This window comes from Micromonospora chalcea (assembly GCF_002926165.1).
Classification (GTDB): domain Bacteria; phylum Actinomycetota; class Actinomycetes; order Mycobacteriales; family Micromonosporaceae; genus Micromonospora; species Micromonospora chalcea.
The window spans coordinates 113,688-168,543 of the sequence record NZ_MAGP01000121.1; the positions used below are offsets into that span (position 1 = coordinate 113,688).

Below are 54,856 nucleotides of genomic sequence, written 5' to 3' on the forward strand. Positions count from 1 at the left end.
CCACCCGGCGCTGGGCGGCACTCATCGGTGGGGGCGCCGCCGCCGGGGCCGCAGCGGCCGGCTCAGCGGTCCGCTGGGCGGCCCGGCGCTTCTGCGCGGCGAGCTGCTCGGCCTGCCGCTTGGTCAGCAGCAGCGAGACCTGGTCGGCGGTGAGCAGACCGGGCAGGCCGAGATATTCCTCCTCCTCCGGCGTACCGGCCTGGGCGGCGGTGCCGAACGACGCGCCGTCGAAGATGACCTGGTCCAGCTCGGCGGTCGCGGAGAGCGCGGCGAAGCGCTTCTCCAGCTCGCCACTGGCGCCGTCGTCGCGCTGGGCGCGCTCCAGCAGGTCGTCGTCGAAGCCCTCGCGGTCCTTCGGCTTGCCGAGCACGTGGTCCCGCTCGGCCTCCATCTCGCTGGCCAGTCCCAGCAGGTGCGGCACGCTGGGCAGGAACACCGACGCGGTCTCGCCGGGACGGCGGGCCCGGACGAACCGGCCGATCGCCTGCGCGAAGTACAGCGGGGTGCTGGCACTCGTCGCGTACACGCCGACCGCGAGCCGGGGGATGTCGACGCCCTCGGACACCATCCGCACCGCGACCAGCCACCGTTGCTGCGAGGCGGCGAACGTCGCGATCCGCGCGGACGCGCCCTGGTCGTCGGAGAGCACCACGGCGGCCTTCTCACCGGTCACCTGCTCGAGCAGCTTCGCGTACGCGCGGGCCACCTGCTGGTCGCTGGCGATGACCAGGCCACCCGCGTCGGGCATGCCGTTGTCGCGCAGCACGCTGAGCCGGGCGTCGGCGGCGCGCAGCACCTGCGGCATCCAGTCGCCGGCCGGGTCCAGCGCGGTACGCCACGCCTGGGCGATCAGGTCCTGCGTCATCGGCTCGCCGAGGCGGGCCGCCAGTTCCTCACCGGCGTTGGTGCGCCACCGGGTCTCCCCCGAGTACGCCAGGAACAGCACCGGCCGGACCACGCCCTCGCGCAGCGCGTCGGAGTAGCCGTAGACCGAGTCGGCGCGGGAGCGCAGCAGCCCGTCGCCGCCGCGCTCGTAGCTGACGAACGGGATCGGATTGTCGTCGGAGCGGAACGGCGTGCCGGTGAGCATCAGCCGGCGTACCGCGGGCTCGAAGGCCGCCTTGACGCCGTCGCCCCAGGTACGCGAGTCGCCGGCATGGTGGATCTCGTCGAGGATGACCAGCGTGCGTCGGGTCATGGTGCGCCGCCGGTGCACCTGCGGCGCCATGCCCACCTGCGCGTACGTGACCACCGCGCCGTGGAAGTCGGCGGCGGAGTGCAGGTCGGCGTTGCGGAACGCGGCGTCGAGCTGGATGCCGACCCGGGCGGCGGCCTGCGCCCACTGGGTCTTCAGGTGCTCGGTCGGCGCGACCACGGTGACCGCCTCGACGGTGCCGTCGGCGAGCAGCTCGGCGGCGATCCGCAGGGCGAACGTGGTCTTACCGGCGCCGGGCGTGGCGACCGCTGTGAAGTCCTCGGTCCGGCGGCGCAGGTATTCCACGAGCGCCTTGCGTTGCCAGGCGCGCAGGGGCGGGAACGTGTCGAGCGCCGGCATCCGCGGTGGCACGCGTAGCTCCTCTCCGCCGCGGACGGCGGCGGGCCCGACCGGGGCCACGGGAGCCGCCGCCCATGAAAACGCCCTCGCGCATCCGGTGCCGCGAAGGCGGACTCAGCATAACCAGCGCGGGCCGTACGCCCCACTCGACGCCACGCCTGTCACATCCGCCCACCCCGGCGTACGGCGGGTCAGGACAGTGGTCCCCCGGTGCCGGTGCGCGGCGGGCGCAGCGTCGCCACCGGCGCGGACCAGCGTCGGCGCAGCGCGATCAGGCGCAGCCCGAACACCAGCAGGACGGCGGCGGTGAGCGGTACGGCGGTCGCCTGTCCGCACGCCGACAGCAGTGCCACCGTTACCGCTCCGGCGAGCGCGGCGAGGGCGTAGATCTCCCGGCGCAGCACCACCGGGATCTCGCCGGTGAGCAGGTCGCGGCCCAGCCCGCCACCGATCGCGGTGAGCATGCCGATCATGCAGGCGCCGACCGGCGGCACGGCGGCGTCGAGGGCCTTGAGCGTGCCGATGACGGTGAACAGGCCGAGGCCGGCGGCGTCGAGCACCAGCACCGTGGTGCGCAGCCGGGCGAGCTGCGGGTGCAGCCAGAACACGGCGGCGGCGGTGGGGGAGGCGGTGGCGGCGTACCGCCAGTCGGCGAACGCCAGCGGGGGAACCTCGTCGATCGCCAGGTCGCGGAAGATGCCGCCGCCGAGCGCGGCGACCACGCCGACGAAGACGACCCCGAACAGGTCGAGCCGTTTCGCCACGGCCGCGGAGGCGCCGGAGGCGGCGAAGACCGCCACGCCGGTGAGGTCGGCGAGGAGCAGGGCGGTGGAGGTGGTCACCGCCGCAGGTTACGTGCGCGGGCCGCGACGCCGCCCCGCATCACTCGCGGTACGAGTCGTAGATCTCCTTGCACTTCGGGCACACCGGCGAGCCGGGCTTGGCCGCCTTGGTGACCGGGAACGTCTCGCCGCAGAGCGCGACCACGAAGGTGCCCATGACGGCACTCTCAGCGATCTTCTCCTTACGGACGTAGTGGAACATCTCCGGACCAGTGTCCGCGTCCTTCAGCTCGGGACGCTCGAGAACCTCTGTGCTCACGACTCCACCTCCGGCGTTCCAGTTTTCCAGGTCGGTCCGTCCTGGTCCACCTGGGCCCCGGGCGGGAGCGGGCCGTACGGTAGCCGACGTGACCAACTTTCACATCAGTCTCGGTAGTGAGGTGGCCGACGCCCTGCGCGACGGCCGCCCGGTCGTGGCGTTGGAGAGCACGATCGTCTCGCACGGGCTGCCCCGGCCGGACAACCTGCGCGTGGCGCGCGAGATCGAGCAGGCGGTACGGGACGCGGGCGCGGTGCCGGCCACCATCGGCATGGTCGCCGGCGAGTTGCGGGTGGGGCTGGACGACGCCCAGCTCACCCGCCTCGCCACCGTCGACGGCGTGAGCAAGCTCTCGGTCCGCGACCTGGCCCCGGCGGCGGCCACCGGCGCGGACGGCGCCACCACCGTCGCGGCCACCAGCGCGGTCGCGGCGGCGGCCGGGATCGGCGTGTTCGCCACCGGCGGGCTCGGCGGCGTGCACCGGGAGGCGGCGCAGACGTTCGACGAGTCGGCGGACCTGGTCACGCTGGCCCGGACCCCGATCGCTGTGGTCTGCGCCGGGGTGAAGTCGATCCTCGACGTGGGCGCCACGCTGGAGCGGCTGGAGACGCTCGGGGTGGGCGTGGTCGGCTACCGCACCCGCCGCTTCCCCGGCTTCTACCTCACCGACGCCGGCTTCGACCTGGACTGGTCGGTCGAGTCGCCGGAGCAGGTGGCGGACGTGCTGGCCGCCCGCGCGGCGCACGGCGTGCACCACGGCGGCCTGGTGGTGGCCAACCCGCTGCCCGCCGACGAGCAGCTCGACCCGGCGCTGCACGACCGGACGCTCGCCGAAGGGCTGGCCGCGCTGGCCCGCGAGGGGATCACCGGCAAGGCGGTCACCCCGTTCCTGCTGTCGCACTTCCACTCGGCGACCGAGGGCGCCAGCCTGGCGGTGAACGTCCGGATCATCCTGCGCAACGCCGACCTCGCGGCCCGGATCGCGGTCGCCGCGGCGACCCGTCGCGCCCCATGAGCGCCACGCCGCGCATCGTCGTCGTCGTCGGCGACGTGATCACCGACGTGCTCGCGGTGCTGTCCGGGCCGCTCGCGACCGGCTCGGACACCGCGGCCGGGATCCGGTTCAGCGGCGGCGGGCAGGCGGCGAACACCGCGGCCTGGCTCGCCGGGCAGGGCGCGGCGGTGACGCTGGTCGCCGCCGTCGGCGACGACGAGACCGGCCGTGAGCGGGTGGCCGAGCTGACCCGGATCGGTGTGGACTGCGCGGTGGAGCGGCACGAGGGCTACCCGACCGGCACCGTCATCGTGCTCGCCCACGACGGGGAGCGCACGATGATCAGTCAGCGGGGCGCGAACCTGCGGCTGACCGCCGCGCACGTGGACGCGGCGCTGGCCGCCGCGCCCGACGCCGGGCATCTGCACCTGTCCGCGTACACCTTGCTTGACGTCGGGTCGCGCGGCGCCGGCCTGCGCGCGCTGGCCACCGCCCGCGAGCGCGGGCTGACTGTCAGCGTCGACGCGGCGTCCGCGGCGCCGCTGCGGCGCGTCGGCGGGGCGTTCCTGACCTGGGTACGCGACGTCGACCTGCTGCTGGTCAACACGGACGAGGCGACGGTGCTGGCCGGCGGGCTGGACCCGGCGGCGCAGGCGCGGGCGCTGACCGCGGTGGCGCACCGGGTGGTGGTCAAGCGCGGCGCGGCGGGCGCGGTGTGGGTGGAGCGCGGCGGTGTGGTGGAGTTCGCGCCGGCACCCGGGGTGGACGTGGTGGACGTGACCGGAGCCGGGGACGCGTTCGCGGCCGGGCTGCTCACCGCGTGGCTGGCCGGGGCCGACCCGCGTGCCGCGCTGGCCCGCGCCGGTGACCTGGGCGCGCTCGCCGTGACGACGGTGGGCGCCCGCCCGGCGCCCTGACGGCGGTGGCCGGTCCGGGCGGGTGCTCCGCCCGGGCCGGTCAGGGCTCGGCGTCGATGATCTTGTGCGGGTTCTCCTCGGCGGTGAGGGCGGTGGGTGCGGGCTCCTCGCGGCGCCGGTTCTGGAACCGGTTCGCCAGCCGGTGCTCCTCCTTGGGCGGCCGGTCGTTGGCGAGCAGCACGGCGAGCCAGGGCACGAGCACCATGCCGAGCGCGCACAGCGGCAGCCAGAGCCAGAGCAGCGGTGCCTTCGCGCCGACCAGGATCGCGCCCGCCACCAGACACGCGACCCGGATGGCCATCATCAGCACGTAACGCTTCTGCCGGCTGTTGAGCTGGTCGTCCTGGCTGCGCGGGGCGTCGGTGATCAGGATCGGCTGGTACGCCTGACGCTTCACCACGGACCTCCTACGAGGGGATACGGCCCATCCTGTCACTCCGGACGGATGATCGGCGAAATTCGTGACGACCGGTCGCGTGTTACGTGGGTGGTACGCTTCGATCCGTGGCCAACCGGTTCAGCTTCACCGACGAGGCGCTGGCGAACCTGCGGGTCTACGACGTCACACCCGGGGAAGTCTGGGAGGCCCTGCACAGCAGGCACCGGGTCATCCGGCACCTCGGTGACGACGTGATGGTGGTCTACGCCACCGAGCACCGCGGCCGGCGACTCGCCGTGCTGCTGGCCGAGGCCGACGGCACCGACAACGACTGGGACATCCTCTCCGCCCGCGAACTGAGCGACGTCGAGGCCAAGCGCTACGACGAGGCGGTGCGGAACTCACGCCGACGAGGAGGCGGTCACGATGCACCGTGACGAGGCGACCAAGCGGTTCCACGCCGGGGGCGACACGTTCGCCGACCTGATCGACGACACGTCACCGGCCCAACTGCCCACCCCCGACACCGACGTGCCGATGGTCAGCCGGTCGGTCCGGCTGCCGCTGGAGACGTACGAGCGGGTCCGCGCCGCCGCCGACGCGCGCGGCATCGGCGTGACCACGCTGATGCGGCAGTGGATCGAGGCCGGCCTGGCCGACCTGGACGACTCGGCCACCGTCTCGCTGGCCGACGTACGCCGCGCGCTGGCCTCGCTGTCCCGCCCGACCGCCGCCTGACAACTCACGCCTCGGGGCCACCCTCGCCGAGCGCCTCCCGCCCGATCGGCGAGGCGGAGGACTCCGGCGGCCGGTGCCAGGCCCGGCGGGCGTCGGCGAACGCGACGAGCGCCAGCAGGACGGCCACCGCGCCGAGCGCGAACATCGCCGGCACGGCCACCAGCGCGGGCAGGAGCAGCACCAGGGCCAGCAGCCCGGCCAGCCGGGGGCGGGACACCCGGCCGAAGATCTCGTACTCGAACCGGGAGCGGGCGGCCAGGAACAGCGCCGGACCGCCCACCACGAAGACCAGCCAGTCGGGCCGGGCCGTGTCGTACGGGTGGGCGATGACCAACTCGTAGCCGACCGCCGCGCCGATCACCCCGAGCACCATGAACAGGTGGGTCTGCGCCGCCGACTCGGCCAGCCGTCCCGGCGTGCCGGCCGTCCGCAGCGCCTGCGCGAGCAGGTGACCGGCCCGGTAGAAGTAGATCCGCCAGAGCAACGCCGTGATCACGAACGAGATCGCGAACGCCACCGCGGCGTCGCCGGAGAACTCCTTCCCGCTGTAGGTCACGCCGATCACCAGGATCGACTCGCCGAGCGCGATGAGGAAGATCTGCTGGTAGCGCTCGGCGAGGTGCTCCCCGGCGACGAGCCACTGCCGGACCCGCGAGGCCCCGAGCCGGGGCAGCGGCCAGCCCAGGAGCGTGCCGAGATGGTCCACCGCCAGCGCGACGACCCACAGCGCCAGGCGCGGACCGGGCATCAGCGCGCCGGCGAGCCAGAGCGGGGCGCTGAATCCCGCCCAGGCGGCCAGCCGCAACGGGACCATGCGGCGCGGATGCCCCCGCAGCGCCACCGCGATCAGCAGCGGCCGGCCGACCATCACCGCGACGTACGCGAGCGCGAACGGCAGCGCCCGTTCCTCCAGCGCCCGGGGCAGCGTCACCCCCAGCACCAGGCTGCCGAACATGGTGCCGACCACCACGACCTGGATGACCGTGCGCTCCGGCTCGTACCGGCTGGTCACCCAGGTGGTGAGGGTCCAGACCTGCCAGAGCACCAGGAACAGCAGCAGGGTCTTGCCCACGTCGGCGGCCACGAGCCCGGCCGAGCCGTCGAGCCCGTCGATCAGGCGCTGCGAGACCCGGGTCAGCGCGAACACGAAGACCAGGTCGAAGAAGAGCTCCAGGAAGGTGGCCCGGCCGGGGCTGGACGCGGTACGCAGCAGCGCCCCGCCCCGCTGCTCGGTCATCGTCCGCCCCCGTCCCCCGTCCTGGCAACAAACGACAGGGGCGGCGGGCCGGTTGCGGCGGCGGGCGGCGGATCAGCCCTTCGCGGCCTTCGCCTCCGCCTTCATCCGCTGCTTGAACTCGCGTACCCGGCGCAGCGACTCCGGATCGGTCACGTCCGCCACCGACCGGTGGGCGTCCGCGTCGCCGTAGTCACCGGCCGCCTCGCGCCAGCCGTCCGGAGTGACTCCGAACCGCTTCCCGAGCAGCGCGACGAAGATCTGCGCCTTCTGCCGGCCGAACCCGGGCAGCTCGCCGACCCGGCCCAGCAGCTCCCGCCCGTCGGCCACGTCCGACCAGAGCCGGGCCGGGTCGCCGTCGTAGCGCTCGACGAGCATCCGGCACACCTCCTGCACGCGGGCCGCCATCGCCTTCGGGAAGCGGTGCAGCGCCGGCGGCCGGGCGAACAGCTCCACCAGCGCCTCCGGGTCGTACCCGGCCAGTTCCGCGGCGTCCGGCTCGTGGCCGAGCCGCTGCGCCAGCACGTACGGGGAGGAGAACGCCTTCTCCATCGGCACCTGCTGGTCCAGCACCATGCCGAGGAGCAGGGCCAGCGGGCTGCGCGCCAGCAGTTCGTTGGCCTGCGGGTCGATGGGCAGGGAGAGCGTCATGGCGAACATGCTGTCACCCCGCACCGGCCGACGACGGGGACACGCGTACGGCACACAGGAGGAATACTTACGGATCCAGTACGGGAACGGGGGAACGGCCGGTGCCGTCCATGGCCGATGAGTTGCTCGCCGCCTACGACACTCAGTTGCGGGCCTGGACACCGCCGGCCCTCGGCCCACTCGGAGTCGTCTTCGAGCAGGACGGACCCGTCGTGCGGGCGCATTTCGGCACCCACGGCACGGTGGACCACCGTGAACTGCCCGGGGCCGGGCTGGGCGCCCTGATCCGGCGGCAGCAGGAAGCCTTCGCCACACGCGGCGAGCCGGTCGAGTGGAAGGTCCACGCGTACGATCCGCCGCAGCTCGCCGAGCACCTCGTCGCCGCCGGATTCACCCCCGGCTGGGAGCGTCACGTGCTGGTGGCTCCGATCGACTCCCTGCCCTGCGTGCCGATCCCGCTCCCCGTCGGACAGCGCGTCCGGGAGGTCACGTTCGGGGAGCACCCGCTGCTGGCGCGGGTACAGGCGATGGCTGCGGCCTCCGGCCCGCACCGGACGACGCTGGCGCAGTCGGAGGCGGACGGCGACGCCATCGGCTGGTGCCGAAACCTGGCGGTGCGAGAACTCGACGGATGGGCTCTGGCAGCCGGCTGGGCCATCCTCGTCGACGGCACCGAGTTCGTCTCCATCGGCGGCATGACCTTGCCTGAGCCCGCATTCCTGCCCGGTTGGCGGGCCTGGATCGACCTGCGTACCCGGCACCCGGGGGATTCTCGTCCGCCTGATGGCGGCCGATGGCGATACGTCGTCGCGGAGGCCACCGATGATCTCCGGGCGATGCTCCTCGGCGTGGGCTTCCACGATGTGACGACGGTCCGTTCCTACCACTGGTCTCCCCCGAACCCGCCGGCGCGGGAGCGTCCGGTGGTGCTGGTCTTCGACGATCCGCAGGGGGATGAGATCTGGGGGCGCTTCGCCTCCCAGTGGGAGTTCTCGGCCGCGACCCAGGCTCATCCTCGGCTGGTGGAGCCGCCGGAGTCGGTGGCCTGGCACCTCGCCGCGATCGAGGAGGACGAGGCAGGTATCGCGGCACTGGAGTCGATCGTCCAGCGCGGCCTGCGGGCCACCGTTCGCCCCGGCGAGCGCGTGTATGCCCTTCATCCGTTCGTTCAGGGATACCACTTCGACCCGCGACGGACCGGCGGGCCGGGGCAACCGCCTACGCCGCGCTGCGCCTTCCCGGACCGCGGCGACCACCGCCTCTTCACCACAGCCGACCTGCGGCTGGGGACGTTCGGCGACCCGTGGGGCCAGTCGCTCTGCGTCTTCGGCGGTGATCTGCTCGCCGAGGTCGAGGCCGACCTCACCGCCCTGCTCGGAACCGTTCTCCGCCGTGGGGGCCGTCCCGTGGGCAACGTCTGGAGTTTCGGCCCGGACGGGCACAGCATCAGCGGCCCGTGAACGTCTCCCTGGGTTGCCGCCCTGGTCGGCGGCCGTGGGTGCCGACTCTCCGACAGGAGACATCGAGTGCCTGAACAAGCCGCGAGGAGCAGAACGGTTACCCTCGGTGCGTCGCCCCAACGGAGGTTGCCGTGCCGAGTCTGGAGAGGCCCCGCGTCGAGTACCGCACGCCCGAAGATCTGGTCCGGGACGTCACGGCAGGGCTGGTGCGGATTCCCCCCTTTCAGCGCTCCTTCAAGTGGGAGGGATCGGACATCGTCCGGCTCTTCGACAGTCTGCTGCGCGGATTTCCGATCGGGAATCTGCTTCTCTGGCAACGCCCCGCACCCGCCCAGCGGCTCCAGGTGGGGCCGCTCGACATCGAGGCGCCCGAGGTAACCGCAGCCCTCTGGGTGGTGGACGGGCAGCAGCGCATCGTGTCCATCGTCGGCGCGCTGACCATGGCTGACCAAGCTGTCGATCCACGATTTCGCATCCACCTCGATCTCGACACCGGCGAATTTCACACCGCCGGCACCCGCCAACGGCCCCCACGTACCTGGGTGCCCGTCAGCTTCCTGCTCGACACCGCGGTCCTGCTCCGCTGGATGCGCGACAACTCGTGGCTGTCAGAAAGTCAGCTAGCGCTGGCCGACCAGGCCGCCAAAGCGATCCGCGAATACCAGATCCCGACCTACGTCGTGCACTCCGCCGATGAGCACGCGCTGCTCGAGATCTTCACGCGAATGAACACGACCGGCAAACGCCTGACCAAGTCCGAGGTCTTCCAGGCTCTGCATGCCGGCGCCGTCGGCGACGAGTTGAGCAGCCTGCAGGAACTGGGTCGGGTTCCCGCCGTCCTGGGATTCGGCGCGCTTGACGATCGGTTGACCCTCCGCTGCGTCCTCGCGTACCGAGGTGGAGACATCTTCCGGGAAGACTTCCGCCAGGAGTTCGGGCCGCGGGACGACCCGGGCGAGACGCTGCGCGAGGTCGCCGCACGGCTGCGTGAGGCCGTCGAATTCCTCCGTGGTACCTGCGGCATCCCACACATCAGGCTGCTGCCCTACTCCCACGTGCTGCCGATCCTGGTCCGTTTCATCCGCTTGCACGGCGTACCGGCCGGCCGGCCGGCGACTCTGCTTCGACGCTGGGTCTGGCGGAGCGCGGTCGCTGGAACGCGGGCCCGCGCAGTGAGCGTCGCGGACATCCGCAGCCAGGTCGAGGCGGTCGGCACCTCCACCGCGCAAGCTGCGGCAACGAACCTGCTGCGGCAGGTGCAGCAGTTCCCGGATTTCGTCGCGGAACTGGACAAGGTCCACTTCAATCACGCGATGGCGAAGCTCAACACGCTCGGGTTGCTCTCTGCCGAACCTCGCGACCCGTTCCGGGGCGAGATTCTGGACGTCAGCCGCCTGCTCGACCAAGGGAGCCCGTTGAGACCACTCCTGGCCGTCAGTGGACACGCTGGCGGAACGATCGCCAACCGGTTCATCCTGCCGCCCGGGGAACGCCCGTCACCGCAGCTCCTCGCGTCGGCTGAACCGGCCGTCGCCGCCAGCCACCTGATCGACGAGCAAGCGCAGGAACGATTGGCGCGCGAAGACTGGCCGGCCTTCCTCGAGCTACGCGGCAGGTCGTGCGAGCGGACCATCACCGAGCACGTCAACCGCATGGCCGAGTGGGGCGCGCGGGACGGCCGCGCGATGGCTGACATTCTCCGACCGGTCGCCTGACATGGCAGTCGTCACTGCCGAAGTACGGCTGCACGGTAGACAGGTGGGCGAGCTGAGGTTCCGGCAGGGCGGCTCGGAGTTCAGCTACGACGACGATCTCGCCTCGCCCCGGCACCAAGTGCTGGGGCAGGTCTTCGAGGACGATCCGCGGGCGATCCGGCGGGCGAGGGTGGGCCTGCCCGCCTGGTTCGCCAACCTCCTGCCGGAGGGTGCCCTCCGCCGCCAGATCGTCCGGGAACTGGGCGGGGGGAACATCGGCGACTTCACGCTGCTGCTACGTGTGGGCGGCAACCTGCCGGGGGCGGTGACGGTTCACGCCGATGTCGAGCCGGCGGATGACGTGACCTCCAACGCGCTGGATGAAGCGAACCATCCTCTGCGGCATTCCCTGGCAGGCGTGCAGCTCAAGTATTCGATCTCCGCAGACCGCCTGGCTGTTCCCGTGAGCGGGCAGGGTTCCTGGTGGATCGTGAAGCTGCCCGACCAGGGCCTGCGAAATCTTCCCGTCAACGAGTACCTCACGATGAGTTGGCTTCGCGCGGCTGACTTCCCGGTGCCGCCGGTGGACCTGATCCGGGCGGATGCCGTGAAGGGTCTCCCCGACGGAATGATCGATCCCGGTGACCTCGTCTACCTCATCCGGCGGTTCGACCGGTCGACCACCGGGCGTATCCACGTGGAGGACTTCGCCCAGGTTGCGGACATCGGGCCGATGTTCAAGTACAGCGAGTCGGGCGCGAGCTACGACACGTTGGCCGCAGCGATCCTCCAACTCACCGGAGAGGACGGCTACCTCGACTTCATCAGCCGCTTGGTCGCGATGCTGGTGGTCGGAAACACCGACGGGCACCTGAAGAACTGGGCCCTGATCTATCCGGACGGCCGCACGCCACGCCTGGCTCCGGTCTACGACTTCCACTCACTGTCGGTCTATTCCCGTTACCGCTGGTCGCCGTTGGCGCTCAGCCTCGGCGCCGAGACCGTCCCGGCGCTCATCGACCAGGAGCACTTCCACCGACTGGCGGACGGTGCAGGCGGTGATCCGGGCCGCACACTGGAGACGGTCGCCCGGACGGTGGACCGCCTCCGCGAGGCGTGGCACAGCGGCCTGATGAACGAGACTCATGCCCGTTTTCCGGCCCTGGCCGACCACTACTCCCAGCGGCTGACGAGCCTGCCGATCTGTCAGTCCGCTCACTGACGTGACGCGGCCCGGCGGACCCCTGGAGGTCCACCGGGCCGCGGCCCACGGTGTGGTCAGGTCACCCGTGTCGTCAGTTGACGACGAAGAGCAGCCGGTTCGGCGAGCCCGAGCCCGGGCTGGTCACCTTGCCGGTGGTGGCGTTGCTGGTCAGGTAGCTGGCCACCTGAGCCGGGGTGTAGGAGGTGTTGGCGGACAGCACGAGCGCCGCCGCGCCGGCCACGTGCGGGGACGCCATCGAGGTGCCGCTGATCGAGTTGGTGGCGGTGTCGCTGGTCCGCCACGCCGAGGTGATCGACGAACCCGGGGCGAAGATGTCCACGCAGGAGCCGTAGTTGGAGTAGGAGGCACGGGCGTCGGTGCTGGTGGTGGCGCCCACCGTGATCGCCGCGGCGACCCGGGCCGGCGACGAGTTGCAGGCGTTGGCGCTGGAGTTGCCGGCCGCGAGCGCGTACGTGATGCCGGAGTTGATCGAGTTGGCCACCGCGTTGTCCAGCGTGGTGCTGGCGCCGCCGCCGAGGCTCATGTTGGCCACGGCCGGCTTCACCGCGTTCGAGGTGACCCAGTTGACGCCGCTGATCACGCCGGCGGTGGTGCCGCTGCCGGAGCAGTTGAGCACCTTGACGGCCACCAGGCGCACGCCCTTGGCCACGCCGTACGTGGTGCCGCCGACGGTGCCGGCGACGTGGGTGCCGTGGCCGTTGCAGTCGGTGTTGTTGGTGTCGACCGTGTTGGTGCCCCAGGTGGCCCGGCCGCCGAAGTCGCTGTGCGTGGTGCGGATGCCCGTGTCGATGATGTAGGCGCGCACGTTGCTGGCGGTGTTCGGGTAGGTGAAGGTGCTGTTCAGCGGCAGGTTGCGCTGGTCGATCCGGTCCAGGCCCCAGGTGGCCCCGGTCTGGGTGCCCTGGGTGGTCATGACGCGGTCCTGCTCGACGTACGCGACCGCCGGGTCTGCGGCGAGCCGGCGCGCCTGGGCGGCGGTCATCTTCGCGCTGTAGCCGGTGAGAGCGGAGCTCCACACCGTGCCGACGTTGCCGCCGTAGCGCTTGGCCAGGCCGGCGGCCCGGTCCGGGACGGCGGTACGGGCGGCGAGGGTGTTCGCGGTGCCGACCGCGTCGCCCTTGAGCACGACCACGTAGCTGCCGCTGACGGCGTCGGCGGCACCGGCGTACCGGATCTCCCCGGTGGGTGCGGCGAGAGCGGGCGTGGAGGCGGCGGCGGCGAAGGCCGCGGCGGCGGCCGTGACGGCGAGCGCACGCAGCGCGCGGCGCCGGGGAAGGGACACGTCGGGCATCGTCTGGCTCCCTACCGGGGCAGCCCGGTTTGTGGCCGGATCACCCCATCGACGGATGTTGGCAGGAATGCTAACCAGAGATCGACAAACATGAAAGAGATAGTTGCCGATAGATACGGTCCACGTTATGGATCGGCGGGTGCGCGCCACGCCGGACGGCGCCCGAGGCAGGATGAGCACGTGGACCGTCACGACATGCTGCTCTCCCCCGCCGGGGTCGACGCGCTGCGCACCGCGCTGACACTCGCCCGCTTCACCGCCAACGGGATCGCCGACCGCCTGGGCCCGCAGGGCACCGGCGGCGTGGCCCGCAACGACTACCGGGCCGCGCTGCGCGCCACCGAGGACCGGGACCGGCTGGCCACGCTGATCCGCGTCTTCATCTGCGACCAGACCGAGCCGGAGGCGGCGGTCGCCGACGCGCTGGCCCCGCTGGCGCTGGACGAGGCGCTGGCCGGGGGCATCGTCGAGCGGCACGGCGACGGCCTTCGCGCCGCTGTCGACCTGGAGCCGTACGGCGACGACTGGTGGGTGCTCGCCGACGTGCCCGCCAGCGCCCGGCCCGGCCGTCCGCTGCACGCCGAGCACGTGCTGGGCCTCGGCGGCGCGACCCAGACGCTGATCTCGGCGGCCGTACGCCCGGTCGTGGACACCGCGCTCGACCTCGGCACCGGCTCCGGCGTACAGGCGCTGCACCTGGGCACCCACGCCCGCCGGGTCACCGCCACCGACGTCTCCGAGCGGGCGCTGCGCTTCGCCGCCACCACCGCCGCGCTCAACGGACAGGACTGGGAACTGCTGCGCGGGGACATGGTCGCCCCGGTGGCCGGACGCCGCTTCGACCTGGTGGTCAGCAACCCGCCGTTCGTGGTCGGGCCGGGCACAACCACGCACGTCTACCGGGACTCCGGGCGGGTCGGCGACGCGATCGGCGCGGAACTGGCCGCCGCCGCGCCGGACCTGCTCACCGAGGGCGGCACCATGCAGTACCTGGCGAACTGGGTGCACGTCACCGGTGAGGACTGGGCCGAGCGGGTCACCGGCTGGTTCGCCGGCACCGGCCTGGACGCCTGGGTCATCCAGCGCGAGGTGGCCGACCCGATGGCGTACGTGAACCTCTGGCTGACCGACGTCGGCGAGAGCGCCGACCCGCAGCGGATGGCGGCCTGGCTGGACTGGTTCGACGCGCACAAGGTGGAGGCGATCGGTTTCGGCATCGTCTCGCTGCGCCGCTCCGGCCACGCCCGGCCGGTCGTCCGGGTGGAGGACCTGCGCCAGCGGGTCGAGCCGCCGCTGGGCGACCGGATCGGCGAGTGGTTCACCAGGCAGGACTGGCTGCGCGCCCGGGACACCGAGGGCCTGCTCGCCGCCCGCTACCGCGCCGCCGACGGGCTCCAGCTCCGGCAGGAGGCCACCATGGGCGACGACGGCTGGGCGGTGGACCGGCAGGTCCTGGCCATGCCGCGCGGGCTGCGCTGGTCGGAGGAGATCGACCCGCTGGTGCTCGCCCTGGTCGGCGGCGCGGACGGCCGGCTGCCGCTGCGCGACCAGCTCTCGCTGCTGGCCGCCGCGCACGACGTGGCGCCGGACGAGCTGGCCGAGGCGGCCGGGCCGATCGTGGCGCACCTGGTCGAGCGCGGCATCATCGAGCCGGTGACCGACTGATGCGGGCGGTGGTGCAGACGGTCGGCCGGGCCCGGGTGACAGTCGACGACGAGGTGACCGGTGAGATCACCGACGGGCTGCTGGTGCTGCTCGGCGTCACCCACACCGACACCCCGCAGGTGGCCGCCACGATGGCCCGCAAGCTGCACGAGCTGCGCATCCTCGACGACGAACGCAGCGCCGCCGACGTCGGCGCGCCGCTGCTGGTGGTCAGCCAGTTCACGCTCTACGGCGACGCGCGCAAGGGCCGGCGGCCGAGCTGGACCGCCGCCGCTCCCGCCGAGGTGGCCGAACCCCTGGTGGACGCGGTGGTCGAACAGCTGCGCGCCCGGGGCGCGAAGGTGGAGACCGGCCGCTTCCGCGCCCACATGCTGGTGGAGAGCGTCAACGTCGGTCCCCGGACCCTCGTGCTCGATCTCTAGAAGAACAGCCCACGGCGGGACAGCGACTGCCGCAGCCAGCCGTCGAGCTGGGCGGCCCAGTCGGTCTGCTCCGCCGTGGCGTGGTCCACCGTGAACCGGCCGAAGGCGTCGCGGCCCTCGGTGAACAGGCCGCCCCGCTTGTCCAGCTCCAGCACCACGTGCACCTGCTGCGGATCGGTGACGAAGGTGACCTCGAGCTGGTTCATCGCGCCCGCGTACTGCGGCGCCGGGTAGAACTCGATCTCCTGGTAGAAGGGCAACTGCTGGCGTACGCCGTAGATGTGCCCACGCTCGACGTCGGCGCGCGCGAAGCGGAAGCCCAGCCGCAGCAGCGCCTCCAGCAGCCGCTCGTGGGCGGGCAGCGGGTGCACCGACACGGCGTCCATGTCGCCCTTGTCCACCGCCCGGGCCACCTCCAGCTCGGTACGCAGACCCATCGTCATGCCGTGCAGGTGCTGGCCGTACAGGTCGGTGAGCGGGGTCTCCCAGGGCACCTGGTAGCGGAACGGCACGTCGTAGCGCTGCCCCGGCTCCAGCCGGAACGCGCCGGTCATCTGGGCGCGGCCGAACTCCTGGTTGACGTCGTACTCCGAATCGGAACTCTCCACCTCGACCCGGGTGACCAGACCGAGCGCGACGTAGCTCACGTCCACCGGGTGGTCGCCGCCGACCACCTGGATCCGGCCCTCCAGAACGCCGCCCGGGCGACAGTTCGGGTTGGCCAGGACCGTCTCCACCGACGGTCCGCCCACACCCATCGCCTGCATGAGCCGCTTGAAGACCACCACGTTCTCCGATCATCAGTGCCGGGCCGGCCCCGACGGCCGGTCGGTGGCACGGTAACCGCGCCGGACAAGGGAATGCCGGATTCCCACGTGGATTCCTGTCGGGTCCCCGATCGCCTCACTCCCGTCTCACGCCCCGACCGCCAAGCTGTTTGTCATCGGCCACCACCGCGTGGGCGGCACGGGACCGGTAGGCACGTCGGACACGGGGAGAACAGAGATGACCCAGCAGATGATCGAGCACCAGGACATGGACGTCACCCTCACGGACCTCGACGCCACCGACGAGCGCGGCGTCTCCACCGACCTGGTCCGGGCGTACCTGAACGGCATCGGCCGCACCAAGCTGCTCACCGCGGCGCAGGAGGTCGAGCTGAGCAAGCGGATCGAGGCCGGCCTCTTCGCCGAGGAGAAGCTGGCCACCTGCACCCCCGTCTCCGCCGAGCTGCGCGCGGACCTGGCGCTGATCGCGGCCGAGGGCCGCGCCGCCAAGGACCACCTGCTGGAGGCGAACCTGCGGCTGGTGGTGAGCATCGCCAAGCGCTACACCGGTCGCGGCATGGCCTTCCTCGACCTCATCCAGGAAGGCAACCTCGGCCTCATCCGCGCCGTCGAGAAGTTCGACTACACCAAGGGCTACAAGTTCTCCACCTACGCCACCTGGTGGATCCGCCAGGCCATCACCCGCGCCATGGCCGACCAGGCCCGCACCATCCGCATCCCCGTGCACATGGTCGAGCAGGTCAACCGGATGGTCCGGGTACGCCGTGAGCTGTCCGTGTCGCTGGGTCGCGAGCCCACCGTGAGCGAGGTGGCCGTGGCGCTGGAGATCCCCGAGTTCCAGGTGATCGAGCTGATCTCCTACGACCGGGAGCCGGTCAGCCTGGACCAGGCCGTCGGCGAGGACGGCGAGAGCGCGCTCGGCGACTTCGTCGCCGCCGTCGACCCGCGTACCGAGCCCGGTGACGCCGCCACCAACGGCGAGCTGCGCAACGCGGTCCGGATCGTGCTGGCCACGCTGTCCCAGCGGGAGCAGGCGGTGATCCGGCTGCGCTTCGGCCTGGACGACGGCCGGCAGCGCACGCTGGACGAGGTGGGCCGCGAGTTCGGGCTGTCCCGGGAGCGGATCCGGCAGATCGAGAAGGTGACGCTGCTGAAGCTGCGCGACCCGGAGCGGGCGAACCGGCTGGAGGCGTACGCCTGCTGAGCCACCCCTACCCCGACAGGCCCCGGCGGTTCGCCGGGGCCTGTCGCGCTTGACCGGGGCACTCCCAGCGTATAGAACCGAATGGTTACACAACCAGGAGGTTATAAACGTGCCCCCGGATCTGCTCGACGCCACCTTCGCCGCGCTCGCCGACCCCACCCGGCGGGCCATCCTCGCCCGGCTGGCCGCCGGGGAGGCCACAGTCACCGAGCTGGCCGAGCCGTTCGCGATGAGCCAGCCGGCCGTCTCCAAGCACCTCAAGGTGCTCGAACGCGCCGGCCTGGTCACCCGGGGCCGGGACGCGCAGCGCCGCCCCTGCCGGCTCGACGCCCGGCCGCTGCGGGAGGCCGTGGCGTGGCTGGCGAACTACCGGGACTACTGGGCGGAGAGCTACGCGCGCCTGGACGAGGTGCTCGCCGAACTGACCGCCGAGGAGCAGCGGTGACCGACCTGACCGTGACCCTGCACGGCGACCGGGAGATCCGCCTCAGCCGCGACTTCGCCGCTCCCCGGCATCTGGTGTTCGCCGCCTTCACCCGCCCCGAACTGCTGATGCGCTGGTGGGGCGCACGCGGCTGGCATCTCGTCGAATGCGAGGTGGACCTGCGGGTGGGCGGACGCTGGCGGTTCGTCTCCCGCGGGCCGGACGGCGACCTGATGGCCCAGGGCGGCACGTACCGGGAGATCGACCCGCCGGCGCGGCTGGTCTGCACCGAACTCTTCGACGACCAGTCCTACCCGGGCGAGACGCTGGTGCGGCACGACTTCACCGGCTCGGCGGACCGGACGACAGTCGTCACCCACCTGCGCTACGCCACCCCGCAGGGCCGCGACACCGTCCTGCGCTACCCGATGATCCGCGGCCTGAGCGAGGCGTTCGACCGGCTCACCGCCGTGCTGCACACCGACTCGACAACAGGAGCGACAACATGAACTGGACGCTGGAAGTGGTGGTCGTACCGGTCTCCGACCTGGACCGGGCCAAGGAGTTCTACGCGCAACGGCTCGGCTTCGCCGTCGACCACGACACCGATCTCGGCGGGATGGGGCGGATCGTGCAACTCACTCCCCCGGGCTCCGGCTGCTCGATCGTCCTCGGCCGGGGCGTCGTACCGGAGATGCCGCCGGGCTCACTCAAGGGCCTGCAACTCGTCGTGGCCGACCTGGAACGGGCGCGCGCCGAACTGGTCGAGCGGGGCGTCGAGGTGAGCGAGATCCAGGTGATGGGCCAGAACCCGCACCCGGTGCCGCACCCGCTGGACAACGTCGGCTTCGTCTTCTTCCGCGACCCCGACGGCAACGGGTGGTCGGTGCAGCAGATCTCCGCCCGCGGCTGAGGTCTACAAGCGGCGGGGGCCGGTGTCGGGGCGCGCGACCTCCGCGCCGGTGCGCACGGTGGCGTGCAGCACCGAGATGCCGTCCGGCCGGGCCAGCACCGGATTCAGCGTGAGCGACCGCACCCGGGGCTGCTCGTCGGCGAGCCGCCCGACCCGCACCAGCAGGTCGACCAGCGCCGCCCGGTCCACCGGCGCGGCGCCCCGGTGCCCGCGCAGCAGCGGCGCGGCCCGGGGCTCGTCGACCAGTTCGGCGGCGTCCCGGTCGGTCAGCGGCACCGCGCGCCAGGCCCGGTCGCCGAGCAGCTCGGTCGCCACGCCGCCGAGCCCGAACCCGACCACCGGCCCGAACGCCGGATCCTCCACCAGCTCCACCACGCACGCCACGCCGGGCGCGACCATCGGCTGGACCAGGACCTCCGCGCCGAACATCGGGGCCATCTCGGCGTACGCGCGGCGCAGCGCGGCGGCGTCGGCCAGGTCGAGGCGTACCGCGCCGAGGTCGAGGCGGTGCCGCAGCCCGGGGGCGGCGGCCTTGAGCGCCACCGGCCAGCCGAGCCGCTCGGCGGCGGCCAGCGCCTCCTCCGTCGTGGTCGCCGGGACCGACTCCACCACGTCGATGCCGTACGCGCGCAGCAACGCCGCCGCGTCGGCTCCGTCGGGCCGCAGCGCGGCGTGCCCCGCCGTGCGGTCCACGTCGGCCAGTTCCGGCAGCACCCCGGCGGGCCGGCGCAGCCAGTCCGCGTACGCGGTCACCCGGCCCAGCGCGCGTACCGCCTCCTCCACGCTCGGGTACGCCGGCACCCCGGCCGGCACCAGCCCGGCGAGGAACGTCGCCACCACCGGCTTGCCGGTGACCCGCGCGTCGGGCAGCGCCGAGGCGAAGTCGGCCACCGGGTCGGCGAGCTGGCCCGGCAGCGGCGGCGCGAACACCGCCACCACGGCGTCGACCCGCTCGTCGGCGACCGTGTCACCGAGCGCGGCGGCGTACGCGGCGGCCCCGGCGCTCGGCCCGACGTCCCGCGGGTACCCGTCGGCGACCGTCAGTCCCTGAGCGGCGCAGGCGGTGGCGGCCAGCCCGGTCAGCGCCGAGGAGTTGCCCACGACCGCGACCCGCCGCCCGGCGGGCAGCGGCTGGTGGGCCAGCAGCACACCCACGTCGAGCAGTTCGGACACGGTGTCCACCCGGATCACCCCGGACTGGGCGAACAGCGCGCTCACCGCCGCCGCGTCCAGCGCGGGCGCCTCCCCCACGCCCGGCAGCCGGGCCAGCGAGGCGAGCGCCACCACCGGCTTGCTGCGGCCGATGCGCCGGGCCAGCCGGGCGAACTTGCGCGGGTTGCCGAACGTCTCCAGGTAGAGCGTGATGACGTCGGTGGCCGGGTCGTCCTGCCAGTACTGCAGCAGGTCGTTGCCGGACACGTCGGCCCGGTTACCGGCCGACACGAAGCTGGACAGGCCGAGCCCGCGCCGGGACGCCTCGGCCAGCAGCGCCACCCCGAACGCGCCGGACTGGCTGAACACGCCGACCCGGCCCGCCGCGGGCAGCACCGGGGCGAGCGTGGCGTTGAGGCGTACCGCCGGGTCGGTGTTGGCGACGCCGAGGCAGTTCGGGCCGACCACCCGCATGCCGGCCAGGTGCGCGGCGCGGACCAGCGCGCGCTGCGCCGCCGCGCCGGCCGGGCCGGACTCGGCGAACCCGGCCGAGATCACCACCAGGCCGTGCGCGCCCGCCCGGGCCGCGTCGCGGACCACGTCGGTCACCGCGTCCGGCGGGACCGCCACCACGGCGAGGTCGACGTCCTGGCCGGCGTCGGCCGCCGACGGGTACGCGGGCAGCCCCGCCACCGTCGCCGCGCTCGGGTGCACCGGCACGATCGCGCCGGTGAACCCGCCGTCGCGCAGGTGCCCGAGCAGCGCCGCGCCGACGCCCTGGCCGGTGGTGCTGGCGCCGTAGACGGCGATGCCGCGTGGCGCGAGCAGCCGGGCGATCGAGCGGGCCTCGGTACGGTGCTCCCGGCCGCGCTGCACCTCGAGCGTCGCCTCGGTCGGCGCGATCGGGAAGGTCAGGTGCACCACGCCGTCGGCGTACTGGCGCTGGACCTGGTAGCCGAAGTCGGCGAAGACCCGCAGCATCGCCCCGTTGGCCGGGAGCACCTCGGCGACGAAGTGCACGATGCCGTTGCGTCCGGCCGCGTCGGCCAGGTGCTCCAGCAGCACCGAGCCGATGCCCCGGCCCTGGTAGGCGTCCTCGACCACGAACGCCACCTCGGCCTCCGGCGAGGCGGGGCCGAGGCGCTCGTACCGGCCGACGGCGACGATCCGCTCGCCGGCCAGCACCACGAACGCCTCCCGGTCGCGGTGGTCGACGTTGACGAAGCGCTTCAGGTCGCGTTCCGGGATACGCGGGTACGGCGAGAAGTAGCGCAGGTAGCGGGTGCGCTCGGAGAAGCGGCCGTGCATCGCCACGATCTCGGGCGCGTCCTCGGGACGGATCTGTCGCAGCTGGACGGTCGTACCGTCGCTGAGCAGCACGTCCACCGGTTGTTCGACGGTGGTCACCGGTCGGTCCTCCCTGCCGCCGGCTCAGTCGCGCGGGTCGTGCGGGTCGAGCCCGAGCAGCGGGAAGACGGCCTTGCGGGTGGCCGCGACGGCCCGGTCCACCGCGTTCGGCTCGCCGCTGGGCTGCCACGGCTGGTACGACGGGTCGACGTCGTCGGTCATCCGCAGCGGCACCTCGTGCCCGGGTCGCCGCCGCGCGGCCAGGTCCCGCCAGCCCGGCGGGGTCAGCGTGGCCGGGTCGACCGGCTCGCCGGTGGCGATCGCGAGCAGGTGCGTCCAGGCCCTCGGCACCACCTCGACCAGCGCGTACCCGCCGCCGCCGGTGGCGATCCAGCGGCCGTCGCACAGCTCGTCGGCGAGCGCGCGCAGCGAGCGGTAGGTGGCCCGCTGCCCGTCCACCGACAGGTGCAGGTCGGCCAGCGGATCCTTGCGGTGTCCGTCGGCGCCGCACTGGGTGACGAGCACCTGCGGCCGGTACGCGCGCAGCACCGACGGCACGACCGCGTGGAACGCGCGCTGCCAGCCGGCGTCGCCGACTCCGGGCGGCAGCGGCACGTTGACGGCGGTGCCCTCCGCGCCCGGCCCGCCGGTCTCGTCCGGGAACCCGGTGCCGGGGAACAGCGCGAGCGGCGTCTCGTGCAGGCTGATGGTGAGCACCCGCGGGTCGCGGTAGAAGATCTCCTGCACGCCGTCGCCGTGGTGCACGTCCACGTCCACGTACGCGATCCGCTGCGCGCCGAGGTCGAGCAGGCGGGCGATGGCCACGGCCGGGTCGTTGTAGACGCAGAAGCCGGCGGCGCGGGCGGGCATGGCGTGGTGCAGCCCGCCGGCCACGTTCACGGCGCGGCGGGCGTCGCCGCGCCAGACCGCCTCGGCGGCGGCCACTGTGGCGCCGGCGATCAGCGCGCTCGCCTCGTGCATGCCGTCGAAGACCGGATTGTCCGAGGTGCCCAGGCCGAACCCGGCGAACAGCGGGTCGCGCGGCGCGGCCCGGACCGCGTCCAGATAGGCCGGATCGTGGACGCGGGTGAGCAGCGCGTCGTCGGCCGGCTCGGGCTTGACCAGCCGCACGCCGGGCCGGTCCAGCACGCCCAGCTCGCGGGCGAGCGCCATGGTCAGCTCGACCCGGACCGGGTCCAGCGGATGGTCGCCCATGTCGTAGGTGAGGAGAGCCTCGTCCCACACCACCACCGTGTCGTCGGCCATGCGGCCATCGTCGCACGTGGGGCCGGGTGCGCCCACCTGACGTACGCTCACCGGCCGGACGTGCCACCGGTGGCGACCGGACGGTCCAGGTCGGCCACCCACTCGCTCCACGAGCCGACGTACAGCGCGGCGTCCGGACGGCCGGCCAGGTGCAACGCGAGCACGGCCTGCGCGGCGGTCACCCCGGAGCCGCAGTACGCGCCGACCGGCGCGCCCGCGTCCACCCCGGCGGCGGCGAACCGCTCCCGCAGCGCGTCCGCGTCCGGGAACCGGCCCTGCGTGACGTACTCCGGGGCGGGCAGGTTGACCGCGCCCGGCACGTGCCCGGCGACCGGGTCGACCGGCTCGTGTTCGCCCCGGTAGCGCGGCGCGGCCCGTACGTCGAGCAGCACCCCGGGCTCGGCGGCGGCGAGCCGGGCGGCCCGCGCGGCGTCCAGCACCGGCAGCGCGCCCGGCGTCACCGTCACGTCGCCCGGCGCCGGGGCGGGTACGCCGGTGTCGACCGGCAGGCCGGCTGCCGTCCAGGCCGGGTAGCCGCCGTGCAGCACGCGCACCTGCCGGTGGCCCGCCCAGCGCAGCGTCCACCAGGCCCGGGCGGCGGACATCCCGTCGCCGCCGTCGTACACGACAACGGGGTGACCGGCGCGGACGCCCGCCGCCCGCAGCGCGGCCTGCAACGCCGCCGGGTCCGGCAGCGGGTGCCGGCCGGCGGCGCCGGGCCGCCCGCACAGCTCGGTGTCCAGGTCGACGAAGACCGCGCCGGGCAGGTGGCCGGCGGCGTAGTCCGCGCGGCCGGGCGGTCCGGTGAGCCGCCAGCGGACGTCGAGCAGGGTCGGCGGGGCGGCATGATCGAGTTCGGCGGCGAGCCGGTCGGGCTCGACCAGCAGGTCTGCGGTGGCGGACATGCGGTCCAGTCAACACCATCCGGGCCGCCACCTCCGGCTTCGCCTGCCGTCGATGGTCGGTGGTAACGGGTACCATCGGAGCCCGGGAGGCCGCTGACGTGAAGCACGACCTTGTTGACACCACCGAGATGTACCTGCGCACCATCCTCGAACTCGAGGAGGAGGGTGTGCCGCCGCTGCGTGCCCGCATCGCCGAGCGGCTCAAGCAGAGCGGCCCGACCGTCAGCCAGACCGTCGCGCGGATGGAGCGGGACGGCCTGCTCACGGTCGAGGGCGACCGGCACCTGAGCCTCACCCCGGCGGGCCGCACCACCGCCGTGTCGGTGATGCGCAAGCACCGGCTGGCCGAGCTGCTGCTGGTGAACGTGATCGGGATGCCCTACGAGGAGGCCCACGAAGAGGCCTGCCGGTGGGAGCACGTGATGAGCGACGCGGTGGAGAAGCGGGTCTTCGACCTGCTCAACCGCCCCACCCGCTCGCCGTACGGCAACCCGATCCCGGGCCTGGAGGAGCTGGGCGACCCGGGCCAGCCGCCGGTCGAGGCCGGCGAGAGCGAGCGCAACCTGGCCTTCCCGGGCCTGTCCGGCCAGGTCGTGGTGCGCCGCATCTGCGAGAGCGTGCAGACCGACTCGGACGTGCTCCGGCAGTTGCACGCAGCCGGTGTCGACCCGGGCGCGACGGTGACCGTGGCGCAGGAACGCGACGGCGTCTCCATCGACCGCTCCGGCGACCGGGTCCGCCTGCCCCGCGAGGTGGCGTCCCGGGTGTTCGTCGCGGCCCGCTGACCCGGGTCAGAGCTGGCGGGTGTCGATCACCTTGGCCAGCGTGACCAGCTTGCCGGCCGTCTTGTCCGCCTCCGCCTTGGCGGTGCCGGTGGGAGCGGTCCAGCGCAGCGTGGCGAGCCGGCCCTCGGTGGCCAGCCAGCCGACCTCGGCGACCGGGCCCGCCTTCGCGGTCTTGGGCAGCGTGCGCCGGTAGCCGGCCTTCCCCAGCTTGGTGATCTTCGTGGCGCCGCTGGGCTGCACGTCGAGGGTGAACGTGGCCGCGTCGATCGACGTCTCGGTGACCGACAGCGTCAGCTCCGGCAGCACCGCCCCGGCCGCGCGCACCACGCACGTGTGCGTGTCGCCCCGCTCGGTGGCGGCGGCCACGTCGAACTCGCCGCCGGTGTGCTCGGCGATCACCGCGAAGTCGAGCAGCCGGCAGGCGCCGCCCGAGGAGGCGGCCGCGACCGCGACCGGTGGGCGCGGCTCCGTCGGCACGTCGACCGTCGGGGCCTCCTCGGCGCAGCCGGCGGCGAGCAGGACGGCCGGCACGGCCAGCCAGATTCGGGCACGCACGGGAGACCTCCGCGGTCGGCGGCGGGTCCGACCCGCCGGAGTTCCGTCGGACACCGTACGGCGTGCCCGCGCGGGGACGGAAGCCCCTAATCGGTTACGTACGGACAGTGCCGACATCCTCGCCCGCAGCACGTACCACGCCGGGCCAGGAAGCCCGCACTGAGCACGAACAGTCCGGTCTCCGGGTCCAGGTAGCCGGCCTCCCCGGCGGCCAGGGCGGCGGCGTGCGCGGCCAGGATCCGATCCCGCCCCGGGTGATCCGGCGACAGCCGCGACGGGTGCGGTTCGGTAAGCGGCCGGTCCGCCAGCTCGTCACGCACCGCCGAAGTCTACGGAGTGACCCCGATCAGCCCGGACGCCGGGCGAGCAGGAACGCCTGGGGCTGCCGCTCGCCGTCGGCCGGCGCGCGGACCGTCGTCGCCGTCACCGCGAACCCGGCCGTAGCGAGTTGCCCGGCCAGCCGCTGCGGCGACAGCCAGTAGACGTCGTACCCGACGGGCTGGCCGTATGCCTGCTCCCGGCGGTCGAGCCGGTCGCCGGCCTTCACCGCCAGCAGCAGGTGGCCACCCGGGACGAGCACCCGGTGGAAGCCGACGAACACCTCGGGCAGCAGTTCCGGCGGGAGGTGGATCAGCGAGTACCAGGAGACCAGCCCGGCCAGCGACCTGTCCGGCGCGCTCAGCTCGGTCAGCGAGCCGACCTCGAAGCGCAGATCCGGGTACGTCCGCCGGGCCACCGCCACCATGCCGGGCGAGAGGTCGACGCCGCCGATGTCGAGGGCGAGCCGGTGCAGGTGGGCGGTGACGCGACCGGTGCCGCAGCCCACCTCCAGCACCGCCCGTCCGGGCCTGACCATCTCGGCGTACGCGGCCAGCAGCGCCCGATCCAGCGGTGGCTCCACCACATCGGGCAGCAGCCGCGCGTAGTCCTCGGCGACGGCGTCGTAGGCGGCACGCGTCTCGACCAGCCAGGCAGGTTCGGTCACGCCCGCCGACCCTAGTTCAACGCCCGCCCGCGCCCCGCCCGCCTTAGTTGACCATGAAGTTAGCGGCCACCGCATCGGCGTGTCGCGCCGTCAACTTCATGATCGACGAGGACGGCGGGCCGGGCGGGGGGGGTGGGCGGTCAGCGGAACCAGGTGAGGGACTGGCCGTGGCCTGTCGTCCAGGCCACGGGACGGCCGTCGAGGGCCAGGACGTTGTGGAAGCCGTCGGTGGGCGGCTCCGGCAGGTCGGCGTGGGGCAGAACCGACGGGTCCTCGTTGGCTATCCAGTGGCCGGGCAGGGTCCGGACCAGCGCGGTGAACGCGTCCCGCCGTGGCTGCGGCACCTGGTAGAGCACCGAACTGTGGAACACCACGAGCGTCGCCCCGGGCGGGGCCTGCGCCGCCAGCGCGGGCAGGTCGTCGACCAGGTCCCCGCGTACCAGCAGTGGCGGATCGGCCGCCGCGACAGCCGCCGCGGCGCGCAGCCGGTCCCGGCGGTGCCGGTGCTCCGGCCAGATCAGCGCCTCCAGCCAGGCCACGTCGGCCGGGTCGGTGACGTAGAGCGGGTTCAGGTCCAGCCCGGCCCGCCACACCACCTCCGGACGCCGCTCCGGCGGCTCGGCGCCGGTCAGGTCACAGTCGAGCAACGGCTCGCCGTCGCCGATCCGCCGATCGCCGTAGCGGTAGGCGTACCGGTCCGGGTAGAGGCACAGCCCGGCGGAGGCGCCGACCTCCAGCAACGCCAGCGGCTGCGGCAACGCGGCGAGCACCGGCAGCAGAGCCGCGCAGCGTCCCGCCTCGTTCGTCTGCGTCGCCCGCACCCGCATCTGCGCCGCCACGTCCGGCCAGTGCCCCATCACGTACGCGCGGAACGCCGCCGGGTCGTCCACCGGCCCGCCGCGCAGCCGCACCACCCCGAACAGCAGGTTCGGCTGACGCTTGGCCGGCGGCAGCGTGTCGAGCAGGGCGAGCAGCTCCGGGTCACCGGCGACCACCCGCGACAACCGCTCGTACGCCGGGGACACGCCGCGCGCCTCACGCTCGGCGAACGCCCGATAGATGTCGGTCGTGCTCATCCCCCGAGCATTCCAGCTCGCGTACGCGATGGGCTGTGACAGTGGGCACCTACGGAAGTTCGGGCCGACGGGGACGAAGCCCTCGGGAGATCTCCTCCAGGTGCCGCTGTTGGTGCTCGCGCACCATGGCCTCCCAGACCTCCTGGTCGAAGTCCGGATCGAGCGGCACCCACCGGTGCGAGCCGTCGCAGTAGTGGAACCGTTCGTCGCCCGGCCGAATGACACTCATCGCACCCACCCGAGGAAGCGCTGATGCAACACCCCGGCCGGTACCCAGGTCAGATCCTCCGCCGCCCACACCAGATAGGACCCCATGTACAAGCTCAACGACACCGGCGCTCCGGCGAACTCGGCCCGCAGCTCGCGACGCCGCGTCGGGCAGGGCCACGGAGCGCCACACCCACCGCAGCTCCACACCGGAAGAACCGGCCCGTGGGTGGTCACCGGAGGCCGTCCAGGAAGCGCCGGGTGGCGGTCCGCGCCTGCCTGCGGGCCGCCCATTCGACCTGCTGACAGGGGTACGGGCACAGACGCGCCCACCATGCCCGGCACCCCGTGCAGAAGCCGTCGACGCCGGGTACGTGTACCGACAGGATCTGCCGGACCTGCGGCTCCGTCACGTCTGCTCCTCACCCGGCCAGTGGCCGCGACGGATCGGGATGCGATGGCGTGCGCGGCACGGCAGTTCCGCACCGCAGCGGCAGATCCACCGCCAGCGTCGCCAGGACCACACCGGACGGTGCCGCCGGGCGAGGGTCAGCGCGACCGCCAACACGTACTCCTCGTACGACACACGAGCACGCATGCCGCCTCCTACTTTGTTCATGCGCGGGTAATTTTGCGCGCGCATTTTCAGTCAGTCAACGATGTGCGCGCATGTCGTGCGGGCGTGTCGCGTGTCCACCGCACGCCGGCCGGCGGCACAATCACCGGCATGGAAAGTCCGACCTTCGTTCGCTTCCAGCTCGGGGCGCAGTTACGCAAAGCGCGAGAGCAGGCCGATGTCACCACCGAGGAAGCAGCGGCGGCAATCGAGGTGACCGCGAGCACCCTGCGCCGCATCGAGGCCGGTCGGGTCGGTATCAAAGGCCCTGCGCTCAACGCGCTGCTTGATCGCTACGGCGTCACCGATGCCGAACTGCGCGACACGCTGCTGTCGATGGCGCGCACCGGGAAGCAGCGCGGCTGGTGGGCGAAATACGGGGATCTACCCTCGTCGTATCGGCAGTACATCGGATTGGAATCCGCAGCCGAGGAGGTGCAGACCTTCGAGACGCTTGTCGTGCCGGGCCTGCTCCAGACACCGGCATACTCGCGGGCGATGATGGCGGAGGATGCCTTCGAACCTTCACCCGAGGCGGTCGAGAGGCGAGTCGCCGTCCGGACGCACCGCCAGGAGCTGATCTCGTCGGGCAAGCTCCGCCTGGTAGCTGTACTGGACGAAGCAGTCCTGCACCGCCAGATCGGTGGTGCAGCCGTCATGGCCGACCAGCTCACCGCCTTGCTCGACGCCGGCAGCCGATGGAACGTCACGGTCCAGGTGATCCCGTTCCGGGAAGGTGCCTACGCTTCCATGCTGTCGAGCTTCCACATCCTCAACTTCGCTGACGGCCCCAGCGTGGTCTACATCGAGGGCCTGACGGGTGATCTCTACGCGGAGGGCGAGGATGTGCGCCGCTGTACGGTGGTGTTCAACAGCCTGCGCGCCGCAGCCCTGTCGCCCACCGACTCGGCGGCAATGATCGAAGCGATCCGAGGCGCGCTGCCCGTGGAGTAGGAGGCGGACGTGGACTCGCAGTGGCGCAAGAGCACCCGGAGCGGCACCAACGGAGCCTGCGTCGAAGCGAGATACGCCGACCAGGCAGTAGAAGTCCGCGACAGCAAGGATGCAGGCGGCGCGGTTCTACGCTTCAAGCGTCAGCCGTGGCAAGCGTTCCTCCGCACCCTGCGCTGAGCCCGACTCGCCAAAGCACGCGCGAGCGCGGCAGGGAGGTCCCTGCCGCGCTCGCGTCTTCGGTCGGTCGTCAGCTGCAGCCGCTGGTGGAGCCGCAGCCCTCGCAGACGTAGCAGCTACCGGCGGGCCGCATCTTCGTGCCGCAGGTGAAGCAGAGCGGCGCGTCGGCGGCCTTGCCGATCACGGCCTCCAGCAGCTCCGTGCTGGAACCCACCACCGGAGCGGGCTTGACCGCGGCGACGTCGGCCATCTCCAGCGCCGGCTGCGCGACCGGGCCGGTCTTCGGCTCCGGCGCCTCGACCGGGGCGGAGGCGGCCATCGCGGTGAGGTCCGCACCGCTCGCCTCCGCCTCCGCCTCGGCCGCGAGCTGGGCGGCCCGCTCCTTGGCGGTGAAGATGCCCAGCTCGGCGCGGCGGTCGTACGGCAGGAAGTCCAGCGCCAGGCGACGGAAGATGTAGTCCATCACCGAGGCGGCCATCCGCACGTCCGGGTCGTCGGTCATGCCGGCCGGCTCGAAGCGCATGTTGGTGAACTTGCTGACGTACGTCTCCAGCGGGACGCCGTACTGGAGACCGATGGAGATGGCCACCGAGAAGGCGTCCATCACGCCGGCCAGGGTCGAGCCCTGCTTCGACATCTTGAGGAAGACCTCGCCGAGACCGTCGTCCGGGTACGACGAGGCGGTGAGGTAGCCCTCCGCGCCGCCGACCGAGAAGGAGATGGTCTCCGACGGGCGCTTCTTCGGCAGCCGCTTGCGCACCGGGCGGTACTCGACGACCTTCTCCACGACCTTCTCCGGCTCGGCGGCCGGGGCCTGGGTCTCGACGGTGCTCTTGTTCTTCTTCGCCGCCGACAGCGGCTGGCCGACCTTGCAGTTGTCCCGGTAGATCGCCAGCGCCTTGAGGCCGAGCTTCCAGCCCTCGAAGTAGATCTTCTCGACGTCCTCGACGGTGGCCTGCTCCGGCATGTTGACCGTCTTGGAGATGGCGCCGGAGATGAACGGCTGGACGGCCGCCATCATCCGCACGTGGCCCATCGGCGCGATCGAGCGCTCGCCCATGGCGCAGTCGAAGACCGGGTAGTGCTCCGGCTTGAGGCCCGGGGCGTCCACCACGTGGCCGTGGTCGGCGATGTGCTCGACGATCGCCTCGACCTGCTCCTCGGGGTAGCCGAGGCTGCGCAGGGCGCGCGGCACGGTCTGGTTGACGATCTGCATCGAGCCGCCACCGACCAGCTTCTTGAACTTCACCAACGCCAGGTCCGGCTCGACGCCGGTGGTGTCGCAGTCCATCATCAGGCCGATGGTGCCGGTCGGGGCGAGCACGCTGGCCTGCGAGTTGCGCCAGCCGTGCTTGTCACCGAGCTTGTTGCCCAGCGTCCACTGCTTGGTCGCCTCGCGCTGCACGGCGGTGCCCACGGTGCCGGTCGGCTTGATCGCGTCGTTGGCGGCGGCGTGCTTGCGCATGACCCGCTTGTGCGGCTCGGCGTTGCGGGCGTAGCCGTCGTACGGGCCGACGATGCCGGCCAGCTCGGCGGACCGGCGGTAGGCGGTGCCGGTCATCAGCGAGGTGATCGCGGCGGACACCTCCCGGCCCTGCTCCGAGTCGTACGGCAGGCCGGAGGCCATCAGCAGCGCGCCCAGGTTGGCGTACCCGATGCCGAGCTGCCGGTAGGCGCGGGTGGTCTCACCGATCTTCTCGGTCGGGAAGTCGGCGAAGCAGATCGAGATGTCCATCGCGGTGATGACGAACTCGACCGACTTGACGAACTTCTCCACCTCGAAGCCGCCGTCGGCGCGCAGGAACTTCATCAGGTTCAGCGAGGCCAGGTTGCACGAGGAGTTGTCCAGGTGCAGGTACTCCGAGCACGGGTTCGACGCGGTGATCCGCCCGGTCTCCGGGCAGGTGTGCCAGTCGTTGATGGTGTCGTCGTACTGCAGGCCCGGGTCGGCGCACTCCCACGCGGCCTGGGAGATGGTGCGGAACAGCTTCTTCGCGTCGATCGTCTCGATGGTCTGCCCGTCGAGCCGGCCGCGCAGGTCGAAGCCGCCACCGTTCTCCACGGCGGTCATGAACTCGTCGGAGACGCGGACCGAGTTGTTGGCGTTCTGGTACTGCACGCTGACGATGTCGGCGCCGCCCAGGTCCATGTCGAACCCGGCGTCGCGCAGCGCGCGGATCTTGTCCTCCTCGCGCGCCTTGGTCGCCACGAACTCCTCGATGTCCGGGTGGTCGACGTCGAGGATGACCATCTTGGCCGCGCGCCGGGTGGCGCCGCCGGACTTGATGGTGCCGGCGGAGGCGTCCGCGCCGCGCATGAAGCTGACCGGGCCGGAGGCGGTGCCGCCGGAGGAGAGCAGTTCCTTCGAGGAACGGATGCGGGACAGGTTCACCCCGGCGCCCGAGCCGCCCTGGAAGATCCGCCCCTCCTCCTTGTACCAGTCGAGGATGGAGTCCATCGAGTCGTCGACCGACAGGATGAAGCAGGCGCTGACCTGCTGCGGCGACGGCGTGCCGACGTTGAACCACACCGGCGAGTTGAAGCTGAACACCTGGTGCAGCAGCATCCAGGTCAGCTCGTGCGCGAACACCTCGGCGTCGGCCGGGGTGGCGAAGTAGCCGTACTCCTCACCGGCGGTGCGGTAGGTGTCGACCACCCGGTCGATCAGCTGCCGCAGCGACCACTCCCGCTCCGGGGTCCCCACCGCGCCCCGGAAGTACTTGGTGGTCACGATGTTCGCCGCGTTCACCGACCAGGACTCGGGGAACTCCACCCCGCGCTGCTCGAAGTTGATCGAGCCGTCCCGCCAGTTCGTCATGACGACGTCGCGGCGCTCCCAGGTGACCTCGTCGTAGGGATGCACCCCCTCGGTCGTCCAGACGCGCTCGATCTTCAGCCCCGCCCCGGCCTTGTTCCGTGACCTGCTGGTCGTCACGCCCTCGCCCCCCTCGTCGGCACGGTCACCCACCGCGCCTCGTGTACCTGTCAGAAACCCGAAAATGTCAGCTGATCGCGCCGGCGGCGTCCGCCGCACCGGCACCGGCGCCCTCCCGGGCGCGCGCGGCGGCCCGCAACGTCTCGATCTCCCGCTCGAAGTCGGCGAGCGAGTCGAAGGACCGGTAGACGCTGGCGAACCGCATGTAGGCCACCTCGTCGAGGTCGCGCAACGGGCCGAGGATGGCCAGGCCCACCTCGTGGCTGGGGATCTCGGCCGCCCCCTTGGCCCGTACGGTCTCCTCGACCTTCTGTGCCAGCAGCGCGATCGAGTCGTCGTCGACCGGCCGCCCCTGGCACGCCTTGCGCACCCCGCCGATGATCTTCGTACGGCTGAACGGCTCGGTCACCCCGCTGCGCTTGACCACCGCGAGCACCGCCTCCTCGACGGTGGTGAACCGTTTGCCGCACTCCGGGCAGGACCGCCGCCGCCGGATGAGCTGGCCGTCGTCGGCCTCCCGCGAGTCGACCACCCGGGAGTCGGCGTGCCGGCAGTACGGACAGCGCATGGGCCCGACCTCCTGGCGTCGATCGCGGGCACACCTACCGGCTCCCGGGCACACGTCGGCACGGCGGAGTCATCGTCCGATGACCGTCGCCGGATGCGCGGTGCGGGAGTGCGTTCGGTAGTTGAACCCAACCTGTGGGCGACTTACGCCCGTGTGACTACTACATCTAGGGGTCGACCGTATGCCGAACCCCAAGCGAGGTCAAGTTGGCGGACGTGTCCGGCGCGTCATCAGAATCACGGTCGGCCCGACCCCGCCGAGGAGCCCAACGGACGGCCTCCCGCGCTGGACACGGCCCGCCTCAATGGAACATCTGTACGAGCGGCGTACTCTTCTATCAGAACAACAGTTCGGAAATCCAGGAATTCGGCACGACACGCCGACAGCAGGTCGTACAGATGTTTGAAAATGACCGATCTCACCTATACGGTCAGACCACACGCACCACGAGCCGACGAGGCACCCCAGCGCCGACCAGGGAGGGACGGACGTGACCGAGGACCGGGCCAGCCGGCAGAAGAACCCGCAGCCGAACGACGGGGCGGGTCCTCCGGCGACCCGCCGCCCCCGCGCCGCCCGCAGCCGCACCGCCCCGGCGGCGGTACGCCCGGTCACGCCGGTGGTGAGCAGCTTCCCCGACCCGACGAGCGTCGACCTGACCGCCCGGCAGCGGCGGATCCTGGAGTTCATCCGCACCTGGGTCGAGCGGCACGGCTACCCGCCGAGCGTGCGCGAGATCGGTGAGGCGGTCGGCCTGGTCTCCCCGTCCAGCGTCGCCTACCAGCTCAAGGAGCTGGAGAAGAAGGGCTTCCTGCGCCGCGACCCGAACCGGCCACGCGCCGTCGACGTCCGGGCCCCGGGCGAGGCCGACGACGAGGCCGCCCGCGCGCAGCGCCCCACCCCGGCGTACGTGCCGATGCTGGGCCGCATCGCCGCCGGTGGGCCGATCCTGGCCGAGCAGGCGGTGGAGGACATCTTCCCCCTCCCCCGCGAGCTGGTCGGCGAGGGCGAGGTCTTCATGCTCCAGGTCAAGGGCGACTCGATGCTCGACGCGGCGATCTGCGACGGCGACTGGGTGGTCGTCCGGCAGCAGCCCAACGCCGAGGTCGGCGACATCGTCGCCGCGATGCTCGACGGCGAGGCGACGGTCAAGACCTACCGGCGGCGGGACGGGCACGTCTGGCTGATGCCGCAGAACCCGGCCTTCGACCCGATCCCCGGCGACGACGCCACCATCATGGGTCGCGTGGTGGCGGTGCTGCGCCGCATCTGACCCCACAGCAGCGCGAAAAGGGGTGACCGTCGCGGTCACCCCTTTTTCCGTGTCGTCTCAGTAGCGGTCGCCCCGGTACTCCCGGCCACCACCGGACACCGGGCCGTACTGACCCCGGTCGTCGTAGCCGTCGTCGCGGCGCGCGCCACGCGGGTCCTGGCCGCGACGCGGCGGCCGGCCCCGGCCGCCGCCTCCGCGCGGCCCGCCACCGGGCTGCCCGCGGTAACCGGGCCCACCCGGGCCGCCGCCGTAGCCGCCACCCTGACCGCCACGACCTGAACCGCCCTGGCCACCGCCGCCCTGGCCACCGCCGTAGACACCGCCACCGCGACCTCCGCCGCCGGCCGGGGCGCCGCCGCCGTACACCCCACCACCCTGCGGACGGGTGCCGCCCGGGGGACGGCCACCGCCCTGGCCACGGCCGCCCTCCTGAGGGCCGCCGCCGTACACTCCGCCGCCCGGCCGGCCACCGCCGTAGACACCGCCCGAGGGCGGACGGTCGCCGTTCGCCGGGCCACCGTAGACGCCGCCCTGGCCACCGCCGTAGACGCCGCCGCGCGGGGCGTCAGGCCGTTCCGCCGACGGGAACCCGCCGTTCACCGGGAACTCGCCGCTGCGCTCCGGCTCCTCGGCCCGCGGCGCGGGCTTGCGCCGCGACCGCAGGATCCCGAAGACGCCCGCGCCGACCAGGAGCGCGCCGATCACCCCGACCGCCGCGATCAGGTACGTGATCTCGTCGAGTGAGAGCCCTTCGAGCCACGACTTCTCGGCGGCCGCCTTCGTCTCGGCCTTGCCGCCGTTCGGAAGCGCCTCCACCCCGGTGGTGGACGGCGTGTAGCTGAGGATGTCGATCGGGTCCGAGTCGTCGAGCGTCCCGCCGTCGGAGACGGTGACGAACAGCTTGCCGTCGGGCGTGTACGAGATCGCCTCGCCGAACGGGTCGGCCAGCGGGGTGATCCGCGGCTTACCGGTGGTCAGCGCCTTGACGATGTCGCCGCCCGACACGTCGAACTCGAACGCGTCGGCGTACGTGCGCAGCACGACCTTGCTGCCGTCGGGTGAACGGGCCGCGCCGGTCACCAGCGCCCGCCCGGGCGAGCCGAGCTTGTTCTCGGTGTCGGTCTTCGGCAGCGTGACCTCGCCGACCTTCTTCATCGGGATCGGCTCGGGGTCGCCGGCGGCCTTCAGCTTCACCGTCGGGGTGAAGATCTCCGACTTGCCGGACAGGTCCTTGGTGATCACCAGCGGCATGTTGTCGTCGCCGACGAGCAGGGCCTCCGCATCGTGCGGCTCCTTGCCCGGGTAGCTGAGCCGGTGCAGCACCGGCTGCTTCGCGCCGCTCAGCGGCATCGTCCAGACCGCGACCCGTTCCCGGCGGGTCTTCTTCTCCACGTTGTCGCCGGTGTCGGCGATCCAGAGGGTCTTGCGGTCCGGGCTGAGCGCCAGGTCCTCCGTGTCGAAGGGCCCGTCACCGGAGTACCGGACCTCCTTCTCGACCTTGCACTTGGCGTCCAGGTAGAAGACCCGCTTGCGGCTGGGGTCGTCGGTGCCGTCGTTGATCACGACGTACCCGCTGCTGGTGGCGATCAGGCCGGACAGCTCGCGGAGGCGGTTGTCCTCGACCGTGCACTTCTTCTTGGGAGCCGCGGCCAGCACGGGGGCCGCGGCGGGAGCCGCCGGGGCCGGCCCGGCCGGCGCCACGACCGCGCCGACCAGGCCGAGCGCGAGCGTGACCGAGGAGACAACGTGCCGCATGACGCTCAGTGTCGCACGACGCGGGTTTCCGGCGGGTGACGCCGGACGGCTCACCGTCCGGCGCCCACCCGCTCGTCGCTGGTCAGCCGATCCCCCGCCCGGTAGGGCGCGAGCTCGGCGGCGAGCCCCTGGCCCACCCGTACGTGCAGCAGCGTGCCTTCGGGCAGGTGAGCGGTGCTGAGCACCTCACCCTGCCGGTGCGCCCGGGCGACCAGGTCACCCCGGTCGTACGGGAGCACGACGCGCACCTCGACGGCCGGCCGGGGCAGCCGGCGCTCGACCGCCTCGCGCAGCTCGTCGATCCCGCGGCCACTGTGCGCGGAGACGAACACGGCGTCCGGCCACAGCCGCTTGAGCCGCAGCATCGTCTCCTCGTCGGTGGCGTCGGTCTTGTTCACCACCAGGAGCTCCGGCAGCCGGTCGGCGCCCACCTCGGCGAGCACCTCGCGTACCGCCCGGACCTGCTCCTCCGGGTCCGGGTGGGTGCCGTCGACCACGTGCACGACCAGGTCCGCGTCGGCGACCTCCTCGAGCGTCGAGCGGAACGCCTCGACGATCTGGTGCGGCAGGTGCCGGACGAAGCCGACCGTGTCGGACAGCGTGTAGAGCCGCCCGTCGGACGTGGTGGCGCGGCGGGTGGTCGGGTCCAGCGTGGCGAACAGCGCGTTCTCCACCAGCACGCCCGCCCCGGTGAGGCGGTTGAGCAGGCTGGACTTGCCGGCGTTGGTGTAGCCGGCGATGGCCACCGCCGGCACCGCGTTACGGGTGCGTCGGGAGCGCTTGGTCTGGCGTACCGTCGCCATGCTCTTGATCTCGCGGCGCAGCCGCGCGATGCGGTGGCGGATACGCCGCCGGTCGGTCTCCAGCTTGGTCTCACCGGGACCGCGCAGGCCCACGCCGCCGCCGGCGCCACCGCCGCGACCGCTACCGCCGGTCTGCCGGGACAGCGTCTCGCCCCAACCGCGCAGGCGCGGCAGCAGGTATTCGAGCTGGGCCAGCTCGACCTGCGCCTTGCCCTCCTTGCTCTTGGCGTGCTGGGCGAAGATGTCGAGGATCAGGGCGGTCCGGTCGACCACCTTGACCTTGGTGCGCTGCTCCAGGTTGCGCAGCTGCGACGGCGACAGCTCACCGTCGCAGATGATCGTGTCGGCGCCGGTGGACAGCACCACCGCGCCCAGGTCGTCGACCTTGCCGCGACCGATGTACGTGGCCGGGTCGGGCCGGTGCCGGCGCTGGATCAGCCCTTCGAGCACCTGCGAGCCGGCCGTCTCGGCCAGCGCCGCCAGTTCGGTGAGGCTGTTGTCGGCGTCGGTCTGGGTGCCCTCGGTCCAGACGCCGACCAGGACGACCCGCTCCAGCCGCAGCTGGCGGTATTCGACCTCGGTGATGTCTGTGAGTTCGGTGGAGAGGCCGGGGACCCGCCGCAGCGCCTGCCGCTCCGACAGCTCGTACTCGCCCGTGGTGGCCTCGAGCTCGTCGTCGGTGTAGGGATGGAAGGTCTCCTGCTCGCGCAAACTGCGTCTCCTGTCCGTTATGTGCATCGCCGAGAATTTTCGGCGCGTGACAGCAATCCTGACATGTGACAACGCCCGACGCACCTGCCTTATGCCCGTGACGCTACTGACCGGTAGCGGGGGCGGATGCCGGGCGACCTGCGCGGGCGAGTAGAAATGCCAGTCGAGCCGCTCAGCGCCGACGGAGGAGTTTCTCGTGGCCAACACACGACTGCCGAGTGCCGGATTCTCCATCACCATCCGGATCGCGGTACCCGCCGACGCCTCCTCCATCGGCCGGCTCACCACCGCCGCCGGCGAGGCCGGGGCCATCGTCACCGCGCTGGACGTGGTCGACTCCGACCCCGCGCACGTGATCGTCGACCTCACCTGCGACACCGCCGACGCCGGGCACGCCGACCAGGTCGTCGACGCGCTCACGGCGCTCGACGGGGTGGACGTCCGCAAGGTCTCCGACCGCACGTTCCTGCTGCACCTCGGCGGCAAGATCGAGGTGACCCCGAAGGTCGCGCTGCGCACCCGCGACGAGCTGTCCCGCGCGTACACCCCGGGTGTGGCCCGGGTCTGCATGGCCATCGCGGAGAACCCGGCCGACGCGCGCCGGCTCACCATCAAACGCAACACCGTCGCCGTGGTCAGCGACGGCACCGCCGTGCTCGGCCTGGGCAACCTCGGCCCGGCCGCCTCGCTGCCGGTGATGGAGGGCAAGGCCGCCCTGTTCAAGCGCTTCGGCGGGGTGGACGCCTGGCCGGTGGTGCTGGACACCCAGGACACCGACGAGATCGTGGCGATCGTCAAGGCGATCGCGCCCGCGTACGGCGGGATCAACCTGGAGGACATCGCCGCGCCACGCTGCTTCGAGATCGAGGCCCGGCTGCGCGAGGCGCTGGACATCCCGGTCTTCCACGACGACCAGCACGGCACCGCGATCTGCGTGCTGGCCGCGCTGACGAACGCGCTGCGCGTCGTGGGCAAGCAGCTCGCGGACGTCCGGGTCGTGGTCTCCGGCGCCGGCGCGGCCGGCACCGCGATCATGAAGCTGCTGCTGCGCCAGGGCGTGGGCGACATCATCGCGTACGACCGCCAGGGCGCCCTGCACCGCGGCCTGCCGGACCTCAACCCGGCCTGGCAGTGGCTGGCCGAGAACACCAACAAGGAGAACTACTCCGGTGACCTGGCCGGTGCGGTACGCGGCGCGGACGTGTTCATCGGCGTGAGCGCGCCGAACCTGCTCACCGGCGACGACATCGCCCAGATGGCGAAGGACTCGATCGTCTTCGCGCTGGCGAACCCGGACCCGGAGGTGGACCCGCGCGAGGCGCGCAAGTACGCCGCCGTGGTCGCCACCGGCCGCTCCGACCAGCCGAACCAGATCAACAACGTGCTCGCCTTCCCCGGCGTGTTCCGCGGCATGCTCGACGCGCACGCCGAGGAGTTCACCGAGGAGATGGCGCTCGCCGCCGCCCGGGCCATCGCGGACGTGGTCGGCGAAGACAAGATCAACCCGACGGTGATCGTGCCGAGCGTCTTCGACTCCCGGGTCGCCCCGGCGGTGGCCGCCGCGGTACGGGCCGCCGCCCAGAACCCGGCCGCCACGCCGGCGCCGGCGGCCGACCCGGGCCCGGCGGACCTGCCCGAGATCGCTGCGAACGCCAGCGCCACCCCCTGACGCGCTCCTCCCGCTCGCAGCGCCCTCTCGCAGGGCAGCGCCTCCTCGCGGGACAGCGCCTCCTCGCGGGACAGCGCCTCCTCGCGGGACAGCGCCTCCTCGCGGGACAGCGCCTCCTCGCGGGACAGCGCCTCCTCGCGGGACAGCGCCTCCTCGCGGGACAGCGCCTCCTCGCGGGACAGCGCCTCCTCGCGGGGCACGCCCCTGCCGGGTCGGAGACACGAGCGCGCGCGTTCCGGGCACGCGCACGGCTTCTGGGTGCACGTGCCGATTCGGGCACACCAGCAGCTTCCGGGACAGGGGCGTAGCTTCCACCGCACGCGAGTTGCCCGGCTCAGACGCTCTTCTCAGCACACGCGCGCACTTCTTCGGCTACGACGCCACCCGCACCCGCGTGAGGATCAGGCGTCGCCCGACGCGCGTCCACGCGAGATCTTGGAAGGAAATGGCAGCCAGAGGGGCTGCCAGAGGGGCCCTAATCTTCCAAGATCCACAACAGCACCCCACCCCGAGGGGAACAAGTCGGACAAATGCCCCCTCACCCCGGCTTGATCGACTCCACTTCCCCGAAGTGGCGGCATCATCGCCCTTGATCAACACCACTTCCCCGAAGTGGTGCCATCAGAGGCTCCGCGGCACCACCACTTCGGCGAGCTGGTGTTGATCATGCCGGGCGGCGGCGCGCCAGGGCGGGATGGTACGGACAAGGCCCCGCGTGCCAGGGCCGCGAACACCCCAAGTTGACCAAGGAGTTCGTGTCACTGGGACGCCGGAAATCCCCCGCAAACTCCTTGATCAACCGCGAAGGGGGCGCCGCAGACGGAGAGGGCGCGGTCAGGGGGTCAGGGCGGACGGGGTCAGGGTGCCGGTGGCCACCAGGACCGCCGGGCCCGACAGCCAGCAGGAGTCGGGTGTCACGGTGACCGTGAGGCGTCCACCGGGTACGTCCACCGCCACCGTGCCGGTGTCGAGGCCGGCGTCGCGCAACGCCACCGCGCCGACCGCGCACGCGCCGGTGCCGCAGGACAGCGTCTCGGCCGAGCCGCGCTCGTAGACCCGCATCAGCACGTGCGCGTCGGCGCCGGTCACCGGCTCCCCGGGCGTGGTGAACTCCACGTTCACCCCGGCCGGGAAGGTCCCGGCGTCCACCTCGGGCGCGCGGGTCAGGTCGAGGCCGGTCAGCTCCAGCGCGGCGGGCAGCGCGCACACCAGGTGCGGGTTGCCGACGTCCACTGCGGCGCCGGGCAGCGTCAGCCCACCGAGCGTGGCGGTCGCCGTGTCGTACAGCCGGGGGCGGCGCATCTCGACCGCCACGTCCGCGCCCTCGACGCGGGCCCGGACCAGGCCGGCGCGGGTGGCGATGGGCAGCATCCCGCCCGACGAGGACGAGGACGAGGCAGCGGCGGCGGCCGCGGCCGCGGCCAGCGAACGGTCCAGCAGGTAGCGGACGAACACGCGGGCCCCGTTGCCGCACATCTCGGCGAACGAGCCGTCGGAGTTCCAGTAGTCCATGAACCACTCGGCCTCACCGGCGAGCGCGACACCCTCGGGGTGCTTGGCGGCGCGTACGACGCGCAGCACGCCGTCGCCGCCGAGGCCGCGCCGCCTGTCGCAGAGCGCGGCCACCAGGCCGGGTGTCAGGTCGAGGGTGCCGTCCGGGTCGGGCAGGATGACGAAGTCGTTGCCGGTGCCGTGACCCTTTGTGAACTCCACGCCCCCATCATGGCCGATGCTCGGCGACCACCCGCAGGGCAGTGTCGAGAAACCCGGGCGACGCCGAGTCCAGCCAGTGCACGCGCGGGTCGCGCCGGAACCAGGAGCGCTGCCGCCGGACGAACCGGCGGGTCGCGCGGACGGTCTCCTCGTGCGCCTGCGCCTCGGTCAGCTCCCCGGCCAGGAACCGCAGCACCTGCTGGTAGCCGAGCGCCCGACTGGCGGTACGGCCCTCGGGCAGCCCTTCGCCGACCAGCGCCCGCACCTCGTCGACCAGGCCGTCGGCCCACATCCGGTCCACCCGCAGCGCGATCCGCTCGTCCAGCGACGCGGTGTCCAGGTCGACGCCGAGCTGCACCGACGGGTAGTACGGCGTGGGCGACGGCAGCGACGCGGTGAACGGCGCGCCGGTCAGCTCGATCACCTCCAGCGCCCGCACGATCCGCCGTCCGTTCGTGGGCAGGATGCTCGCCGCCGCCCCCGGGTCCGCCTCGGCCAGCCGCGCGTGCAGCGGCAGCGGGCCGACAGCGGCCAGCTCCGCCTCCAGCCGCTGCCGCAGCGCCGGGTCGGTGCCGGGGAACTCGAACTGTTCGAGCACCGCCCGCACGTACAGCCCGGAGCCGCCGACCAGCAGCGGCACCCGCCCCCGGGCCAGGATGTCGTCGACGGCAGCGCGGGCCAGCGCCTGGTACTCCGCGACGCTCGCCGGCTCGGTCACCGGCCAGATGTCCAGCAGGTGATGCGGCACACCCTCGCGTTCGGCCGGCGTCAGCTTCGCGGTACCGATGTCCATGCCCCGGTAGAGCTGCATCGAGTCGGCGTTGACCACCTCGCCGCCGAGCGCGTGCGCCAGCGCGATGCTCAGCGCCGACTTCCCGGCCGCGGTCGGCCCGACCACCGCCACGACGGTCATGCCCGCTCCCAGTTCGCCACGAAGTAGGCCACGCCGTAGGGCGCGCTGTGGTAACCCAGCTCACCCCGCCAGTCGCCGCCGGCCGCGTCGACCGCGCCGGCCAGCGCCTGCCACGGCGCGCGCCCGGCAACCCGCAGCTGCGCCGACAGCACCGGGTCCAGGTCGCGCAGCGCCGCCGCGTCCGCGTCGGCCAGGGCAACCGCAACCCCTTCGTCGTACGCCTCGGCGCGCGGATCGTCGTACCCCGGCGCCTTGACGCCGCGGCACGCGGACCCGTCACCGAGCACGAGCAGCGCGACCCGCGGATCGTCGTCGGCGATCAGGCTCGCGCCGAACGCCGCGCACTCCGCCGGTGTGGCGTCGTGGGCCACCGACCGGGCCAGGCGGGGCAGCTCGGTGCCGGAACGGTTGAGCAGCCAGGCGCCGACGGTCAGGCTCAGCGGCAGGCGCTCCGCGCCGGAGCAGGAGATCTTCCACAGCCGCACCGGCCGGTCCAGCCCGAAGCCGCGCAGGGAACCCCAGTCGGCGGCGTCGAACCGGACGGTCTCCGGCCCTGCTCCGACGAGCAGGACCGCCTCGGGCCCGGCGGCGAGCAGCCGTGCGACAGCGGCGTCGGCGGCGGCGCGCAGGTCGTCCAGCTCGGGCGCGGCGGCGCCGGCCAGCTCGGGCACGATAAGCGGCGGATGGGGGCAGACTGCGGCGGCGACCAGTGGCACGCCCCCAAACCTATCGGGATCCGCCGGTGCGTCCCCGCGCCGATCCGGTCATCGAGGGCGTACGACACCGTATGGTCACGGTCGACGGCAGGCGCTCGACACGGACCGGGTCGGACCTGTGACAATGCCGGGAGAAAGTTTGCTGCGCCGTGGCGGCGATTCGAGGGGACTGTCCCCCCGACGCCGGGAGAACGAGGATGGGCACATGAGCGACTGGACTGCCTTCGGACGGGTGGACGAGGACGGCACCGTCTACGTCAAGACGACCGAGGGCGAGCGGGTGGTCGGATCCTGGCAGGCGGGCGCACCGGAGGAAGGGCTCGCCCACTTCGCCCGGCGCTACGCCGATCTGGTGACCGAGGTCGACCTGAACAAGGCCCGGCTCAACTCGGGCGCGGCTGATGCCGGCCACTCCCTGACCACGATCCGGCGGATCCGCGGTTCGCTGGCCGAGGCGCACGTGGTCGGTGACCTCGACGCGCTGGCCGCCCGGCTGGACAAGCTCGCCGTCGTCGCCGAGGAGAAGGCCGGCGAGGCCAAGGCGGCCCGCGAGGCCGCCCGCGGTGAGGCGCTGGCGCGCAAGACCGCCCTGGTCGAGGAGGCCGAGAAGCTGGCGGCCGAGTCGACCGGCTGGAAGACCGCCGGGGACCGGCTCAAGGAGATCCTCGACGAGTGGAAGACCATCCGCGGCGTCGACAAGAAGACCGACGGTGAGCTGTGGAAGCGGTTCGCCGCCGCGCGGGACGGCTTCACCCGCCGCCGGGGCGCCCACTTCGCCTCCCTGGACCAGCAGCGCAAGCAGGCGCAGACGGTCAAGGAGGAGCTGGTCGCCGAGGCGGAGAAGCTCAAGGACTCCACCGACTGGGGCGTCACCGCCGGGCAGCTCAAGGACCTGATGGCCCAGTGGAAGGCCGCGCCGCGCGCCGCCAAGGAGGCCGAGCAGAAGCTCTGGGAACGGTTCCGGGCCGCGCAGGACGAGTTCTTCAGCCGGCGCAGCGAGGTCTTCTCGGCACGCGACAACGAGCAGCGCGCCAACCTGGAGCGCAAGCAGGCGCTGCTGGCCGAGGCCGAGGCGCTCGACGTCGACGCCGACCCGAAGGGCGCCCAGGCGAAGCTGCGGGAGATCCAGGCGCAGTGGCACGAGGCCGGTCGCGTGCCCCGCGAGGCCGCGTCCGGGCTGGAGCGCCGGCTGCGGGCCGTGGACGACAAGGTCCGCGAGGTGATGGACTCGGCGTGGCGGCGTACCTCCAAGGAGGACAACCCGCTGCTGGCGCAGATGCGCGCCCAGGTCGCCGAGGCCGAGGACCGGCTGGCCCGGGCCCAGGCCGCCGGTGACGCCCGCCGGATCAAGGAGGCCGAGCAGGCGCTCGCGTCGAAGCGGCAGTTCCTCCAGCTCGCCGAGCAGGCCGGCTGACGCACGCACCCCGGCCGGGCAGGCCGGCGGACAGACACATCAGGTGAGCCCCCGGCCGTTCCGGCCCGGGGGCTCACCTGCGTCCGGGCCGGGTTGACGCATCGAGGCGGGCTGATCAGAATGAGCGGCGGAGCCAGGTTCAGGCACCGGCACGAGGGCACCGACGGCTGATCCCGCCGTCGACGGTCGCCGGTGCGACATCTCGCGGTTGGCCGTCCACACGACACGGCCCGGCGCGCGCTGCGCGCGTACTCGATGACGAGCGGGACGTGCCTCCTGGTCCTGCCGCCCGCGGCGCCTGCGCGGCGCGGGCATCCGAAGTGGAGCTCCCATGCACCGACGCACCGCCCTCGGCGGCGCCCTGACGGCGCTCGCCACCGCTGCGGCCGGCGTTCTCGTCGCCGCCGCCGCCTCCACCACACCGGCCGCCGCGGCGGCCGGTGGCACCGGCACCGGTTACCTGCACACCAGCGGCAACAAGATCGTCGACAGTACGGGCGCGACAGTCCGGCTGACCGGCATCAACTGGTTCGGGATGGAGACCGACAACAAGACGTTCCACGGGCTGTGGTCGAGCAACCCGTGGCGCGGCCAGCTCGACACCATGGCCCGGCTGGGCTACAACACGCTGCGGATTCCGTACTCGAACGACGCGCTCAAGTCCGGCGCGACAGCCACCGGCATCAACGACTTCGTCAACCCGGACCTGATCGGGCTCTCCCCGCTGCAGATCCTCGACAAGGTCATCGACTACGCGGGCAGCAAGGGGATGCGGGTCATCCTGGACCGGCACCGGCCCACGTCGGCCGGGCAGTCGCCGCTCTGGTACACCTCGACCGTCTCCGAGGCGACCTGGATCAACGACTGGAAGATGCTGGCCCAGCGGTACGCCGGCAACACCACAGTGATCGGCGCGGACCTGCACAACGAGCCGCACGCCGAGGGCACCAACCCGGCCGCCACCGGCGCCTGCTGGGGCTGCGGCGACACCGCGCGGGACTGGCGGCTGGCCGCCGAGCGGGCCGGCAACGCGATCCTCGGCGTGCAGCCGAACTGGCTGATCTTCGTGGAGGGCGTGAGCTGCCCGAGCGGCGGCCTGTCGAACGTCTGGGACAACGACCCCAGCAACGACGAGGACTGCGGCTGGTGGGGCGGCAACCTGTCCAAGGCCGGGCAGTTCCCGGTCCGGCTGAACGTGGCCAACCGGCTGGTCTACTCGCCGCACGAGTACGCCACGTCGGTGTACCGGCAGGCCTGGTTCGACGACCCGACGTACCCGGCGAACATGCCGGCCATCTGGGACAAGTACTGGGGTTACCTGTACAAGCAGAACATCGCGCCGATCATGATGGGTGAGTTCGGCACCACGCTGCAGGACCCCAAGGACAAGATCTGGCTGCAGAACCTGATGGCGTACACCGGCACCGGCGTGAACGGCATGTCGTTCACGTACTGGTCGTGGAACCCGAACTCCGGTGACACGGGCGGCATCGCCAACGACGACTGGACCACTATCAACCAGCCGAAGCAGGACATCCTCACGCCGTACCTGATCCCGCCGACCGGTGGTGGCGGCACCACCAGCCCGTCCCCGACCGGCACGCCGAACACGTCACCGGCGCCGACCACCCCGCCGCCTCCGGTGACCGGTGGCTGCACCGCCACCTACAAGCAGATCAACTCCTGGGCGGGCGGCTTCCAGGGTGAGCTGACGGTCAAGAACACCGGCACCGCCGCGGTGAACCCTTGGTCGGCCACCTGGACCTGGCCCTCCGGGGTGACGCTGGCGAGCGGCTGGAACGCCACTGTCACGCAGTCCGGCACCACTGTGACTGCCGCCGCGCCGGGCTGGGCGTCGTCGCTGGCGCCGGGCGCGTCGGTCACCGTCGGCTTCACCGCCAACGGCACCGCCGCCGCCCCCGCCACGGTCAAGCTCAACGGCACCGCCTGCTGACCGTGCAAGGAAGGGCCCCTTATTAACGCCTGCGGTAGAGGAAGGGCCCCCTTTTAACACCGAGTGTTAAAAGGGGGCCCTTCCTTGCATCCGGTCAGTGGGCGGCGCAGCCGCCGGTGGGGGCGGGCGCCGCGGCCGGCGCGCCGATCGTCGGCAGGCCGAGCAGCACCCCGGGCGTACGCGGAACCTGTCCCGCCTCGGCCGCGTCACCGGCCCGGGTACGCCGATGCGCCAGCGGCGCGCCGTCGGCGTTCAGGTGGTGCGGTGCGGCGTACGTGACGACTGTGTGCACGATGTCGCCGGGGCGGATCTGCCCGGCCAGCTCACCGGTGGCGAAGTGCACGAGCCGGCCGTCGCGGGCACGGCCGGACATCCGGCCGGTGCGCTCGTCCTTGCGGCCCTCGCCGACCGCCACCAGCACCTCGACGGTCTCCCCGACCAGCTTCTTGTTCTCCGCCCAGGTGATCTCCTCGACGCAGGCGATCAGCCGCTCGTAGCGCTCCTGCACGACCTGCTTGGGCAACTGCCCGTCCATCGTGGCGGCCGGGGTGCCGGGGCGCTTGGAGTACTGGAACGTGAACGCCGAGGAGAACCGCGCCTCCCGGACCACGTCGAGCGTGCGGGCGAAGTCGGCCTCGGTCTCGCCGGGGAAGCCGACGATGATGTCGGTGGTGATCGCCGCGTCCGGCATCGCCGCCCGGACCTTCTCGATGATCCCCAGGTAACGCTCCGACCGGTACGAGCGGCGCATCGCCCGCAGCACGTCGTCCGAGCCGGACTGCAACGGCATGTGCAGCGAGTGGCAGACGTTCGGCGTCTCCGCCATCGCGGCGATCACGTCGTCGGTGAAGTCCTTCGGGTGCGGGCTGGTGAACCGCACCCGCCCCAGCCCGTCGATGTCGCCGCAGGCGCGCAGCAGCTTGCCGAAGGCGTACCGGTCGCCGAACTCGACGCCGTACGAGTTGACGTTCTGCCCGAGCAGCGTCACCTCCAGCACGCCGGCGTCGGCGAGCGCGCGCACCTCGGCGAGGACGTCGCCGGGGCGGCGGTCCTTCTCCTTGCCGCGCAGGGAGGGCACGATGCAGAACGTGCAGGTGTTGTTGCAGCCGACGGAGATCGAGACCCACCCGGCGTACGTCGACTCGCGCCGGGTCGGCAGCGTGGAGGGGAAGACCTCCAGCGACTCCAGGATCTCCACCTCGGCCGCGGTGTTGTGCCGCGCCCGGTCCAGCAGCGCCGGCAGCGAGCCGATGTTGTGCGTGCCGAAGACGACGTCCACCCAGGGCGCCTTGCGGACGATGTCGCCCCGGTCCTTCTGGGCCAGGCAGCCGCCGACGGCGATCTGCATCCCGGGGTGCTTGGCCTTCACGGGGCGCAGATGACCCAGGTTGCCGTAGAGCCGGTTGTCGGCGTTCTCCCGGACCGCGCAGGTGTTGAACACCACCACGTCGGGCTGCTCGTCGGCCTCGGCGGCACGCACGTACCCGGCGTCCTCGAGGAGGCCGGAGATGCGCTCGGAGTCGTGCACGTTCATCTGGCAGCCGTACGTACGCACCTGGTAGGTGCGCGGGCTGCCCGCGGCTGCGGTAGTCATGACCCGGACAGCGTATCCGGGTGGAGCTGATCGGATCGAACGAGGAGGAGCCGTGTGCCGGAGCATCAAGACCCTGCGTGAGCCGTACGTCCCGGTGGTGACCGAGGAGGACATCCGCGCCGCCGCGTTGCAGTACGTCCGGAAGATCTCCGGATTCCGTACCCCGGCGGCGCACAACGCGGCCGCGTTCGACGCCGCGGTGGACGCCGTGGCCGCCGCCACCGCGACGCTGCTCGACCAGCTCGTGGTGCGGGGCCAGCAGCCGGCGACCCGGGACTGAGCCCGGGGCCGCCACGGCTCGCCGCCGGGCGGGGGCACGGCGGCGAGCGCCGGTCACCGCCTCCGGCCGGCGCTCGCGGTCAGGCGGCGGCGAGCGCCGGGGCGACCGTGTCGGGGGCCCAGCGGGAGCGGTGGCACTGCGACCAGCCCCGGCAGCGCGGGTCGGCCTGCGTGCAGAGCCGGTGGTGGCTGAGCACCTCGCCGTCGTCGGTGTCGGCCACGTCGAAGTGCACCGGGCGGATCGTGCCGTCCGGCGCGAACAGCAGGTGCCGGCCGGCGTCGAGGGTGTCGTCGCGCATCAGGCAGTTGCGGCCCAGCAGCCGGGCCAGCGCCGCGAGCGCGGGCAGCTCGGCCAGGCTCTCGGGCACGCCGTAACAGTCGACCACGGTGCCGTACAGCCCGGGCGCCTCCCACACGTCGCAGACCACCGCGTACGCGGGGAGCCGCATCGGGTCGGCGACGGCCATGGGCATCACCACCCGGCCGAGCGCCTCGGCCAGTGCCGGGTAGACCTCCACCGGCTCGCCGCCGTCGATTCTCCAGTTCCACAGCTCGGTCATGCCGCCTCCTCGCCGCGCTCGTTTCCACCGGCCTCCGGATCGGGCCCTACTGACGATGGTGGGGGGCATTTGCCCTCAGCCGGGCGCAAGTTACCGGTCTGTGACCATTCCGGGCAAAATTCCCTCGGGCGACGTTGCCCAGAGTAGCTGGAAGATGACAGTTTATCGGGTACGGTGCCGCGTTCGCGTTCCCGCCGCGCCCACCGGCGCGTTCAGCGAACCCGGATCAGGTGCTCCGAGGCCGGCAGCAATTCACCGATGACGGTCCCACCGGGCACCTCACCGGCGACCAGCAGGCCGCCCGAGGTCTGCGCGTCGGCCAGCAGCAGCCGCTCCCCCTCGTCCGCGTCGCCGAAGTCCGTCCACGGGGTGACCCACTCCAGGTTGCGCCGGGTGCCGCCGCTGATGTACCCGTCGCGCATCGCCTCCCGCGCGCCCGGCAGGTACGGCACCGCCGCCGCGTCGATCGCCACCGTGAGGCGGCTCGCGCGGGCCAGCTTCGAGGCGTGCCCGAGCAGGCCGAAACCGGTCACGTCGGTGCCGCAGCGGATGCCGGCGGCCACCGCCGCGCGGGCCGCGTCCCGGTTGAGCCGGGCCATCGACTCGACCGCCTCGGGAAAACGCTGGCCGGTCTGCTTGTGCCGGGTGTTGAGCACGCCCACGCCGAGCGGCTTGGTCAGCGACAGCGGCAGCCCGGCCCGCCCGGCGTCCAGCGTGATCAGCTCCTCCGGCCGGACCACGCCGGTGACCGCCAGGCCGTACTTCGGGCCGTCGTCGTCCACGCTGTGCCCGCCGGCCAGGTGGCAGTTCGCCTCCCGGGCCACGTCCAGACCGCCGCGCAGCACCTCCCGGGCCATCTCCGGCGGCAGCACCCCGCGCGGCCAGCAGAGCAGGTTCAGCGCGACGAGCGGGGTGCCGCCCATCGCGTACACGTCGGAGAGCGCGTTGGCGGCGGCGATGCGGCCCCAGTCGTAGGCGTCGTCGACCACCGGGGTGAAGAAGTCGGCGGTGCTGACCAGGCCCGTACGCTCGTCCAGCCGGACCACCGCGGCGTCGTCGCCGTTCTCCAGCCCGACCAGCAGGTCGGCGGAGCCGCCGGTCGCGCCGAGGCCGGCGACCATCGCCTCCAGCTCGCCCGGAGGGATCTTGCAGGCGCAGCCGCCACCGCGGGCGTAGTCGGTCAGCCGGATCGGGTCGGTCATCACCTCATGATCTCTGGCCAGCGCCTTCGGCGCCACTCGGCCCACCCGGACTGTGACAAAATTCGGACGTGCCGGTATGCAGGTGACCGGTGTTACCGCTCCGTGACCATCTGAGTTGCGTACTGCCACATCACCGCGCCTACAGTTGCCCAACCGGGGGTCGCTCGACCCCAATTCCGGCATGGACGACAGGGACGGTGGACGACGTGACGACGGGCGACCCGCTGATCGTGCTCGACGGGGTCAACAAGTGGTTCGGGCCGCTGCACGTGCTCGACGACGTGTCCCTCTCCGTCGGCCGGGGCGAGGTGGTCGTGGTGATCGGCCCGTCCGGCTCCGGCAAGTCGACGCTGTGCCGCACCATCAACCGGCTGGAGCCCATCGACAAGGGCACCATCACGTTCGACGGGCAGCCGCTGCCGGCCGAGGGCAAGCCCCTGGCCAAGCTGCGCAGCGAGGTCGGCATGGTCTTCCAGTCGTTCAACCTCTTCGCCCACAAGACCATCCTGGAGAACGTCACGCTGGGGCCGGTCAAGGTGCGCAAGGAGAAGCCGGCCGCCGCCCGCGAGCGCGGCCTGGCGCTGCTCGACCGCGTCGGCATCGCCAACCAGGCGGACAAGTACCCGGCGCAGCTCTCCGGCGGTCAGCAGCAGCGGGCGGCGATCGCCCGCGCGCTGGCCATGCAGCCCAAGGCGATGCTCTTCGACGAGCCGACCAGCGCGCTGGACCCGGAGATGGTCGGCGAGGTGCTGGACGTGATGACGTCCCTGGCGAGCGAGGGCATGACCATGGTCGTGGTGACCCACGAGATGGGTTTCGCCCGGCACGCCGCCAACCGGGTGGTCTTCATGGCCGACGGGCAACTGGTCGAGGACGCGCCGCCGGCCGAGTTCTTCGCGAACCCGCGCAGCGAGCGGGCCAAGGACTTCCTCTCCAAGATCCTCACTCACTGAGCGTCCGTAGTTGGAGTCGTCCCGGCGGCTCCGTCGAAGAAGGAGATTGAGTATGCGTTACAAGCGCGTGGCGGCGGTTGCCGCGGCGGCGACTCTGGCGCTCGGCCTGTCCGCCTGCGGTGGCGACAGCGACGACGAGGGCACCGGCGCCGGCAGCAAGGACTTCGCGGCCGGCAGCACCATGGAGCGGCTGAGCAAGGCCCAGAAGATCAAGGTCGGCACCAAGTTCGACCAGCCGGGCTTCGGCCAGAAGGGCCTGTCGGGCAAGCCGGAGGGCTTCGACGTCGAGGTCGCCAAGCTGATCGTGAAGGCACTCGGCATCCCCGAGGACAAGATCGAGTACGTCGAGACGCCGTCGAAGGTCCGCGAGGACGTCATCGTGAACGGCACCGTCGACCTGGTCGCGGCCACCTACACGATCAACGACAAGCGCAAGGAGCGCATCGCCTTCGCCGGGCCGTACTACGAGGCCGGCCAGAACATCATGGTCCGCAAGGACGAGGCGGCCATCACCGGCCCCGACTCGTTCAAGGACGGCACCAAGAAGGTCTGCTCGGTCACCGGCTCCACCCCGGCCGAGGAGATCAAGAAGTACGTCAAGGACGTCGGCACCCAGCTGGTGCTCTTCGACACCTACGACAAGTGCCGCGACGCCCTGAAGGGCAAGCAGGTCGACGCCGTCACCACCGACAACGTCATCCTGCTCGGCTACATCGCCAAGGACGAGGCGTCCTTCAAGATGGCCGGCGACAACTTCACCAAGGAGCCCTACGGCATCGGTGTCAAGAAGGAGGACACCGACTTCCGTAACTTCATCAACGACACGCTCGACAAGGCGTTCCAGGATGGCAGCTGGAAGAAGGCGTGGGACGACACCGCCGGCAAGTTCGGCGCCACCCTGGGCGACCCGCCCGCCGTCAACCGCTACTGATCCGCTAGATCCGGAGGGTGGGGAGGAAACCGACCCGTGAATGTGCTCATCGACAAGTTCGACGTCTTCGCGGGCGGGTTCTGGCTCACCCTCCAGATCTGCTTTCTCGCCGCGATCGGCGCCCTGATCCTGGGCGCCGTCGTGGCGGTGCTGCGAATCTCGCCGGTGCCGCCGCTGCGCGCGGTCGGCACCACGTACGTGAACATCTTCCGTAACCTGCCGCTGACAGTGGTGCTGTTCTTCGCCGCGTTCGGCCTGCCGGCGCTGGGCTCCAACGCCGACTTCCTGCGTATCCCGGGCCTGGATTCGATCTTCAGCCGGCTCGGCACCGACCTGCCCTACTTCCGGTTCGGCCTGATCGCGCTGGTCCTCTACACCGCCGCGTTCGTCTGCGAGGCCCTGCGCTCCGGCGTGAACGCGGTGCCGCCCGGGCAGGCCGAGGCGGCGCGTTCGCTGGGCCTCACCTTCGGCCAGAACCTGCGGCACGTCGTGCTCCCGCAGTCCTGGAAGGCCTCGGTGGTGCCGCTCGGCTCGGTCATCATCGCGATGATCAAGAACTCCGCGCTCGTCGGTTTCTTCGGCGTGGTCGGTGACCTCTCGCAGACCGCCGATCAGCTCACCTCCGCCGGCGGCTACCCCTTCATTCCGGTGGCGATCGGCATCTCCGTCGGATACCTGATCATGACGGTCCCGCTCGGCGCCCTGCTGGACCGGATCGAGAAGCGACAGGCGGTGGCCCGATGAGCCAGCAGAGCAGCGTCCTCTACGACGTTCCCGGGCCGCGCCAGCGACGCGTCACGCTCATCAGCAGCCTGGTCGCCGTCGTGGTGGTGCTGGCCGGCGCCTACCTGTTCATCTACCGGCCGCTTGCTGACAAAGGCCAGTTCTCGATGGAGCTGTGGGGGCCGCTGGTCGACCCCTCGAACGAGAACTTCCCGCTCGTCTGGGACCGGATCGGGTACGGCCTCAAGAACACCCTGATCGCCGCGGCGCTGGCCATCGTCTCGTCGCTCGTCGTCGGCACCCTGCTCGCCGTCCTGCGGATCCAGCTCAAGAGCCTGACCCGGCGGCGCTTCACCGGAGCCGCCGCACCGGTGGCGTACCTGCTGCGCGGGCTGAGCTGGGTGCTGGCCGCCGTGACCCGGGTCTGCGTCGAGGTGTTCCGCGGCCTGCCGGTCGTCATCACCATCTTCTTCGTGGCGCGCGGCTTCCCCGAGTTCGGCGCCTCGTTCGACAACCTCTGGTACCTCGTCATCGGCCTGACCATCTACAACTCCGTGGTCATCGCCGAGATCCTGCGCTCGGGCATGGAGGGCCTGCCCTCCGGGCAGGCCGAGGCGGCCTCGGCGATCGGGCTCTCCCCGTTCCAGACCACCGGGCTGATCCTGCTGCCGCAGGCCTTCCGGATCATGCTGCCGGCACTGATCAGCCAGCTCGTGGTGGTGCTCAAGGACACCTCGCTGGGCTTCATCATCAGCTACGAGGAGACGCTCAACATCGGCAAGCAGATCATCGGCGTCCTGGGCAACCCGATCCAGGTGTACGTGGTGATCGCCGTGCTGTTCATCGCCATCAACTACTCGCTGTCGAAGCTGGCCCAGTACGTCCAGCACCGGCTCTCCCAGGGCCGCAAGAGCGCCGGCACCCCGGCGCCGGCCCCGCCACCGGCCGCGCTCACCTCGCAGGCCGAGGGTGCCGGCGGCGTCTGACCCGCCACACGTGAAAGGGCTGGCCGTGAACGGCCAGCCCTTTCGTGTTCCCCGGTCTAGCGGGCGATCTCGGTGACCCGGGACTCGCGCACCACGGTCACCCGGATCTGACCCGGATAGGTCAGCTCCTCCTCGATCTGCTTGGCCACGTCCCGCGCCAGCACCGCCGCGCCGATGTCGTCCACGTCGTCCGGCTTGACCATCACCCGGATCTCCCGGCCCGCCTGCATGGCGAAGACCTTCTCCACGCCCAGCTTGCCGGCCGCGATCTCCTCGATCCGCTCCAGCCGCTTCACGTACGCCTCGAGGCTCTCCCGCCGCGCGCCCGGCCGCCCGCCCGAGCAGGCGTCCGACGCCTGCGTCAGCACCGCCTCGATGGTCTGCGGCGGCACCTCGTTGTGGTGCGCCTCGATGGCGTGCACCACGTCCTCGCTCTCGCCGTACTTGCGGGCCACGTCCGCGCCGATGATGGCGTGGCTGCCCTCCACCTCGTGGGTGAGCGCCTTGCCGATGTCGTGCAGGAACGCGCACCGCTTGATCGTCGGCACGTCCAGCCGCAGCTCGGCCGCCATCACGCCGGCGATGTGCGCGGTCTCCACCAGGTGCTTGAGCACGTTCTGTCCGTACGAGGTGCGGTAGCGCAACCGGCCCAGCAGCGTCACCAGTTCCGGGTGGATCTCGGTGATGCCGACCTCGACCAGCGCGTCCTCGGCGGCCCGGTGGCACAGCTCCTCCACCTCCTGCCGGGCCAGGTCGTAGACCTCCTCGATCCGGTGCGGGTGGATCCGGCCGTCCAGGACCAGCTTCTCCAGCGTGACCCGGCCGACCTCCCGGCGTACCGGGTCGAAGCAGGACAGCAGCACCGCCTCGGGCGTGTCGTCGATGATCAGGTTGACGCCGGTGACCGACTCGAAGGCGCGGATGTTGCGCCCCTCCCGGCCGATGATGCGCCCCTTCATCTCGTCACCGGGCAGGTGCAGCACGCTGACCACGCTCTCCGCGGTCTGCTCGCTGGCGACCCGCTGGATGGCGTCCACCACGATGTTGCGGGCGCGCTGCTCGGCGCTGCCCCGCGCGTCCGCCTCGATCTCCCGGACCAGCAGCGCGGCCTCCCGCTTCGCCTGCCCCTCGATCGACTCGACAAGCTCGGCGCGGGCCGCGTCGGCGGTCAGGCCGGCCACCCGCTCCAGCTCCCGGCGGCGCTGCTCCTCCACCTCGGTCAGCGTCCGCTCCCGCTCGGCCAGGGCTGCCTCCCGGGCGGCGAGCGCCGCGGTGGCGGCGGTGAGCTGCCGTTCCCGCTCGGCCAGCCGCTCCACCTCCTCGGTGTGCAGCCGTTCCCGCTCGTCCATCCGGGCGGCCCGGCGTTCCACCTCGGCCGCCTGCTCCCGGGTGGTGGCGGCCAGCACCGCGACCTCACGCTCGCCGCTGCGCCGCGCGGTGGCGCGCAACTGCTCGGCGTCCGCTTCGGCCTGCTTGTGCGCGCGCTCCAGCACGGTGTCCGCCTCGGCGCGGGCGTCGTCGAGCACCCGCCGCGCCTCGGCCCGGGCCGCCTTCGCCTCCGCCTTCGCGGCGGCCGCCTCGGCCCGCGCCGCCGCGGCCGCGGACTTCGCCACGTCGATGGTGCTGTTGGCCTCGCTGGCGGCGGTCCGCAGCGCCGCGAGGGACTGCTCCTGCCGGTCCTTCTCCGCGATGAACGCCGGATCCTCCGGCGCGGGCGCCAGGCTGAGCCGCTTGAGGGTACGCACGCCGAACAGCACGGCGCCGACCACCACCACGACGAGCAGCAGCACCACCACGAGGAGAACGATGTCGAAGGCGCTCATCGAACCGCTCCGCCGGCCCGGCCGGCGTTGCCGGCTCGTCGATACCCGGTGGCCGGGCTGTCGCCCGCCGATGCGGGGTCGGGGCCGTGTGGCAGACCGCCGGTGAACCTGTGCCGCCCCGCCATGGCCGCCTCCCCCTGAACGTCGGCGCCGCAGGACACGCGCGAAGGACACGCGCCTGCGGCTCTGTACGCCCGACCGGAGCGGCTGGTTCTGGGCAGCTTTCCGTCGGCGGTGACCCGCGAGGGGCACCGCTGGCGGCCGGTTGCAGTTGTCGGAGGCTCCGAAAGGTTCCGGAGCTTCCGTCAAGGGCCGGTGTAGCTGGCCAAAGTGATGCTGTTCTGTTACGAGATCTATGTTGTGCGCTTAGCCTGCGCTGGTCGGGCAAAGTGAGCCTGTATGGCGAGGCTAGGTCGCGAGGGGCCGTTCGGTCAAGAAGTCATGATCAAACCACCCGGACGGAGAGAAGTTGCAGCGTCACTCAGTGGTGATCAGATGCCGGACAGGCCCGGACAAACCTCGCCGTCCGGCACCGCCCCTCGCCGCTCCCGACCTGCTCAGGCCACCTCCCCCATCGACGCCACCCACCACTCCCCCGCACGATCATGAGGTTGACGGGCGCGATCATGAAGTTGGCCTGGACAAAACGGACGGGAAGTGCCGTCAACTTCATGATCAACGGGGCAGGGGCGGTGCCGGAC

54 protein-coding genes (1 of these 54 running past the window's edge) are annotated in these 54,856 nt (G+C 72.2%); 25 read left to right on the plus strand and 29 right to left on the minus strand.

The features are described from left to right. From BAW75_RS18885 to BAW75_RS18895, 3 genes are all read right to left on the minus strand, one after another. Window positions 1–1,555 carry the 5' portion of a DEAD/DEAH box helicase gene (locus tag BAW75_RS18885; protein ID WP_043325686.1) on the minus strand. 167 nt of this gene lie to the left of the window's left edge, so the window shows 1,555 of its 1,722 coding nt (coding positions 1–1,555); the start codon lies at window positions 1,553–1,555; the stop codon falls past the left edge of the window. Between the two features lie 191 nt (window positions 1,556–1,746). Further along, window positions 1,747–2,397: a trimeric intracellular cation channel family protein gene (locus tag BAW75_RS18890; protein ID WP_104114406.1), complete on the minus strand. Its 651-nt coding sequence runs from the start codon at window positions 2,395–2,397 to the stop codon at window positions 1,747–1,749. Between the two features lie 40 nt (window positions 2,398–2,437). Further along, window positions 2,438–2,656: a DUF3039 domain-containing protein gene (locus BAW75_RS18895; protein ID WP_007456912.1), complete on the minus strand. Its 219-nt coding sequence runs from the start codon at window positions 2,654–2,656 to the stop codon at window positions 2,438–2,440. An 88-nt stretch (window positions 2,657–2,744) separates the two neighbouring features. Here BAW75_RS18895 and BAW75_RS18900 point away from each other — a divergent pair, with 88 nt between their 5' ends. Then, window positions 2,745–3,671: a pseudouridine-5'-phosphate glycosidase gene (locus BAW75_RS18900; RefSeq protein ID WP_043325690.1), complete on the plus strand. Its 927-nt coding sequence runs from the start codon at window positions 2,745–2,747 to the stop codon at window positions 3,669–3,671. Then, the gene (locus BAW75_RS18905; RefSeq protein WP_104114407.1) at window positions 3,668–4,567 is read left to right on the plus strand and encodes a carbohydrate kinase family protein; all 900 of its coding nucleotides are present in this window, start codon (window positions 3,668–3,670) and stop codon (window positions 4,565–4,567) included. The genes BAW75_RS18900 and BAW75_RS18905 overlap by 4 nt, the downstream gene beginning before the upstream one ends. A 40-nt stretch (window positions 4,568–4,607) precedes the next feature. On the opposite strand, the gene BAW75_RS18910 is transcribed toward BAW75_RS18905, so the two are convergent. Next, the gene (locus BAW75_RS18910) at window positions 4,608–4,964 is read right to left on the minus strand and encodes a DUF3099 domain-containing protein (RefSeq protein WP_013284780.1); all 357 of its coding nucleotides are present in this window, start codon (window positions 4,962–4,964) and stop codon (window positions 4,608–4,610) included. 107 nt (window positions 4,965–5,071) lie between these two features. Here BAW75_RS18910 and BAW75_RS18915 point away from each other — a divergent pair, with 107 nt between their 5' ends. Together BAW75_RS18915 and BAW75_RS18920 are read left to right on the plus strand one after the other, a co-directional pair. Further along, complete coding sequence (locus tag BAW75_RS18915) at window positions 5,072–5,383, plus strand: hypothetical protein (protein WP_043325691.1); 312 nt, start codon at window positions 5,072–5,074, stop codon at window positions 5,381–5,383. After that, the gene (locus tag BAW75_RS18920) at window positions 5,373–5,684 is read left to right on the plus strand and encodes a hypothetical protein (RefSeq protein WP_030502972.1); all 312 of its coding nucleotides are present in this window, start codon (window positions 5,373–5,375) and stop codon (window positions 5,682–5,684) included. Before BAW75_RS18915 ends, BAW75_RS18920 begins: the two co-directional genes overlap by 11 nt. Before the next feature lie 4 nt (window positions 5,685–5,688). Here the strand turns inward: BAW75_RS18920 and BAW75_RS18925 are convergent, their stop codons facing one another. Next, on the minus strand, window positions 5,689–6,921 hold the full coding sequence (locus BAW75_RS18925) for a low temperature requirement protein A (protein WP_104114408.1): 1,233 nt from the start codon (window positions 6,919–6,921) through the stop codon (window positions 5,689–5,691). A 72-nt stretch (window positions 6,922–6,993) separates the two neighbouring features. After that, the gene (locus tag BAW75_RS18930) at window positions 6,994–7,578 is read right to left on the minus strand and encodes an HhH-GPD-type base excision DNA repair protein (RefSeq protein ID WP_104114409.1); all 585 of its coding nucleotides are present in this window, start codon (window positions 7,576–7,578) and stop codon (window positions 6,994–6,996) included. Window positions 7,579–7,679: 101 nt separating this feature from the next. On the opposite strand from BAW75_RS18930, the gene BAW75_RS18935 reads away from it, so the two are divergent. The 3 genes from BAW75_RS18935 to BAW75_RS18945 all read left to right on the plus strand — a co-directional run bounded on the left by BAW75_RS18935 (window position 7,680) and on the right by BAW75_RS18945 (window position 11,945). Continuing rightward, on the plus strand, window positions 7,680–9,029 hold the full coding sequence (locus BAW75_RS18935; RefSeq protein ID WP_146074857.1) for a DUF2716 domain-containing protein: 1,350 nt from the start codon (window positions 7,680–7,682) through the stop codon (window positions 9,027–9,029). 131 nt (window positions 9,030–9,160) lie between these two features. Beyond that, on the plus strand, window positions 9,161–10,744 hold the full coding sequence (locus tag BAW75_RS18940) for a DUF262 domain-containing protein (RefSeq protein WP_104114411.1): 1,584 nt from the start codon (window positions 9,161–9,163) through the stop codon (window positions 10,742–10,744). A gap of 1 nt (window position 10,745) precedes the next feature. Next, the gene (locus tag BAW75_RS18945) at window positions 10,746–11,945 is read left to right on the plus strand and encodes a type II toxin-antitoxin system HipA family toxin (protein WP_104114412.1); all 1,200 of its coding nucleotides are present in this window, start codon (window positions 10,746–10,748) and stop codon (window positions 11,943–11,945) included. A 73-nt stretch (window positions 11,946–12,018) separates the two neighbouring features. On the opposite strand, the gene BAW75_RS18950 is transcribed toward BAW75_RS18945, so the two are convergent. After that, entirely contained in the window at window positions 12,019–13,239 is a 1,221-nt protein-coding gene (locus BAW75_RS18950; protein WP_104114413.1) for a S8 family peptidase, read from the minus strand. Window positions 13,240–13,419: 180 nt separating this feature from the next. Here BAW75_RS18950 and BAW75_RS18955 point away from each other — a divergent pair, with 180 nt between their 5' ends. Both BAW75_RS18955 and dtd read left to right on the plus strand, forming a co-directional pair. Next, window positions 13,420–14,904 carry a DUF7782 domain-containing protein gene (locus BAW75_RS18955; RefSeq protein ID WP_167435588.1) on the plus strand — a complete coding sequence of 495 codons (1,485 nt, stop codon included), beginning with the start codon at window positions 13,420–13,422 and terminating at the stop codon, window positions 14,902–14,904. Further along, window positions 14,904–15,326: a D-aminoacyl-tRNA deacylase gene (gene dtd / locus BAW75_RS18960; protein ID WP_069089362.1), complete on the plus strand. Its 423-nt coding sequence runs from the start codon at window positions 14,904–14,906 to the stop codon at window positions 15,324–15,326. Before BAW75_RS18955 ends, dtd begins: the two co-directional genes overlap by 1 nt. On the opposite strand, the gene BAW75_RS18965 is transcribed toward dtd, so the two are convergent. After that, window positions 15,323–16,111, minus strand: coding sequence for a sporulation protein (locus tag BAW75_RS18965; protein ID WP_043330535.1), 789 nt, complete (start codon window positions 16,109–16,111; stop codon window positions 15,323–15,325). The two genes, dtd and BAW75_RS18965, sit on opposite strands and share 4 nt — an antisense overlap. Before the next feature lie 220 nt (window positions 16,112–16,331). On the opposite strand from BAW75_RS18965, the gene sigB reads away from it, so the two are divergent. The 4 genes from sigB (at window position 16,332) to BAW75_RS18985 (ending at window position 18,655) form a co-directional block, all read left to right on the plus strand. Beyond that, a complete protein-coding gene (gene sigB / locus BAW75_RS18970) occupies window positions 16,332–17,318 on the plus strand; it encodes an RNA polymerase sigma factor SigB (protein ID WP_104114414.1) in 987 nt (328 codons plus the stop codon). Between the two features lie 109 nt (window positions 17,319–17,427). Beyond that, a complete protein-coding gene (locus tag BAW75_RS18975) occupies window positions 17,428–17,763 on the plus strand; it encodes an ArsR/SmtB family transcription factor (RefSeq protein WP_043330536.1) in 336 nt (111 codons plus the stop codon). Continuing rightward, window positions 17,760–18,251 (plus strand): SRPBCC family protein, encoded by a 492-nt coding sequence (locus BAW75_RS18980; protein ID WP_051611190.1) that lies wholly within the window; start codon window positions 17,760–17,762, stop codon window positions 18,249–18,251. The genes BAW75_RS18975 and BAW75_RS18980 overlap by 4 nt, the downstream gene beginning before the upstream one ends. After that, window positions 18,248–18,655: a VOC family protein gene (locus tag BAW75_RS18985; protein WP_043325703.1), complete on the plus strand. Its 408-nt coding sequence runs from the start codon at window positions 18,248–18,250 to the stop codon at window positions 18,653–18,655. The genes BAW75_RS18980 and BAW75_RS18985 overlap by 4 nt, the downstream gene beginning before the upstream one ends. A 3-nt stretch (window positions 18,656–18,658) precedes the next feature. Here BAW75_RS18985 and BAW75_RS18990 read toward each other — a convergent pair whose 3' ends face one another. From BAW75_RS18990 to BAW75_RS19000, 3 genes are read right to left on the minus strand one after another with little or no spacing between them, the layout of a single operon-like run. Continuing rightward, window positions 18,659–21,214, minus strand: coding sequence for a bifunctional acetate--CoA ligase family protein/GNAT family N-acetyltransferase (locus BAW75_RS18990; RefSeq protein ID WP_104114415.1), 2,556 nt, complete (start codon window positions 21,212–21,214; stop codon window positions 18,659–18,661). A gap of 24 nt (window positions 21,215–21,238) precedes the next feature. Continuing rightward, on the minus strand, window positions 21,239–22,420 hold the full coding sequence (locus BAW75_RS18995; RefSeq protein ID WP_064447130.1) for an acetoin utilization protein AcuC: 1,182 nt from the start codon (window positions 22,418–22,420) through the stop codon (window positions 21,239–21,241). 47 nt (window positions 22,421–22,467) lie between these two features. Next, complete coding sequence (locus BAW75_RS19000) at window positions 22,468–23,325, minus strand: sulfurtransferase (protein WP_104114416.1); 858 nt, start codon at window positions 23,323–23,325, stop codon at window positions 22,468–22,470. Window positions 23,326–23,423: 98 nt separating this feature from the next. On the opposite strand from BAW75_RS19000, the gene BAW75_RS19005 reads away from it, so the two are divergent. Beyond that, complete coding sequence (locus tag BAW75_RS19005) at window positions 23,424–24,110, plus strand: iron-dependent transcriptional repressor DtxR (RefSeq protein WP_104114417.1); 687 nt, start codon at window positions 23,424–23,426, stop codon at window positions 24,108–24,110. Window positions 24,111–24,116: 6 nt separating this feature from the next. Here the strand turns inward: BAW75_RS19005 and BAW75_RS19010 are convergent, their stop codons facing one another. The 7 genes from BAW75_RS19010 to BAW75_RS19045 form a co-directional block, all read right to left on the minus strand. Then, complete coding sequence (locus tag BAW75_RS19010; RefSeq protein WP_064447128.1) at window positions 24,117–24,665, minus strand: hypothetical protein; 549 nt, start codon at window positions 24,663–24,665, stop codon at window positions 24,117–24,119. 86 nt (window positions 24,666–24,751) lie between these two features. Beyond that, window positions 24,752–24,985 (minus strand): DUF5522 domain-containing protein, encoded by a 234-nt coding sequence (locus BAW75_RS19015; RefSeq protein ID WP_104114418.1) that lies wholly within the window; start codon window positions 24,983–24,985, stop codon window positions 24,752–24,754. A gap of 26 nt (window positions 24,986–25,011) precedes the next feature. Then, window positions 25,012–25,650 (minus strand): class I SAM-dependent DNA methyltransferase, encoded by a 639-nt coding sequence (locus BAW75_RS19020; protein WP_104114419.1) that lies wholly within the window; start codon window positions 25,648–25,650, stop codon window positions 25,012–25,014. Window positions 25,651–25,790: 140 nt separating this feature from the next. Beyond that, the gene (locus tag BAW75_RS19025) at window positions 25,791–26,726 is read right to left on the minus strand and encodes a DUF2332 domain-containing protein (RefSeq protein ID WP_104114420.1); all 936 of its coding nucleotides are present in this window, start codon (window positions 26,724–26,726) and stop codon (window positions 25,791–25,793) included. A 49-nt stretch (window positions 26,727–26,775) separates the two neighbouring features. Then, window positions 26,776–26,955: a hypothetical protein gene (locus BAW75_RS19030; protein ID WP_104114421.1), complete on the minus strand. Its 180-nt coding sequence runs from the start codon at window positions 26,953–26,955 to the stop codon at window positions 26,776–26,778. 211 nt (window positions 26,956–27,166) lie between these two features. Then, window positions 27,167–27,346, minus strand: coding sequence for a hypothetical protein (locus tag BAW75_RS19040; protein WP_069089355.1), 180 nt, complete (start codon window positions 27,344–27,346; stop codon window positions 27,167–27,169). Next, window positions 27,343–27,531: a hypothetical protein gene (locus BAW75_RS19045; RefSeq protein WP_064447123.1), complete on the minus strand. Its 189-nt coding sequence runs from the start codon at window positions 27,529–27,531 to the stop codon at window positions 27,343–27,345. The genes BAW75_RS19040 and BAW75_RS19045 overlap by 4 nt, the downstream gene beginning before the upstream one ends. A 129-nt stretch (window positions 27,532–27,660) precedes the next feature. Here BAW75_RS19045 and BAW75_RS19050 point away from each other — a divergent pair, with 129 nt between their 5' ends. Both BAW75_RS19050 and BAW75_RS19055 read left to right on the plus strand, forming a co-directional pair. Then, entirely contained in the window at window positions 27,661–28,503 is an 843-nt protein-coding gene (locus tag BAW75_RS19050; RefSeq protein WP_146074858.1) for a helix-turn-helix domain-containing protein, read from the plus strand. A gap of 9 nt (window positions 28,504–28,512) precedes the next feature. Next, complete coding sequence (locus BAW75_RS19055) at window positions 28,513–28,680, plus strand: DUF397 domain-containing protein (protein ID WP_082931024.1); 168 nt, start codon at window positions 28,513–28,515, stop codon at window positions 28,678–28,680. Between the two features lie 70 nt (window positions 28,681–28,750). Here the strand turns inward: BAW75_RS19055 and BAW75_RS19060 are convergent, their stop codons facing one another. Further along, on the minus strand, window positions 28,751–31,648 hold the full coding sequence (locus BAW75_RS19060) for a vitamin B12-dependent ribonucleotide reductase (RefSeq protein ID WP_104114423.1): 2,898 nt from the start codon (window positions 31,646–31,648) through the stop codon (window positions 28,751–28,753). 34 nt (window positions 31,649–31,682) lie between these two features. Further along, complete coding sequence (nrdR, locus tag BAW75_RS19065; RefSeq protein WP_013284751.1) at window positions 31,683–32,183, minus strand: transcriptional regulator NrdR; 501 nt, start codon at window positions 32,181–32,183, stop codon at window positions 31,683–31,685. A gap of 490 nt (window positions 32,184–32,673) precedes the next feature. On the opposite strand from nrdR, the gene lexA reads away from it, so the two are divergent. Next, a complete protein-coding gene (gene lexA / locus BAW75_RS19070; protein ID WP_043325711.1) occupies window positions 32,674–33,456 on the plus strand; it encodes a transcriptional repressor LexA in 783 nt (260 codons plus the stop codon). A 57-nt stretch (window positions 33,457–33,513) separates the two neighbouring features. On the opposite strand, the gene BAW75_RS32085 is transcribed toward lexA, so the two are convergent. Both BAW75_RS32085 and hflX read right to left on the minus strand, forming a co-directional pair. Next, window positions 33,514–35,211, minus strand: coding sequence for a hypothetical protein (locus tag BAW75_RS32085; protein ID WP_146074859.1), 1,698 nt, complete (start codon window positions 35,209–35,211; stop codon window positions 33,514–33,516). A 50-nt stretch (window positions 35,212–35,261) separates the two neighbouring features. Beyond that, on the minus strand, window positions 35,262–36,725 hold the full coding sequence (gene hflX / locus BAW75_RS19080; protein ID WP_064447118.1) for a GTPase HflX: 1,464 nt from the start codon (window positions 36,723–36,725) through the stop codon (window positions 35,262–35,264). Between the two features lie 196 nt (window positions 36,726–36,921). Here hflX and BAW75_RS19085 point away from each other — a divergent pair, with 196 nt between their 5' ends. Next, window positions 36,922–38,394, plus strand: a complete 1,473-nt coding sequence (locus tag BAW75_RS19085) for an NAD-dependent malic enzyme (protein WP_064447117.1) — start codon at window positions 36,922–36,924, stop codon at window positions 38,392–38,394. 834 nt (window positions 38,395–39,228) lie between these two features. On the opposite strand, the gene dapF is transcribed toward BAW75_RS19085, so the two are convergent. Genes dapF through BAW75_RS19100 form a run of 3 tightly spaced genes read right to left on the minus strand, consistent with a single transcriptional unit; the run spans window position 39,229 to window position 41,736 of the window. Beyond that, window positions 39,229–40,107, minus strand: coding sequence for a diaminopimelate epimerase (gene dapF, locus BAW75_RS19090; RefSeq protein WP_104114424.1), 879 nt, complete (start codon window positions 40,105–40,107; stop codon window positions 39,229–39,231). A gap of 7 nt (window positions 40,108–40,114) precedes the next feature. Further along, window positions 40,115–41,020 carry a tRNA (adenosine(37)-N6)-dimethylallyltransferase MiaA gene (gene miaA / locus BAW75_RS19095; RefSeq protein WP_104114425.1) on the minus strand — a complete coding sequence of 302 codons (906 nt, stop codon included), beginning with the start codon at window positions 41,018–41,020 and terminating at the stop codon, window positions 40,115–40,117. Next, window positions 41,017–41,736, minus strand: coding sequence for a class III extradiol ring-cleavage dioxygenase family protein (locus tag BAW75_RS19100; protein WP_104114426.1), 720 nt, complete (start codon window positions 41,734–41,736; stop codon window positions 41,017–41,019). Before BAW75_RS19100 ends, miaA begins: the two co-directional genes overlap by 4 nt. Before the next feature lie 205 nt (window positions 41,737–41,941). On the opposite strand from BAW75_RS19100, the gene BAW75_RS19105 reads away from it, so the two are divergent. Beyond that, window positions 41,942–43,150: a DUF349 domain-containing protein gene (locus tag BAW75_RS19105; protein WP_104114427.1), complete on the plus strand. Its 1,209-nt coding sequence runs from the start codon at window positions 41,942–41,944 to the stop codon at window positions 43,148–43,150. Window positions 43,151–43,481: 331 nt separating this feature from the next. Further along, on the plus strand, window positions 43,482–45,104 hold the full coding sequence (locus BAW75_RS19110) for a cellulase family glycosylhydrolase (RefSeq protein WP_104114428.1): 1,623 nt from the start codon (window positions 43,482–43,484) through the stop codon (window positions 45,102–45,104). Between the two features lie 94 nt (window positions 45,105–45,198). Here BAW75_RS19110 and miaB read toward each other — a convergent pair whose 3' ends face one another. Next, window positions 45,199–46,698 (minus strand): tRNA (N6-isopentenyl adenosine(37)-C2)-methylthiotransferase MiaB, encoded by a 1,500-nt coding sequence (miaB, locus tag BAW75_RS19115; RefSeq protein ID WP_104114429.1) that lies wholly within the window; start codon window positions 46,696–46,698, stop codon window positions 45,199–45,201. Window positions 46,699–46,750: 52 nt separating this feature from the next. Here miaB and BAW75_RS19120 point away from each other — a divergent pair, with 52 nt between their 5' ends. Then, window positions 46,751–46,978 (plus strand): DUF2277 family protein, encoded by a 228-nt coding sequence (locus BAW75_RS19120; protein ID WP_043325723.1) that lies wholly within the window; start codon window positions 46,751–46,753, stop codon window positions 46,976–46,978. Between the two features lie 79 nt (window positions 46,979–47,057). Here BAW75_RS19120 and BAW75_RS19125 read toward each other — a convergent pair whose 3' ends face one another. Beyond that, window positions 47,058–47,537 (minus strand): hypothetical protein, encoded by a 480-nt coding sequence (locus BAW75_RS19125; protein WP_043325725.1) that lies wholly within the window; start codon window positions 47,535–47,537, stop codon window positions 47,058–47,060. A gap of 212 nt (window positions 47,538–47,749) precedes the next feature. Then, window positions 47,750–48,739: a selenide, water dikinase SelD gene (gene selD, locus BAW75_RS19130; protein ID WP_104114430.1), complete on the minus strand. Its 990-nt coding sequence runs from the start codon at window positions 48,737–48,739 to the stop codon at window positions 47,750–47,752. 197 nt (window positions 48,740–48,936) lie between these two features. Here selD and BAW75_RS19135 point away from each other — a divergent pair, with 197 nt between their 5' ends. Genes BAW75_RS19135 through BAW75_RS19150 form a run of 4 tightly spaced genes read left to right on the plus strand, consistent with a single transcriptional unit; the run spans window position 48,937 to window position 52,332 of the window. Continuing rightward, window positions 48,937–49,692: an amino acid ABC transporter ATP-binding protein gene (locus BAW75_RS19135; RefSeq protein ID WP_030504151.1), complete on the plus strand. Its 756-nt coding sequence runs from the start codon at window positions 48,937–48,939 to the stop codon at window positions 49,690–49,692. A 52-nt stretch (window positions 49,693–49,744) separates the two neighbouring features. Continuing rightward, window positions 49,745–50,623, plus strand: coding sequence for a glutamate ABC transporter substrate-binding protein (locus BAW75_RS19140; protein WP_043325728.1), 879 nt, complete (start codon window positions 49,745–49,747; stop codon window positions 50,621–50,623). A 36-nt stretch (window positions 50,624–50,659) separates the two neighbouring features. Beyond that, a complete protein-coding gene (locus BAW75_RS19145) occupies window positions 50,660–51,367 on the plus strand; it encodes an amino acid ABC transporter permease (RefSeq protein WP_043325733.1) in 708 nt (235 codons plus the stop codon). Then, complete coding sequence (locus BAW75_RS19150; protein ID WP_104114431.1) at window positions 51,364–52,332, plus strand: amino acid ABC transporter permease; 969 nt, start codon at window positions 51,364–51,366, stop codon at window positions 52,330–52,332. Before BAW75_RS19145 ends, BAW75_RS19150 begins: the two co-directional genes overlap by 4 nt. A gap of 56 nt (window positions 52,333–52,388) precedes the next feature. Here the strand turns inward: BAW75_RS19150 and rny are convergent, their stop codons facing one another. Further along, window positions 52,389–54,155, minus strand: a complete 1,767-nt coding sequence (gene rny, locus BAW75_RS19155; RefSeq protein ID WP_030504155.1) for a ribonuclease Y — start codon at window positions 54,153–54,155, stop codon at window positions 52,389–52,391. Window positions 54,156–54,856 lie beyond the last annotated feature (701 nt).

Excerpts from the sequence above, each read along its gene's own strand:
- BAW75_RS19125 (WP_043325725.1), bottom strand. The coding sequence starts at position 47,537 with ATGACCGAGCTGTGGAACTGGAGAATCGACGGCGGCGAGCCGGTGGAG.
- BAW75_RS18905 (WP_104114407.1), top strand. The coding sequence starts at position 3,668 with ATGAGCGCCACGCCGCGCATCGTCGTCGTCGTCGGCGACGTGATCACC.
- dtd (WP_069089362.1), top strand. The coding sequence starts at position 14,904 with ATGCGGGCGGTGGTGCAGACGGTCGGCCGGGCCCGGGTGACAGTCGAC.
- BAW75_RS19000 (WP_104114416.1), bottom strand. The coding sequence starts at position 23,325 with ATGTCCGCCACCGCAGACCTGCTGGTCGAGCCCGACCGGCTCGCCGCC.
- BAW75_RS18920 (WP_030502972.1), top strand. The coding sequence starts at position 5,373 with ATGCACCGTGACGAGGCGACCAAGCGGTTCCACGCCGGGGGCGACACG.
- BAW75_RS18930 (WP_104114409.1), bottom strand. The coding sequence starts at position 7,578 with ATGTTCGCCATGACGCTCTCCCTGCCCATCGACCCGCAGGCCAACGAA.
- BAW75_RS19050 (WP_146074858.1), top strand. The coding sequence starts at position 27,661 with ATGGAAAGTCCGACCTTCGTTCGCTTCCAGCTCGGGGCGCAGTTACGC.
- selD (WP_104114430.1), bottom strand. The coding sequence starts at position 48,739 with ATGACCGACCCGATCCGGCTGACCGACTACGCCCGCGGTGGCGGCTGC.
- BAW75_RS19105 (WP_104114427.1), top strand. The coding sequence starts at position 41,942 with ATGAGCGACTGGACTGCCTTCGGACGGGTGGACGAGGACGGCACCGTC.
- BAW75_RS18995 (WP_064447130.1), bottom strand. The coding sequence starts at position 22,420 with ATGGCCGACGACACGGTGGTGGTGTGGGACGAGGCTCTCCTCACCTAC.
- BAW75_RS19025 (WP_104114420.1), bottom strand. The coding sequence starts at position 26,726 with ATGAGCACGACCGACATCTATCGGGCGTTCGCCGAGCGTGAGGCGCGC.
- BAW75_RS19140 (WP_043325728.1), top strand. The coding sequence starts at position 49,745 with ATGCGTTACAAGCGCGTGGCGGCGGTTGCCGCGGCGGCGACTCTGGCG.
- BAW75_RS19045 (WP_064447123.1), bottom strand. The coding sequence starts at position 27,531 with ATGCGTGCTCGTGTGTCGTACGAGGAGTACGTGTTGGCGGTCGCGCTG.
- BAW75_RS18985 (WP_043325703.1), top strand. The coding sequence starts at position 18,248 with ATGAACTGGACGCTGGAAGTGGTGGTCGTACCGGTCTCCGACCTGGAC.
- BAW75_RS18945 (WP_104114412.1), top strand. The coding sequence starts at position 10,746 with ATGGCAGTCGTCACTGCCGAAGTACGGCTGCACGGTAGACAGGTGGGC.
- BAW75_RS18935 (WP_146074857.1), top strand. The coding sequence starts at position 7,680 with ATGGCCGATGAGTTGCTCGCCGCCTACGACACTCAGTTGCGGGCCTGG.
- BAW75_RS18950 (WP_104114413.1), bottom strand. The coding sequence starts at position 13,239 with ATGCCCGACGTGTCCCTTCCCCGGCGCCGCGCGCTGCGTGCGCTCGCC.
- BAW75_RS19110 (WP_104114428.1), top strand. The coding sequence starts at position 43,482 with ATGCACCGACGCACCGCCCTCGGCGGCGCCCTGACGGCGCTCGCCACC.
- BAW75_RS18925 (WP_104114408.1), bottom strand. The coding sequence starts at position 6,921 with ATGACCGAGCAGCGGGGCGGGGCGCTGCTGCGTACCGCGTCCAGCCCC.
- BAW75_RS19150 (WP_104114431.1), top strand. The coding sequence starts at position 51,364 with ATGAGCCAGCAGAGCAGCGTCCTCTACGACGTTCCCGGGCCGCGCCAG.
- nrdR (WP_013284751.1), bottom strand. The coding sequence starts at position 32,183 with ATGCGCTGTCCGTACTGCCGGCACGCCGACTCCCGGGTGGTCGACTCG.
- BAW75_RS32085 (WP_146074859.1), bottom strand. The coding sequence starts at position 35,211 with ATGCGGCACGTTGTCTCCTCGGTCACGCTCGCGCTCGGCCTGGTCGGC.
- sigB (WP_104114414.1), top strand. The coding sequence starts at position 16,332 with ATGACCCAGCAGATGATCGAGCACCAGGACATGGACGTCACCCTCACG.
- miaA (WP_104114425.1), bottom strand. The coding sequence starts at position 41,020 with ATGACCGTCGTGGCGGTGGTCGGGCCGACCGCGGCCGGGAAGTCGGCG.
- BAW75_RS19030 (WP_104114421.1), bottom strand. The coding sequence starts at position 26,955 with ATGAGTGTCATTCGGCCGGGCGACGAACGGTTCCACTACTGCGACGGC.
- miaB (WP_104114429.1), bottom strand. The coding sequence starts at position 46,698 with ATGACTACCGCAGCCGCGGGCAGCCCGCGCACCTACCAGGTGCGTACG.
- rny (WP_030504155.1), bottom strand. The coding sequence starts at position 54,155 with ATGAGCGCCTTCGACATCGTTCTCCTCGTGGTGGTGCTGCTGCTCGTC.